Annotated in this window: 51 protein-coding genes (2 of these 51 cut by a window edge); 35 read left to right on the top strand and 16 right to left on the bottom strand. The window is 71.6% G+C overall.

What is annotated here, in order from left to right:
- From AB0I03_RS06350 to AB0I03_RS06330, 5 genes are all read left to right on the top strand, one after another.
- Positions 1–296, top strand: the 3' portion of a protein-coding gene (locus AB0I03_RS06350) for a heavy metal translocating P-type ATPase (protein ID WP_360407333.1). The gene continues 1,555 nt to the left of window position 1, outside the view; only the last 296 of its 1,851 coding nucleotides appear in the window; its start codon lies beyond the left edge, outside the window; the stop codon is at positions 294–296.
- A gap of 43 nt (positions 297–339) precedes the next feature.
- Complete coding sequence (locus tag AB0I03_RS06345; RefSeq protein WP_360407330.1) at positions 340–1,374, top strand: GTP-binding protein; 1,035 nt, start codon at positions 340–342, stop codon at positions 1,372–1,374.
- A gap of 79 nt (positions 1,375–1,453) precedes the next feature.
- The gene (locus AB0I03_RS06340) at positions 1,454–2,689 is read left to right on the top strand and encodes a GTP-binding protein (protein WP_360407327.1); all 1,236 of its coding nucleotides are present in this window, start codon (positions 1,454–1,456) and stop codon (positions 2,687–2,689) included.
- Complete coding sequence (locus AB0I03_RS06335; protein ID WP_360407324.1) at positions 2,686–2,877, top strand: hypothetical protein; 192 nt, start codon at positions 2,686–2,688, stop codon at positions 2,875–2,877. The genes AB0I03_RS06340 and AB0I03_RS06335 overlap by 4 nt, the downstream gene beginning before the upstream one ends.
- Before the next feature lie 37 nt (positions 2,878–2,914).
- Positions 2,915–3,691 carry a class I SAM-dependent methyltransferase gene (locus AB0I03_RS06330; RefSeq protein WP_360407321.1) on the top strand — a complete coding sequence of 259 codons (777 nt, stop codon included), beginning with the start codon at positions 2,915–2,917 and terminating at the stop codon, positions 3,689–3,691.
- A gap of 122 nt (positions 3,692–3,813) precedes the next feature.
- Here AB0I03_RS06330 and AB0I03_RS06325 read toward each other — a convergent pair whose 3' ends face one another.
- From AB0I03_RS06325 to AB0I03_RS06315, 3 genes are read right to left on the bottom strand one after another with little or no spacing between them, the layout of a single operon-like run.
- Positions 3,814–4,599 (bottom strand): ABC transporter ATP-binding protein, encoded by a 786-nt coding sequence (locus AB0I03_RS06325; protein ID WP_360407318.1) that lies wholly within the window; start codon positions 4,597–4,599, stop codon positions 3,814–3,816.
- The gene (locus AB0I03_RS06320; protein ID WP_360407315.1) at positions 4,596–5,564 is read right to left on the bottom strand and encodes an ABC transporter substrate-binding protein; all 969 of its coding nucleotides are present in this window, start codon (positions 5,562–5,564) and stop codon (positions 4,596–4,598) included. Before AB0I03_RS06320 ends, AB0I03_RS06325 begins: the two co-directional genes overlap by 4 nt.
- A gap of 29 nt (positions 5,565–5,593) precedes the next feature.
- Complete coding sequence (locus tag AB0I03_RS06315) at positions 5,594–6,673, bottom strand: iron ABC transporter permease (protein ID WP_360407312.1); 1,080 nt, start codon at positions 6,671–6,673, stop codon at positions 5,594–5,596.
- A 101-nt stretch (positions 6,674–6,774) separates the two neighbouring features.
- On the opposite strand from AB0I03_RS06315, the gene AB0I03_RS06310 reads away from it, so the two are divergent.
- The 6 genes from AB0I03_RS06310 to AB0I03_RS06285 all read left to right on the top strand — a co-directional run bounded on the left by AB0I03_RS06310 (position 6,775) and on the right by AB0I03_RS06285 (position 16,064).
- On the top strand, positions 6,775–8,523 hold the full coding sequence (locus AB0I03_RS06310) for an ATP-binding cassette domain-containing protein (protein ID WP_360407309.1): 1,749 nt from the start codon (positions 6,775–6,777) through the stop codon (positions 8,521–8,523).
- On the top strand, positions 8,523–10,535 hold the full coding sequence (locus tag AB0I03_RS06305) for an ABC transporter ATP-binding protein (RefSeq protein WP_360407306.1): 2,013 nt from the start codon (positions 8,523–8,525) through the stop codon (positions 10,533–10,535). The genes AB0I03_RS06310 and AB0I03_RS06305 overlap by 1 nt, the downstream gene beginning before the upstream one ends.
- Positions 10,536–10,555: 20 nt before the next feature.
- Positions 10,556–12,802: a YcaO-like family protein gene (locus tag AB0I03_RS06300; RefSeq protein ID WP_360407303.1), complete on the top strand. Its 2,247-nt coding sequence runs from the start codon at positions 10,556–10,558 to the stop codon at positions 12,800–12,802.
- Entirely contained in the window at positions 12,795–14,561 is a 1,767-nt protein-coding gene (locus AB0I03_RS06295) for a YcaO-like family protein (RefSeq protein WP_360407300.1), read from the top strand. The genes AB0I03_RS06300 and AB0I03_RS06295 overlap by 8 nt, the downstream gene beginning before the upstream one ends.
- An 88-nt stretch (positions 14,562–14,649) precedes the next feature.
- Positions 14,650–14,838 carry a hypothetical protein gene (locus AB0I03_RS06290; protein ID WP_360407298.1) on the top strand — a complete coding sequence of 63 codons (189 nt, stop codon included), beginning with the start codon at positions 14,650–14,652 and terminating at the stop codon, positions 14,836–14,838.
- Positions 14,835–16,064 (top strand): MFS transporter, encoded by a 1,230-nt coding sequence (locus AB0I03_RS06285; protein WP_360407295.1) that lies wholly within the window; start codon positions 14,835–14,837, stop codon positions 16,062–16,064. Before AB0I03_RS06290 ends, AB0I03_RS06285 begins: the two co-directional genes overlap by 4 nt.
- A gap of 139 nt (positions 16,065–16,203) precedes the next feature.
- Here the strand turns inward: AB0I03_RS06285 and aac(3) are convergent, their stop codons facing one another.
- Complete coding sequence (gene aac(3) / locus AB0I03_RS06280; protein WP_360407292.1) at positions 16,204–17,013, bottom strand: aminoglycoside 3-N-acetyltransferase; 810 nt, start codon at positions 17,011–17,013, stop codon at positions 16,204–16,206.
- Positions 17,010–17,840: a helix-turn-helix domain-containing protein gene (locus AB0I03_RS06275; protein ID WP_360407289.1), complete on the bottom strand. Its 831-nt coding sequence runs from the start codon at positions 17,838–17,840 to the stop codon at positions 17,010–17,012. The genes aac(3) and AB0I03_RS06275 overlap by 4 nt, the downstream gene beginning before the upstream one ends.
- Positions 17,841–17,977: 137 nt before the next feature.
- On the opposite strand from AB0I03_RS06275, the gene AB0I03_RS06270 reads away from it, so the two are divergent.
- On the top strand, positions 17,978–18,721 hold the full coding sequence (locus AB0I03_RS06270; protein ID WP_360407286.1) for an SDR family oxidoreductase: 744 nt from the start codon (positions 17,978–17,980) through the stop codon (positions 18,719–18,721).
- Positions 18,722–18,878: 157 nt separating this feature from the next.
- Here AB0I03_RS06270 and AB0I03_RS06265 read toward each other — a convergent pair whose 3' ends face one another.
- Entirely contained in the window at positions 18,879–19,286 is a 408-nt protein-coding gene (locus AB0I03_RS06265) for a four-helix bundle copper-binding protein (RefSeq protein ID WP_360407283.1), read from the bottom strand.
- A gap of 162 nt (positions 19,287–19,448) precedes the next feature.
- On the opposite strand from AB0I03_RS06265, the gene clpS reads away from it, so the two are divergent.
- A complete protein-coding gene (gene clpS, locus AB0I03_RS06260) occupies positions 19,449–19,745 on the top strand; it encodes an ATP-dependent Clp protease adapter ClpS (RefSeq protein WP_360408116.1) in 297 nt (98 codons plus the stop codon).
- Positions 19,745–20,335 carry a DUF2017 domain-containing protein gene (locus tag AB0I03_RS06255; protein ID WP_360407281.1) on the top strand — a complete coding sequence of 197 codons (591 nt, stop codon included), beginning with the start codon at positions 19,745–19,747 and terminating at the stop codon, positions 20,333–20,335. Before clpS ends, AB0I03_RS06255 begins: the two co-directional genes overlap by 1 nt.
- 255 nt (positions 20,336–20,590) lie before the next feature.
- Here AB0I03_RS06255 and AB0I03_RS06250 read toward each other — a convergent pair whose 3' ends face one another.
- Complete coding sequence (locus AB0I03_RS06250) at positions 20,591–23,368, bottom strand: Tat pathway signal sequence domain protein (RefSeq protein WP_360407278.1); 2,778 nt, start codon at positions 23,366–23,368, stop codon at positions 20,591–20,593.
- Between the two features lie 187 nt (positions 23,369–23,555).
- Here AB0I03_RS06250 and AB0I03_RS06245 point away from each other — a divergent pair, with 187 nt between their 5' ends.
- The 5 genes from AB0I03_RS06245 to AB0I03_RS06225 all read left to right on the top strand — a co-directional run bounded on the left by AB0I03_RS06245 (position 23,556) and on the right by AB0I03_RS06225 (position 31,040).
- A complete protein-coding gene (locus AB0I03_RS06245; protein ID WP_360407275.1) occupies positions 23,556–25,790 on the top strand; it encodes a carbohydrate-binding protein in 2,235 nt (744 codons plus the stop codon).
- A 65-nt stretch (positions 25,791–25,855) separates the two neighbouring features.
- A complete protein-coding gene (locus AB0I03_RS06240) occupies positions 25,856–27,547 on the top strand; it encodes a DUF2264 domain-containing protein (protein ID WP_360407272.1) in 1,692 nt (563 codons plus the stop codon).
- A gap of 137 nt (positions 27,548–27,684) precedes the next feature.
- Complete coding sequence (locus AB0I03_RS06235) at positions 27,685–28,977, top strand: extracellular solute-binding protein (RefSeq protein ID WP_360407269.1); 1,293 nt, start codon at positions 27,685–27,687, stop codon at positions 28,975–28,977.
- 94 nt (positions 28,978–29,071) lie between these two features.
- Positions 29,072–29,866, top strand: coding sequence for an SDR family NAD(P)-dependent oxidoreductase (locus AB0I03_RS06230; RefSeq protein ID WP_360407266.1), 795 nt, complete (start codon positions 29,072–29,074; stop codon positions 29,864–29,866).
- Between the two features lie 103 nt (positions 29,867–29,969).
- Positions 29,970–31,040: a LacI family DNA-binding transcriptional regulator gene (locus AB0I03_RS06225; RefSeq protein WP_360407263.1), complete on the top strand. Its 1,071-nt coding sequence runs from the start codon at positions 29,970–29,972 to the stop codon at positions 31,038–31,040.
- A 161-nt stretch (positions 31,041–31,201) separates the two neighbouring features.
- Here AB0I03_RS06225 and AB0I03_RS06220 read toward each other — a convergent pair whose 3' ends face one another.
- Positions 31,202–32,101 carry an alpha/beta hydrolase gene (locus AB0I03_RS06220; protein ID WP_360407260.1) on the bottom strand — a complete coding sequence of 300 codons (900 nt, stop codon included), beginning with the start codon at positions 32,099–32,101 and terminating at the stop codon, positions 31,202–31,204.
- 81 nt (positions 32,102–32,182) lie between these two features.
- Between AB0I03_RS06220 and AB0I03_RS06215 the strand changes: the two genes are divergently transcribed.
- On the top strand, positions 32,183–32,842 hold the full coding sequence (locus tag AB0I03_RS06215) for a TetR/AcrR family transcriptional regulator (protein WP_360407257.1): 660 nt from the start codon (positions 32,183–32,185) through the stop codon (positions 32,840–32,842).
- Between the two features lie 53 nt (positions 32,843–32,895).
- On the opposite strand, the gene AB0I03_RS06210 is transcribed toward AB0I03_RS06215, so the two are convergent.
- Positions 32,896–34,071 (bottom strand): FAD-dependent oxidoreductase, encoded by a 1,176-nt coding sequence (locus AB0I03_RS06210; protein ID WP_360407254.1) that lies wholly within the window; start codon positions 34,069–34,071, stop codon positions 32,896–32,898.
- A gap of 93 nt (positions 34,072–34,164) precedes the next feature.
- On the opposite strand from AB0I03_RS06210, the gene AB0I03_RS06205 reads away from it, so the two are divergent.
- The 5 genes from AB0I03_RS06205 to AB0I03_RS06185 all read left to right on the top strand — a co-directional run bounded on the left by AB0I03_RS06205 (position 34,165) and on the right by AB0I03_RS06185 (position 39,976).
- Complete coding sequence (locus tag AB0I03_RS06205) at positions 34,165–34,752, top strand: TetR family transcriptional regulator (RefSeq protein WP_360407251.1); 588 nt, start codon at positions 34,165–34,167, stop codon at positions 34,750–34,752.
- On the top strand, positions 34,745–35,908 hold the full coding sequence (locus AB0I03_RS06200; protein WP_360407248.1) for a damage-control phosphatase ARMT1 family protein: 1,164 nt from the start codon (positions 34,745–34,747) through the stop codon (positions 35,906–35,908). Before AB0I03_RS06205 ends, AB0I03_RS06200 begins: the two co-directional genes overlap by 8 nt.
- Before the next feature lie 15 nt (positions 35,909–35,923).
- Positions 35,924–36,853 carry an alpha/beta hydrolase gene (locus AB0I03_RS06195; protein ID WP_360407246.1) on the top strand — a complete coding sequence of 310 codons (930 nt, stop codon included), beginning with the start codon at positions 35,924–35,926 and terminating at the stop codon, positions 36,851–36,853.
- Positions 36,854–37,090: 237 nt separating this feature from the next.
- Positions 37,091–38,914 (top strand): glycoside hydrolase family 15 protein, encoded by a 1,824-nt coding sequence (locus AB0I03_RS06190; protein ID WP_360407243.1) that lies wholly within the window; start codon positions 37,091–37,093, stop codon positions 38,912–38,914.
- Positions 38,915–38,920: 6 nt separating this feature from the next.
- The gene (locus AB0I03_RS06185) at positions 38,921–39,976 is read left to right on the top strand and encodes a glucose 1-dehydrogenase (RefSeq protein ID WP_360407240.1); all 1,056 of its coding nucleotides are present in this window, start codon (positions 38,921–38,923) and stop codon (positions 39,974–39,976) included.
- A gap of 96 nt (positions 39,977–40,072) precedes the next feature.
- Here AB0I03_RS06185 and AB0I03_RS06180 read toward each other — a convergent pair whose 3' ends face one another.
- Positions 40,073–40,552: a MarR family transcriptional regulator gene (locus AB0I03_RS06180; RefSeq protein ID WP_360407237.1), complete on the bottom strand. Its 480-nt coding sequence runs from the start codon at positions 40,550–40,552 to the stop codon at positions 40,073–40,075.
- A 91-nt stretch (positions 40,553–40,643) separates the two neighbouring features.
- Between AB0I03_RS06180 and ribA the strand changes: the two genes are divergently transcribed.
- The 5 genes from ribA (at position 40,644) to AB0I03_RS06155 (ending at position 43,832) form a co-directional block, all read left to right on the top strand.
- Positions 40,644–41,291, top strand: coding sequence for a GTP cyclohydrolase II (ribA, locus tag AB0I03_RS06175; RefSeq protein ID WP_360407234.1), 648 nt, complete (start codon positions 40,644–40,646; stop codon positions 41,289–41,291).
- Positions 41,292–41,414: 123 nt separating this feature from the next.
- Positions 41,415–41,900, top strand: a complete 486-nt coding sequence (locus tag AB0I03_RS06170) for an AAA family ATPase (RefSeq protein ID WP_360407231.1) — start codon at positions 41,415–41,417, stop codon at positions 41,898–41,900.
- A 66-nt stretch (positions 41,901–41,966) separates the two neighbouring features.
- Complete coding sequence (locus AB0I03_RS06165; protein WP_360407228.1) at positions 41,967–42,350, top strand: metalloregulator ArsR/SmtB family transcription factor; 384 nt, start codon at positions 41,967–41,969, stop codon at positions 42,348–42,350.
- A complete protein-coding gene (gene arsB, locus AB0I03_RS06160) occupies positions 42,347–43,426 on the top strand; it encodes an ACR3 family arsenite efflux transporter (protein WP_360407225.1) in 1,080 nt (359 codons plus the stop codon). The genes AB0I03_RS06165 and arsB overlap by 4 nt, the downstream gene beginning before the upstream one ends.
- Positions 43,427–43,430: 4 nt before the next feature.
- Entirely contained in the window at positions 43,431–43,832 is a 402-nt protein-coding gene (locus AB0I03_RS06155) for an arsenate reductase ArsC (RefSeq protein WP_360408113.1), read from the top strand.
- Here the strand turns inward: AB0I03_RS06155 and AB0I03_RS06150 are convergent.
- The gene (locus AB0I03_RS06150; protein WP_360407222.1) at positions 43,829–44,719 is read right to left on the bottom strand and encodes a carbohydrate ABC transporter permease; all 891 of its coding nucleotides are present in this window, start codon (positions 44,717–44,719) and stop codon (positions 43,829–43,831) included. The genes AB0I03_RS06155 and AB0I03_RS06150 overlap by 4 nt on opposite strands.
- A complete protein-coding gene (locus AB0I03_RS06145; RefSeq protein WP_360407219.1) occupies positions 44,716–45,699 on the bottom strand; it encodes an ABC transporter permease subunit in 984 nt (327 codons plus the stop codon). Before AB0I03_RS06145 ends, AB0I03_RS06150 begins: the two co-directional genes overlap by 4 nt.
- A gap of 98 nt (positions 45,700–45,797) precedes the next feature.
- Here AB0I03_RS06145 and AB0I03_RS06140 point away from each other — a divergent pair, with 98 nt between their 5' ends.
- A complete protein-coding gene (locus tag AB0I03_RS06140; RefSeq protein WP_360407216.1) occupies positions 45,798–47,018 on the top strand; it encodes an RNA-guided endonuclease TnpB family protein in 1,221 nt (406 codons plus the stop codon).
- Between the two features lie 14 nt (positions 47,019–47,032).
- On the opposite strand, the gene AB0I03_RS06135 is transcribed toward AB0I03_RS06140, so the two are convergent.
- Together AB0I03_RS06135 and AB0I03_RS06130 are read right to left on the bottom strand one after the other, a co-directional pair.
- Entirely contained in the window at positions 47,033–48,706 is a 1,674-nt protein-coding gene (locus AB0I03_RS06135; protein ID WP_360407213.1) for an extracellular solute-binding protein, read from the bottom strand.
- A 146-nt stretch (positions 48,707–48,852) separates the two neighbouring features.
- On the bottom strand, positions 48,853–49,596 hold the full coding sequence (locus AB0I03_RS06130; RefSeq protein ID WP_360407210.1) for a methyltransferase domain-containing protein: 744 nt from the start codon (positions 49,594–49,596) through the stop codon (positions 48,853–48,855).
- A gap of 26 nt (positions 49,597–49,622) precedes the next feature.
- Here AB0I03_RS06130 and AB0I03_RS06125 point away from each other — a divergent pair, with 26 nt between their 5' ends.
- The 3 genes from AB0I03_RS06125 (at position 49,623) to AB0I03_RS06115 (ending at position 52,801) form a co-directional block, all read left to right on the top strand.
- Positions 49,623–50,444: a UbiA family prenyltransferase gene (locus tag AB0I03_RS06125; RefSeq protein WP_360407207.1), complete on the top strand. Its 822-nt coding sequence runs from the start codon at positions 49,623–49,625 to the stop codon at positions 50,442–50,444.
- 126 nt (positions 50,445–50,570) lie between these two features.
- Positions 50,571–51,776 carry an acyl-CoA dehydrogenase family protein gene (locus tag AB0I03_RS06120; protein ID WP_360407205.1) on the top strand — a complete coding sequence of 402 codons (1,206 nt, stop codon included), beginning with the start codon at positions 50,571–50,573 and terminating at the stop codon, positions 51,774–51,776.
- Positions 51,770–52,801, top strand: a complete 1,032-nt coding sequence (locus AB0I03_RS06115) for a 3-oxoacyl-[acyl-carrier-protein] synthase III C-terminal domain-containing protein (RefSeq protein WP_360407202.1) — start codon at positions 51,770–51,772, stop codon at positions 52,799–52,801. Before AB0I03_RS06120 ends, AB0I03_RS06115 begins: the two co-directional genes overlap by 7 nt.
- A 49-nt stretch (positions 52,802–52,850) precedes the next feature.
- On the opposite strand, the gene AB0I03_RS06110 is transcribed toward AB0I03_RS06115, so the two are convergent.
- Complete coding sequence (locus AB0I03_RS06110; protein ID WP_360407199.1) at positions 52,851–55,496, bottom strand: S8 family serine peptidase; 2,646 nt, start codon at positions 55,494–55,496, stop codon at positions 52,851–52,853.
- Between the two features lie 324 nt (positions 55,497–55,820).
- Here AB0I03_RS06110 and AB0I03_RS06105 point away from each other — a divergent pair, with 324 nt between their 5' ends.
- Positions 55,821–56,711, top strand: coding sequence for a helix-turn-helix transcriptional regulator (locus AB0I03_RS06105; RefSeq protein ID WP_360407196.1), 891 nt, complete (start codon positions 55,821–55,823; stop codon positions 56,709–56,711).
- 55 nt (positions 56,712–56,766) lie between these two features.
- Here AB0I03_RS06105 and AB0I03_RS06100 read toward each other — a convergent pair whose 3' ends face one another.
- Positions 56,767–57,317 carry the 3' portion of an NAD(P)-dependent alcohol dehydrogenase gene (locus AB0I03_RS06100; protein ID WP_360407193.1) on the bottom strand. 493 nt of this gene lie beyond the right edge of the window, so only the last 551 of its 1,044 coding nucleotides appear in the window; its start codon lies beyond the right edge, outside the window — the gene reads right to left on this strand; its stop codon occupies positions 56,767–56,769.

The following is a 57,317-nucleotide window of genomic DNA, read 5'->3' as shown; positions in this document are numbered from 1 at the left end:
ATGTCGGCGCCGCCATGGGCGGCACCGCTTCGGACTTGGCCCTGCAATCGGCCGACGTGGTCCTCGTCGGCCAGCGCCTCACCGCGCTGCCCGCCGCGATCGACCTGGCGCGCAAGGCGAGGCGCATCGCCCGCGCCAACCTGGCCTTCGCCGCCGCCGTGATCGCGGTCCTCGCCGCCTGGGACCTGTTCGGTGACCTGCCGCTGGTGCTCGGCGTCGCGGGCCACGAGCTCTCCACGGTGATCGTGGGCCTCAACGGCCTGCGCCTGCTGAGCCGCCGCCACTGGAAGGAATGAGTGCTCCAGCGGCGCGCCGACCGCGCCCGGTTACCCTCTGCGGGTGAGCAGCCTCGCCTTCAACGACACCGGCCGGGTGCCGGTCATCGTCCTGTCCGGTCATCTCGGCGCGGGGAAGACGACGTTGCTCAACCATCTCTTGAGCCGCCCGGGCGCGCGGGTCGGCGTGGTCGTCAACGACTTCGGCTCGGTGAACGTCGACGCCGCCCTGGTGACCGGGCAGATCGACGAGCCGGTCTCGATCTCCGGCGGCTGCCTCTGCTGCCTGGACGACGCCGGCGGCCTCGACCTCGCCCTGGAGCGGCTGACCGATCCGCGCCGCCGCCTCGACGCCGTCATCGTCGAGGCCAGCGGCATCGCGGAACCGGGCGCGCTGGCCTGGATGATCCGGGCCAGCAAGGTGGCGGGGGTGCGGCCGGGCGGCGTCATCGACGTCGTCGACGCGGTCGAGCATTTCACCACTGTGGACCTCGACGGCCCGCCGCCCGCGCGGTTCGCCGTCGCGACGCTGGCGGTGATCAACAAGATCGACCGGCTCCCCGCCGACCAGGCCGAGTCCGCGCTCGCCGCGATCGAGGCGCGCATCCGCGAAGTCAACCCCGGCATCCACATCGTGCGCACCTCGCGCGGCCGGGTGGACCCGGAGCTCGTGTACGACGTCGCCTCCGCCGACGACCCGCAGGACGAGCTTCCCTTTGCGGCCCTTGCCAGGCAGGCGCACCACCACGAGGGCCACCGGCACGCGGCGGCCGTCACGGTGCGAACCGCTGCCGCCGTGGACCCCGGCGGCCTGATCGAGCTGTGCGAGGACCCGCCGCCGGGCGCCTACCGGATCAAAGGCACGGTCACCGTCGACACGGGCCGCGGCCTGCGGAGTTTCATAGTGAACGTCGTCGGGGACCAGGTCCACATCGCCGACCGCGCCGAGGCCGCCCGCGGCGGTGAGATGGTCGCCATCGGGACCAGCCTCGACGCGGAGGCGGTGCGACCGCGGCTCGAGGCCGCCCTCGCGCCGACCACCGGCCGCAATCCCGAGGGGCTGCGGCGACTTCTGCGGCTGCGCGACCTGAGTCGGTGATGGCGAGGCGCCACCGGAGGAGGGTGCCGGCCGCACATCAACTAAACTGACAACCATTTCCATTAACGGAGGGTTGTCGATGCAGAAACTGCCGGTCACGGTGTTGTCGGGGTTCCTCGGCGCGGGCAAGACCACGCTGCTCAACCATGTGCTGGGCAACCGCGAGGGCCTGCGCGTCGCGGTCATCGTCAACGACATGAGCGAAGTCAACATCGACGCCGACCTCGTGCGCGACGGCGGCAGCCTCTCCCGCACCGAGGAGCGCCTCGTCGAGCTCAGCAACGGGTGCATCTGCTGCACCCTCCGCGACGACCTCCTCGAAGAGGCCGCCCGGCTCGCCCGCGACGGCCGCTTCGACTACCTGCTCATCGAGTCCAGCGGCATCTCCGAACCCATGCCCGTCGCCGCGACCTTCGCCTTCGGCGAGCTCGACCCAAGCCCATCCGACTCGGCCCTTTCCGACTCGAGCCTTTCCGACTCGAGCCTTTCCGACTCGAGCCTTTCCGACTCGAGCCTTTCCAACCATGGCCTCCTCTCGGATCTGACCGAGCTCGACACCATGGCCACTGTCGTCGACGCCGCGAACCTGCTCATCGAGCTCCAACGCGGCGACGACCTCGTCTCGCGCGGACTCGACGCCTACGAGGACGACGACCGCACGGTGTCCGACCTCCTCGTCGACCAGATCGAGTTCGCCGATGTGCTGGTGCTCAACAAGACCGACCTCGTCACCGCCGCCGAGGCCGACCGCGTCGAGGCGGTGCTGCGCCGCCTCAACCCCGACGCGCGCCTGATCCGGTCCAGCCACGGCCGCATCGACGTCGCGAGCGTCCTGGGCACCGGCCGCTTCGACCTCGACCGCGCACAGGAGGCGCCTGGCTGGGTCAAGGAGATCAACGGCGAGCACGTGCCCGAGACCGAGGAGTACGGCATCTCCAGCCTGCTCTTCCGCGACGCGGCGCCGTTCCACCCCGAGCGGCTGTGGCGCTTCGTGCAGGAACTCGACTCCGGGCGCTTCGGCACGGTGCTCCGCTCCAAGGGCTTCTTCTGGCTCGGCACCCGACCGGAGGTGACCGCCCTGTGGTCCCAGGCCGGTGCCGTCGCCCGCTTCGACCCCTTCGCCGCCCGCGACGCCGAGCAGGGCCAGGAGCTCGTGTTCATCGGCGTCGCCCTCGACCACGCGGCACTCGGGCACGCGCTGCGCGAATGCCTCGTCTGCGAAGGCGAAGCCCTCGGCACCGACCCGTTCGAGCCCTGGGACGCCCACGGGTTCGAGGACCACCACGACCACGCACACGCAGGGAGCGCACATTGAGCAAGCAGGTCGCACTCGACTACGCCGAGCACACGAACTGGCTGCTCGACAGCGCCCTCAAGGACGCCGAGCGGTACCGGCGCCTCGCCGCCGGACTGGTGCTCACCGTCGCGGGCCTGCCGCTGGCACTTCGTGGGCAGGCGCGCCTCGCGACGCCCACGGCCGAGCCGGTCCCCGTGGCATCCTGAACCCTCGCCGCCACGGCGGCCCGACCAAGGAGTGAACGTGCAACCAGGAACCTTGTGGAGCATGGGCGACTACGCCTCGAACGGCGACCGCTGGGCCGCCGCAAGCCGGCAGTTGGCCGAAACGACGGTCCGACCCGGCATGGACGTCCTCGACATCGCTTGCGGCCCAGGGCCCTTCGCGATCGCCGCCGCGCAGGCGGGAGCCCGCGCAACCGGTCTCGACGCCGCACCGAAGCTGCTGGAGGTCGCGAAGCGGCGCGCCGGCGACGCGGGCGTCGCGGTCGAGTGGATCGAGGCGGACATGACGGCCGTCCCGCTCGGCGATGCCGCCTTCGACCTCGTGGCCTCGGCCTTCGGCTGCATGTTCGCGCCCGACCCGGAGGCGATGGCGGCCGAACTCGTGCGGCTGTGCCGCAGCGGGGGCCGGATCGCCGTCCTGGCGTGGACCCCCGAGTCGGCGTTCGGCTCGATGGGGCCGATGGTCGGCCCGTACCTGCCCGGTGGCGGCGGTTCGCCGATCGAGCGCTGGACCCGGGCCGAGAGCGTCACCGAGGTGTTCGCGGGCCTGCCCGTGCGCCTCCAGTTCGCCGTCCGCACGGTCGACGTCGTCTGGGACGGCCTCGACCATGCCGTCGGCGACATCACCGAGAACAATCCGGCCTGGCTCGGCATCCGCGCCGCAGTGGAGCCGACCGGCCGGTGGAGCGACCTCGAGTCCGAACTCAGGGAGCTCTTCGCCGCCCGCGGCCGCACCGAATCCGGCCGCTTCGTGCTCCCGGTCGACTACCTGGAGACCCTGGCCGCCAAGGATTGAAGTCGGCGCCGTTCGGCGCGCATACGGGCGGCCCCGGGTACCCGCCCGTTCCCACCTTCACCACTACCGATGAAAAGGACAACGTCCCACAGGGGTGCGACAGTGTCACCCGATCGTGATCATTATTGGAAATTGTTTCCACTAGTGGGAGGGTCGAGCGGGCGGAACAGGAGCTGCGGGACGCCTTCGATGTCGATGCGGCTCACCGCGATCCGGTAGACCGGCTCGATGATCTCCGGGCGCAGGACCGCTTCGGGCGGGCCCGCCGCCGCCACGTGGCCCTCGTCGAGGAGCACCAGCGTGTCGCAGTACCGGGCCGCGAGGTTGAGGTCGTGCAGCACGGTGACCGTGCACAACGGCAGGCCGTTGACGAGCGACAGGATCTCGTGCTGGTAGCGCACGTCGAGGTGGTTCGTGGGCTCATCCAGCAGCAGGTGCGTCGCGGCCTGGGCGAGCGCGCGGGCGATGAGGGCGCGCTGGCGCTCGCCGCCGGAGAGGCCGCTCAGCGGCCGGTCGGCGAGGGCGTCGATGCCGGTCTGGCGCATGGCCTCGTGGGCGGCGTCCCGGTCCGCATCGGTGTAGGAGCTCCAGCCGCCGCGGTGCACCGACCGCCCCAGCAGCACCGATTCCCATACGGTCAGCGGGAACTCGCTGTGCTCCTCCTGTGCGACGGCGGCCAGGCGCTCGGCCCGCTGGCGCGGCTTCAGCGACGCGAGGTCATCGCCGTCCACTGTGGCGGTGCCGCCGGCGCGGCGGACCGCGCCGAGGAGGGCGCGGAGCATGGTGGACTTGCCGCTGCCGTTCGGGCCGACCAGCCCTGTCACCCGGCCGTCGGCGGCCGTGAGGTCGACCCCGCCGAGAGCGGCGGTCCGGCCGTACGTGACGGCCAGACCGCTGGTCTCGATCATGCGGCGCCTTCGATGAGGGTGGCGAGGCCGCGGAGCGCGCCCTGGTCGGGGTTCACGTCGGTGGCGCTGACGCCGATGATCCGGTCATTCTGCACCGCTTGGAGATCGGCGGCGCCGGGCTCGGACAGGAGCTTCGCCTTCGCGTCCTCGAAGCTCTCGCCGTAGCCGCCGTAGCTGAGGACGATGACCTGCGGGTCGGCGTCGAGCAGGGTCTCGAAGTTCGCCTCGAAGTAGGCGGACTGCTCGGCGGCGTAGACGTTCTCGAGGCCGGCGCGTTCGAGCAGGTCGTTGGCCATGCTGAGACCGCCGTGGGCGCTCATGCTCGAGGAGGAGGACCAGTAGTAGACCGAGGCGGCGGTCTGGGTCTCGGCCGGGGCCTGCGCCTCCAGCTCCGTCAGTTCGGCCTGGAAGCCCTCGATGCTCGCGGCGGCGGCGTCCTGGGTGCCGAAGACCTCGCCGTAGCGTTCGATGTCGGCGAAGACCGACTCGAAGCCGATGGCCTCGACCACGGCCTCGTCGTGGTTGCACTCGCCCGCGACGATGAGGTTCGGGATGCCCGCGGCCTCGAGCGCTTCCGGTGCGGCCGTGAAGAGGCCGTACCCGATGACGATGTCCGCGCCCGTGCCGATGATGGCCTCGGCGGCCGGGTCGGCCTGGTCGATGACCTCGATGTCGTCCGGCGGGTTCTGGAGCCCTTCGGGCAGCGGCGCTTCGAACTCGCCGGAGCGGGCGACGATGCGGTCGGTCGCCCCGGCCGCGTCCAGCAGCGCGACCGCGCTGTGCCCGATGGTGAGGACCGCCTCGGGCTCGGCCTCGATGGTGACGTCCTCACCGCAGTTCTGGACGGTGAGCGGGTACTGCGAGTCGGCCTCGGCGGACTGCTCGGTCTCGGGGCCGGAGCCGCACGCGACCAGGGTGAACGTGAGCGCTGCCGCGGTGGCGGCCGGGATCAGCTTGGGGCGCATCAGGATCGGGTCTCCTTAGGGTTCGGTGTTCAGCGGGCGCCTTGGCGGCGCACCAGGATGATGAGCAGGGGCGTGCCCACCAGCGCGGTGAGGATGCCCAGGGGGATCTCGCCGGGGGCGAGCAGCGTGCGGGCCAGCGCGTCCGCCCACACCAGCAGGATCGCTCCGGCCAGTGCGGAGGCGGGGACGACGAGGCGGTGGGAGGCGCCGACCATGAGCCGCACGAGGTGCGGGACGACGAGGCCGACGAACCCGATGGCGCCGGCGACGGCCACGGCGGCGGCGACGGCGAAGCCGACGAGGAGCGCTGCCATGGCGCGGAAGCGGGTCGGGTCGGTGCCGAGGCTGTGGGCGGCGTCGTCGCCGATGGCGAGGGCGTCGAGTCGGCGTCCCCAGCCGGTCATGGCGAGGGTGATGACGACGGCCGCGGCGGCGGCGATCGGCAGGGTGCCCCAGTGCGCCTGGGCGAGTGAGCCGAGGGACCAGAACATGACGGCGCGGGCGCCGTCGCGCGAGTCGGAGGCGAAGATCAGGAAGTTGGTGAGCGCGGAGAGCGCGAAGGCGACGCTGATGCCGGCGAAGACGAGGCGCGCGCCGATGAGGGTGCCGCCGGTGCGGGCGACGGCGAAGACGAGGGCGATCGCGGCGAGGGCGCCGACGAGGGCGGAGCCGGTGAGGCCGAGGACGCCGGCGCCGAATCCGAAGAGGATGCTCGCGGCGGCCCCGGTGGAGGCGCCGGAGGCGACGCCGAGGAGGTAGGGGTCGGCGAGGGGGTTGCGGACGAGGGCCTGGACGGCGGTGCCGGCGACGGCGAGGGCCGCGCCGACGCACGCGCCGAGGAGGGCCCGGGGAGCGCGCAGGCCCCACACGATGTTGTCGTCCGAGACCGCCCAGTCCGCTGCGCCGTAACCGAAGAGGTGGTGCACGAGGATGCGGGTGACAGTGCCCGCGTCGATCGGGACGGGGCCGACGCCGACGGCGATGGGGAGGGAGGCCACCAGTACCGCGGCCATGAGGGTGATCCAGATCGCACCGCGGAGTGCGCGGCGTCGTCCCGGTGCGGCGGTGCGCGTCTCGACCTGCCCTTTCGGCTCCACCACCGTCGCCATGCGACTCCTCTGCGTGAAATTTCAGTATTGACAATCGTTCCCAACAAGCTAGCATGATGCCAGTCGTTCGCAACAACCTGAGTCGACCGAAGGGCGCCCCCTTGATCCATCTGCGGCTGATCCCCCTGGCCCGCAACGCAGCGCCGCTCATGGCGCTGCTCATCCTGATCGGACTCGCAATCAGCGCGGCCGCGATCGGCCAGGCCTTCGTCACCGCCGAGATCTTCTCCGGCGTCACCACCGGGCGGTCCCTCACCGAGATCACGGTCTGGCTCGGCCTGCTCGCCGCCGCCCTCTGCGCCCGCCCCGCCCTCGTCTTCGCCCGTGAACTCACCGTCCACGCCGTCGCCACCCGCTTCAAGTCCGACCTGCGCGCCCGCCTCCTCGACGCCCAGACCGAGGCGGGCCCGATCGCGCTGGGCCGCGAGCGCAGCGGCCACCGGCAGTCACTCATGACCGACGCGGTCGAGAGCCTCGAGCCGTACTTCGGCCGCTACGTCCCGCACCTGGTCGTCACCGTCGTCACCTCGATCGGGGCCGTGGTCCTCCTCGCGTTCATCGACCCGGTCGTGGCCGCCGTGACCGGCGCCGTCGCCCTCGCCGTGCCGTTCACCCCCCGCCTGTGGGACAAGCTCCTGGCCGACCGCGGCGAGTCCCACTGGGAGGCCTACTCGGACCTCAACGCCGACGTGGTCGACTCCCTGCGCGGCATGACGACCCTGAAGGCGCTCAACGCGGCCGGACGCCGCCGCAGTGACCTCGAACGCTCCTCCGGGAACCTCCTCGACGCCACCCTGCGCCAGATGAAGGTCTCGTTCATCGAGTCCGGGCTCACCGCCGTGTTCCTCCTCGCCGGGCCTGCCATCGCGCTGGCCGTGGGCATCGCCCGCGTCGGCTCCGGCGCGCTCGAGGCGACCGCGCTCTTCGCCGTCGCACTCGTCGCCTTCGAGGCGTTCCGCCCGTTCAAGGAGCTCGCCAACCACTGGCACGCCGGGTACTTCGGCGTCGCGGCCGGACGCCGGGTCCTGCCGATCCTCAACGCCCCCAAGCCCCCCGAGCCGGCCCGCGCGGCGGACGGCCCGCGCCTGGCACCGGACGCGACCGCCATCGAAGCGTCGGGGCTCGGCTTCACCTACCCCGGCGCGGAGACCCCGGCGCTCGCCGACGTGGACCTCGCCGTCCGGACCGGGCAGACCCTAGCGGTCGTCGGCCCCTCCGGCTCCGGCAAGTCCACCCTCGCGAACCTGTTCCTGCGCCTGGCCCTGCCCGACGAGGGCGAGCTGCGCATCGGCGGCGCCCCCACCGCCGACCTCACCCGCGAGCAGTGCACCGACGCCGTCGCCGTCGTCTCCCAGTCGCCGTTGCTCTTCGCGGGCACCGTCGCCGAGAACCTGCGCCTGGTCGCGCCCGACGCCGACGACGCCGCCCTGCGCGACGCCCTCGCCACCGCCGGAGTGACCGAAGTGGACGATGAGCGCCGCGGCGGCCTCGACACCCAGGTGGGCGACGGCGGCTCACTCCTGTCCGGCGGCCAGCGCCAGCGCCTCGCCATCGCCCGCGCCCTCCTTAAAGACGCGCCGATCCTCGTCCTCGACGAAGCCTCCAGCGCCCTCGACGCCCGCCGCGAAGCCGAGGTCTACGCGGCGCTCTCCGGTAGGCGCACCGGCAGCGGCATCCCGGTGACCACAGTGGTCATCGCCCACCGGATCGCCTCGGTCCGCGAGGCCGACGTCATCTGCGTCCTCGACGCCGGACGGGTCGCCGAGACCGGCACCTGGGAGGAGCTCATCGCGCGCGACGGCCTCTTCGCCCGGCTCGAGCGCGCCCAGCGAACGGAGGTCGGCGTCTGATGCGCCCCAACGGCAACGCGGCACTCCTGAAGCCGGTCCTGCGACTCGTCGGCGTCGTCGGCGAGCACCGCGGCCTGTTCGTGCGGTCCACGCTCAGCATCGCCGCCTTCCAGGCGTTCGGCGCGCTCGCCTCGGGCCTGAGCGCCTACGCCGCGGCCGTGCTCGTCGCCGATCCCACCGACACCGGCCTCGTCAGGCTCCTCCTCATCGCCCTCGCCGGAGCGGTCATCGCCCACAGCGCCTTCGTGTGGGCCGAGTCCTGGATGAGCCACGTCCTGGCCTACAAGGTCCTCGACGCGCTGCGGCTGCGCCTGCACGACGCGATCGAGCGGATCACCCCCGGCGGCATGAAGCGCCGCCGCGCGGGCGAGGTCTCCGGCGCGGCCATGGCCGACATCGAGAGCCTCGAATGGTTCTACGCCCACACCGTGGGCGCGGCGATCTGCGCGGTCGCCGGACCGCTCATCGTCATCGGCGCCCTCTTCGCGCTCGTCGGCCCCGCCGCGTTGATCGCCCTCGCCGGCGTCGCCGCGCTCCTCGCGGTGCCCTGGCTCATGGGCCCCCTCCAAGCGCGCCAAGGCAAAGCGGTGCGCGACGAACTTGCCGAGCTCAAGGCCATCGCCTTGGAAGGCGCCGAAGGACTGCGCGAGATGCTCTCGCTCGGCCTCGCCGCCCACCAGCGCCGCCGCGTGCTCGACACGACCGCCCGCGTCCAGCGCCGCAAGCGGGCCTTCGCGCTCCGCGCCGGAGCCGAGAGCGCCCTCGCGGACCTCATCGTCGCCGCCACGATGATCGGTTTCGTCGTGGCGCTGGCCTCGGCGGTGCGCGCGGGGAGCCTCGATCCGGCCCTGTTCCCGGCCGCCGTGGTCCTCTTGGCCGCCGCGTTCGCTCCCGCTGCGGGCGTCTTCCCGATGTTCCAGCGGCTGGGGGAGATGTCCGCCGCCGCGGCCCGCTTGCTCGACGTGCTCGACGCCCCCGCCCAGGTCGCCGACACCGACCGGGCCGCGACCGGGCCACGGGCCGGCGAGGTCCGCTTCGAGGCGGTCGACTTCGCGTACGAACCGGGCACGCTGGTCCTCAAGGGACTCGACCTCCGCATCGCCCCTGGTGAGCACGTGGCCCTCGTCGGCGCCTCCGGCGCGGGCAAGACCACGATCGCGCACCTGCTCATCCGCTTCTGGGACCCGGTCGCGGGCCGGATCGTCCTCGACGGCGAGGACCTCGCCTCGATCCGCCTGGCGGACGCCCGGGAGCGGATCGCGCTGATTCCCCAGCACCCCTACGTGTTCCGCGGGACCATCCGCTCCAACCTGCTCCTCGCCGACCCTGACGCGACCGAGCCCGCCATGTGGAAGGCCCTGGAGAGCGCGCAGCTCGCCGACACCGTGCGGGACTGGCCGAACGGCCTCGACGAGCCGGTCGGCGAGAACGGCTCCACCGTGTCCGGCGGGCAGCGCCAGCGGCTCGCCATCGCGCAGGCGTTCCTGCGGGAACCGGACGTCCTGGTCATGGACGAGGCCGCCGCGCACCTCGACGCCGTGGGGGAGCAGGCACTCGCCCGCGCCGTCGCCGAGGTCCAGGCCGGGCGCACCACGATCGTGATCGCCCACCGCGTCTCGACCATCCGCCACGCCGACCGCGTGATCCTCCTCGTGGACGGCGCGGTCGCCGCCGAGGGCACGCACCCTGAACTGCTCGAGCGCAGCGCGGAGTACCGCTCGCTGCTCGCCCGGGCCGAAGACCCCGGGCGACCGCCCCGGCCGTTCGCTGAACTATCGCTGAAGGAGGTGAATCATGAAGCAGCAGAAGAAGATCGCCGTCAAGCCGGTCGCGACCGAGCGCGCCGCGGAGAAGCTCCTCGCGCCGAACTCGAACAACCACGCGACGGTGTCCACCGCGTTCGCGTGGGCCCAGTAAGACACGGAGGCCGCCCGCTGCTCAAGCGGGCGGCCCCACTCCCTGGCGCTCCGCGGCCCCGCGAGGGGTCGCGGAGCGACCAAGATCAACTTTAGCGCCATCCTCTGGAGCGACCATGCCGACCGACCCGACCGCCGTCGCCGTCCCGCGCGTCGAGATTCGCGCCCTCAGCGGCGAGCGCGCGCTCATCACGACCCCTGACGGCGCCTCGTTCACCGTTGACGTCGCGCCCGACGCGATGCTGCGCCTCGTCGACGCCCTGGCCGGGCACCCCTCGCCGCTGCTGCCCGCCGACTGGGCCGAGGCCGCCGCCGACCTGCGGGCCGTCCTGGAATCCGGCGGCGCGTTCGCCGCGCCGGAACCGGCCGGACTGCTCGCACCGCCTGCGGCCGAACCGGTCTGGGAGCCGGGCGACGAGTCCGAGGCCGAGCCGGGCGATCCGCTGCTCCTGGGCGACCCCGCCGCGGTCGACGCCCTGCTCCAGGCCCTGCGCGCCCGCGGCCGCACCGCCCGCAGCATCGACGCCGCCGACTGGCAGCGGGTCATCCACCGCGCGTTCCGCACCGGCGAACTCCTCGTCCACTGCGTACGCGGCGGCGACGAGGCCACGCTGGCGCTCTTCGACCGCCACTGCGCCGACGCCCGCACCCCCTGGGTCGCCGTCGAGGTCGCCCGCTCCGAGATCTGGGCGGGGCCGGCCGTGACGCCCGGCGTCGGCGCGAACTACGAGGACTTCGCCGCCCGGCGGCTCGCCGCCGCCGTCGACCCCGCGGCGCACCGCGCCCTGCGGACCCCCTCGCTCACCGGCGACTGCGGCCTCGCGCCGCACGAGATGGGCCGAGCGTTCGAAGCCCTCGCTGCACTCCTCATTGGTTCCACACAGGACGATGACGCGACCGGCCTGGACGGCGACACCGCCGTCCACATCACCACCGCCGGCGAGACTCGCGCCCACCCGGTGCTGCCGCTTCCGGGCAGCGTGATCGGCTCGACCCTCCCGCACGACCCGGCCGACCTCGTCGACCCCGTCTCCGGCCTCGTGCAGCGCACGCGCTTCATCGCCCACCACCCGAGCGTCCCGCCCGCGCTCGCCACCGCCCAGACGGACGTGGCGAACATGCGCCTGATCAGCCGGTGGGCCAACAACACCTCCTGCCAGGGCTCGGCCTTCGACGACCCCGGGCAGGCCGCCGCGAGCGCCGTCGGCGAGGCCGTCGAACGCTACTGCGGCAACCTGCTCGACACGCTGCCGGTCACCTACGGGTCCTATGCGGACCTGCGCAAGGGCGCGGTGCGCGTGCTCGATCCCGAGGACCTGGTGCTGTACTCCGATGAGCAGTACCGGACCGAGGGCTTCCCCTTCGCGCCGCTGACCCGCGACCTCGACGTCCACTGGGTCCCCGGCCGCTCCCTCACTCGCAATGAAGCGGTGCTGGTCCCGGCCAGCATGGTGTACGTCAACTGGTTCACCGCCGGGTACTCGGCCGCGCCCGTCACCAACTTCTGCCCCTTCGCGGGCATCGCCGCGGGCCCGAACCTCGAGTACGCGATCGTCTCCGGCCTCGAAGAGGTCATCGAGCGGCACGCGACCATGGTGTGGTGGATCAACGGGCACCCGCTGCCCGCCAGCGAGTCCACTGCGGACTTGTCGCGGCTGTGGGACGGCGTCGATCCTGCGCACGGCCAGCGTCCCTCGATCATCATGCTCGACAACGAGTTCGGCGTACCGGTCGCCGCCGGGGTCCTCCACAACGACGTCGACGCGTTCGTGAACGTCGGCTTCGCCTCCCGCCACACCCCCGAAGCGGCGGTGGCCAAGGCCTGGACCGAGGCGCTCACCCTCCAGGAGGGCACCCGCGACCTGGCCGACCCGCGCGGCGCGCACTGGGCCGCGATGCGCAGCGGCGAGCTCAACAGCCGCTCGTTCAAGCCCTGGCGGGCCGACCGCCGCTACCTCGACGACTACCGCGAGGACATGCGCGACTGCGACGACCTCATGGTCCAGCAGCAGGTCTTCCTCGACCCGCGCTCGATCGAGCGCATGGCGCACCTGCTCGAGCCCGGCGCGACGCGGCCGCTAGCCGCGACGCCCTCACTGCCCGAGCGCACGGTGGACGCTTATCGCGCGGCCGTCGAGGCCCGCGGGCTCGAAGTGATCGTCGTCGACCTCACCACGCCCGACATCGCCTCGACCGGGATGGCCGCCGTCCGCGTCATCGTGCCCGGGACCGTGGGGAACGCGCCCGCCGCGTTCCCGTTCCTCGGCAAGGGCGCGCTCCAGGACCTGGCCGTCCAGAACGGTTGGAGCACTTCGCCACTGGCGGAGTCGGAGCTCAACTACTTCCCGATTCCCCATGCCTGAGACGCCGCTCTGGGTCTACGGCCTCGGCGACGAGTCGCTCGTCGTCGCGGGGGACGGTTCGCGGTGGATCGTCGGCGCCGCCCCCGAGGTCCTGCTGGGCCCGGACGGCGCCGACGTCACCGCCGAACTCGCGGCCGCCGCCGCACCGGTCGTCCCGCCGGAACTCGACCGGGACGACCTGGTGCTCGACTCCTGCGAGGCGCTGCTCGCCGTCGCGACTCCGCGGACCGTGGTCTGGCCCTTCGCCGGACACTGGCACCGGATGCGCCTCGCGCCCGGCGACGCACCGGCCGCCGTCGCCTGCCTGCGCGCCACCGTCGCCGACCCGGATCACGCCCAAACCCTTTGCGGCCCAGCGGCATCGGGTCCATCGCTCAAAGCCGGGACCGGCCGCCTCGACCCGCCATCGCCAGGCGTACTCACCCGCTGGGAACCCCGCACCGGCACCTGGGAACCCCATCGGCTCCGGCCCGCGCCGGCCGTCGATCCGCTCACGGGCGTCGTGCGGCGCATCGCCGCCCGGCCGCCCGACCCCGCGCTTCCGCCCGGCTTCAGGCACCTCCACGCCGAACTGCCGCATCTCGCGAGCATCGACGCCCGCTTCCAGGTCGACGCCCTCGCCCCGGCCGGGACGTTCGACGAGGACGACGAGGCCGCAGTCCTCTCCGGGGTCGAGCACTACTGCGGCGCGTACTTCGGCCAAGGCGAGCCCCGCCTGGCCTCCCTCACCGAACTCGAAGGCGAGCAAGCGGTCGCGATCACCGACTGGGAACCGCACGACCCGGAGCTCCACCTTCAGCCCGGCTTCCCCTTCGCAAGATGCGACGCCGACAGTCCCCTGTGGTGGCTCGCGGGGGAGGAGCGCGGCAGGCGCAGCTGGGTCCCGTTGAGCCTGGTCCACGTCGGCTGGTTCGAAGCGGGCCTCAGCCCGGCCCAGGTCTTCCACGGCCACAACTTCACCGGCATGAAGGCCGGCCGCACCCTCGCCGAGGCCGCCGAGCGGGCCTGCGCCCACGTGGCCGCGCACGACGCGGTCGCCGTCTGGTGGCACGCGGGCCGCGACGCGAGACTCCCGGCGGCCCCCGTGCCTGAGAAGCTCCGCAGTGCTTGGGGCGCAAGCCGACTCGAACTCCGGCTCCTGCAGGTGCCCTCGACCGCCGGCGTCCCGGTCCGCCTCGCGGTCGTCGACGACCCCGCATGCGACCTCGTCTCCCTCGGCTTCGCGGCCCACCGCTCCAGCGAACGCGCCGCCGAACTCGCCGTCGTCGAAGCCCTCATCCAGCACGCCTCCGCGCGCGACCTCGACTCGCCCGACAGCCTGATCCGCCACGCCGAAGCCCTCGGCAACGGCGCCGTGGCCGGCCTCGCGCCGCACGACCCCGAACGCCGCTACTTCGACGCCTTCGGGCCCGGGTTCCGCGGCCTGATCGACCCGATGGGCCACGTCCAGCTCGGCCTCGATCCCCGCGTGGCCGCGCTCGTGCGGGACCGCACGACCCCCGGCGATCCGAAACCGCAAGCGCCCGAACCGGACTCGATCCGATCCGCCCTCGAACGCGACCACCGCGTCGTCATCGTGGACGCCACCGCCGACCGCGTCGCCGAAGCGGGCTACCGCGTCGTCCGCGCCATCGTGCCGGGCCTCGCCCGCGTCCAACCGGCCGCGTTCCCCCTCGACCCGCGAACCCGCCTCGCCTCCGCCGCCGCACGCCTCGGCTGGAACGCCCCGGCCGAAACGACCCCTTACCCCGGCTGGTGAGGCACCGGGTCCGACCGGAAACACCGCTCAGGTCACAACTGGCCGCTCGGCTAGCCGATTTTCGGCAATCACTGTCATCATCTTTCACATGTCGACGCTCGCGGCCCCGCCCAAGCCGAAACGGGTGCCGCGGATCGCGCCGCATCCGCCCACCGGCCGCCCCGGGATCCTCGACGGCGCCGCCGCCCCCGAGGACGAACCGCTCAAGGCCATCAGCGGACCCCGCATCATCGTCGGCACGGCGTCGTTCTCCGAGCACCTGAACGCGATCCGGTGACCACCCTGCACCAGGCTCCGCGTCAGGAGGCGGCCCCGAGCGAGGCGCGGCTGTGGGCCGAACTGTGGCCGCTGCTGCTGGCCTCGGCCGTCAGCCTCCTCCCGTTCACCGTCTACTCGACGTTCCTGGTGCCCATCAGTGAGGGCGCAGGCGGCGACGTGGCCGCCGTCGGCGCCCTGCGCGGGCTCGGCGGCATCACCTCGCTCGCCGTCGGCGTCGCCGCCGCACCGCTCCTGGAGCGGTTCGCGAAGCAGCGCGTCAGCGCCTTCGCGCTCGCCATCCTGGCCGCCGGTTCGCTCGCCGCGCTGCACGGCAGTTTCACGGCGCTCACCGTCTTCTGCGCCGCGATCGGCACCGCCACCGCGATCCTCGTCCCCGCGCTCCTGGCCTCGGCCGCCGACCGGTACGACGACGACGCGACCTCCGGACGCGCCGCCACCCTCGTCTCCGCGACCCAGGCCCTCGCGGCCGTCGCCGCCGGGCCCGTGATCGGCGTCGTCGCCGCGCAGACCGGCTGGCGCGGCGCCCTCGTCATGACCGCAGCCCTCGCCACGGTCCTCGCGATCGGGTTCGCCCTCCACCCCGACCGCCACCGGCCCCCGGAACGCCCGGAGCGACCCCCGGGCTACTTCGACGCGTTCCGGCGGATCGCGGGCCGCCGCATCCTGCTGGCGCTCATAGCGGCCGCCTCCCTGCGCACCGCCGCGCTCATGGGCTGCCTGGCCTACATGGCCGCCTGGTACGACCACGCCTTCGACCTCGACGCCGCCGTGTTCACCCTGGTGTGGACCGTGAGCGGACTGTCGTTCTTCCTCGGCAACTACTTCGGCGGCCGCTGGATCGCCGGCACCTCCGACCAGCACCGGGTCGGCCTTGTGCTTCTCGGCGGCGTCGTGACGGCGATGGCCGGCCTCGTCCTGCTCTTCGCCGCACCCTCGCTCGCGCCCGCCGTGGTCGGCACCGGTCTCCAGTCGGCGGGCCACGCCGTCACGGCCGCGGCGATCACCGCGCTCATCATCCGCCGCGGCGGCCCGGTGCGCTCGGCCGCGCTCAGCGTCAACGCCGCCGCGATGGCCTTCGGCACCTTCGCCGGAGCGAGTCTCGGCGGCGCGGGCCTGGCGCTCTTCGGTTACACAGGCATCGCAGCGGCGCTGGCAATGCCGCTCGTCGCGGCGCTCGCGATCGCCGCAGTCCTGGCCTGGCGCACCAGGCCGCAGCGCTCGTGACGCGATGGCCTTCGACGCCTTCGACGCCTTCGACGCCTTCGCAGGCACCGCAGCGGCGCGGCCTCGCGTTCTTCGGCCCCGGCCATCGCACCGGCTCGGGCGATCCGCTCCTCACCCGGCGCGACAGGCCGCAGGAGGCTCAGCGACCGTAGCGCGATTCGAGCCAGGCTACGGCGAACGCCACCACGTCCGGCGCCTCGACGAGCACGCTCTCCGCGCGGCCGATCAGTCCGCGCCGCCCTGCACCAGTCGCGAGATGGTCCTCCACGACCAGCCGGAAGTAGTCCTCCGGCAGGCCCTCCACGACCGGCTCGCTCGTGTCGAACTCGGTGCACACCCGCCAGCGCACGCCGTCCGGCGTCGCAAGCGGGTACTCGACCGTGATGCGGCGCTTGCCCGGGAGCACCGCCAAGTGCTCGGCGTGGTGCAGGAGGGTCATCGTGTCGAGCGGCGCGCCGACCATGAGCACCCGCCCGCCGGCCGCCACCAGGCGCGCGAACGGCGAGCCCTCCCCGTAGCCGTAATCGAGCGGATGGCCCGCCGTGAAATCCTCGGCGCGGGCGCCGACGGCCGCCACCGAGGCACCCGGATTCGCGCTGCGTCGCACGCCTTGACGAGTGCCGATCACGGACGCCAGCACCCCGTGGTCGCGCGCCGGCCGGGCCGTCGCCGGATCGAAAGGCGGCACGTGCTCGCGCAGCTCCCGCGCCACCCGGCCGTCCTCGTCCCACACGTCGACGCCCAGCTCCCAGTCCTGATAGCTCAATACCGTCCCTTTCGGACCGATCACGTCGAACAGGGCCTCCACCAGCGCATCCGGACCGCCCAGCACCGGCCCCACACGCCCGAAAGCCGCGTGCACCATCACCGCATCGCCCTCGACCAGGCCGATCCGGCGCAGATCACCGGCCAGGCTCGACCGTGTCAGCACCTCGGGAATGTCACTCATCCACTGAGCTTAGCGAGCTTCTCGGCGGCGTCCGTGCCCTCGATCGGGGCGAGCCACAGCAGGCGCTGGCCGCCGTCCTCGGTGAAGAGGTGGTGGCATTCGAGCTCGATCCGGCCTATCGCCGGATGGACGAGGCGCTTGCGGTCGAACCGGCGCACCGCCACGTTCCAGGCCCCCCATACCCGCGCGAACTCCTCGCTGCGGTCGAGCAGGTCGGCGATCATCTTCTCCGCCTCGGCGGCACCGCCCGCGAGGGCGCGCCGAGCGACGGTGGCCCGCGTGTCGGCGACGAACGACTGCGCGTGGCGCTCATGGTCCTCGGCCGGGTAGATCGCCCGCGCGGACGGGTCGGTGAACCAGCGGTAGACAGTGCTCTGGGCGTAGCCCGGCTCGCCCACCGGGTCCAGTTCGCCGAGCAGCTCGGCCGCGAGGCGGTTCTGCGCGAGCGGCTGGAGCAGGTCGGTCATGATCCGCGCCGGCGTCCCGTCGAGGCGTTCGAGCAGCGCCAGCAGCGACGGGTCGGTCTCGCGCGACGGCTCGCCCGGCGGCGGGGCCGGATGCCCGGCCAGGTGGAACAGGTGCGCGCGCTCGTCGCCGGTGAGGCGCAGCGCCCGGGCGAGCGCCAGCAGCATCTGCACCGAGGGCTGCACGCCGCGCCCGCGCTCGAGCTCGATGTAGTAGTCGATCGAGGCGTTCGCGAGGAACGCGACCTCCTCGCGGCGCAGGCCGGGCACGCGGCGACGCGGACCGGCGGTCAGCCCGACGTCGCCGGGCCGCAGCCGGTCGCGGCGCGAGTGCAGGAAGGCGGCGAGTGCAGAAGCGTCCACCCTGCAATCATCCACGCCCCGGCGGCCCCGGGCGAGCGGCCAAGAGGGGGGTCGGCGACCCCGGGGTCAACGCAACCGCGGCTGACCTCGGCATTCGGGGTCACGATGGGTGCCACACCTCGAATGAAGGAGCACCAATGAGCATCGACAACGGCACTCGCGTCGCCATCGTGACCGGCGGATCGCGCGGCATCGGCCGCGCGGTCGTGCGGCGTCTCGCCGAGCAGGGCTACGCGGTCGTGGTGGGCTACGCCGGGAACGCCGACGAGGCCGCCGCGGCGGTGAAAGAGGCGGTCGCCGCCGGAGGCCGGGCGCTGGCGTACCGGGCGGACGTGGCCGACGAGACCGCCGTCGCCGGCATGTTCGCCGAGGCGGAGAGCCGGTTCGGCGGGGTCGATGCGGTCGTGAACGCCGCCGGGCGCATGGCGCTCGCGCCGGTCGCCGACATCGACCTGGACGAGATGGACGCCTTGCACCGCACCAACATCCGCGGTGCGTTCGTCGTCGCCCGCGAGGCGGCCCGCCGCGTCCGCCCGGGCGGGTCGATCACACTGTTCTCGACCTCCGTGATCGGCACCGCGCTGCCGACGTACGGCGCGTACGCCGCCAGCAAGGGCGCGGTGGAGGCCCTGACCATGGTGCTCGCCAAGGAGATGCGCGGTCGGGACGTCAACGTCAACACCGTCGCGCCCGGACCGACCGCCACCGAGCTGTTCCTCGAAGGCAAGAGCGACGAGCTCGTGGACCGGCTCGCGAAACTGAACCCGCTCGAGCGCCTCGCCGAGCCCCGCGAGATCGCCGAGGTCACCGCGTTCCTCGCCACGCCCGCCGGTCACTGGGTCAACGGCCAGGTCGTGCGCGCCAACGGCGGCATGGTCTAGACACGGCGAAAGGCGGAGGCGGCGAGGCCTGCCCCCGCGGGTCGCGCCTGGGAGCGAACCGTCGCGAGTGGCGCCCGACGCGGCCGCGCCTTCGACGCCGCCTCGCGACGTGCGCAACGGGACCCGGCGCAGCGCCGGGCCCGCTTCGCGGGCCGGATCAGCCGAGCGCGCCCAGCAGCTCGCGGCACGCCTGCTCACAGGCGCGGCACTGCTGCGCGCAGTACTCGCAGTGCGGCATGTGCGCGTGCTCCGCGCAGAGGTCCCCGCAGGCCTTGCAGGCCGCCGCGCAGGCCTCGAGCATCGTGCGGGTCAGGTTCGCGTCGTACCCGGTGTGCCGCGAGAGCACCTGCCCGGTCGCGAAGCAGATGTCGGCGCAGTCCAGGTCCGAGCGGATGCACTTCACGAGCATGGCGACGTCGTCCTCGCTGAGGCACGCGTCGGCGCAGGCAGTGCACGCCTGCGCGCACGAATAGCAGTCCTGGATGCACTCGGCGAGCTTCTGCCGGTCGATCCCGCCCAGGTCCGCAGGATAGGCCTGGAGCATTTCAGTGGCGATGATGGTCATGGCGGCATCCCTTCGATCAGGCGAACTGGGCCCTCCGGGTACCCGGCCGCCTCGGGAGTAAGCGGCACCCGCCGCGTCACCGACCCGACCGGCGGTCGCCGCCGGCCCGCACCCGGATGGCAGCATGGGCACGTGCCAGCCAGTACACCCGTCCTCCCGCCGGTGCGATGCGCCGCGGCGGTCGAGACCGAGCGAGCCGCGACGCCCTCCGAGACCGTCGCGCCCGACGTCCCGTGGATCACCCTCGTGCACAACGACCCGGTCAACCTGATGAGCTACGTCGCGTACGTCTTCCAGTCGTACTTCGGCTACTCCGAGGCGAAGGCGAACCAGCTGATGCTCGACGTCCACAACAAGGGCCGCGCGGTCGTCTCCAGCGGCACCCGCGAAGAGATGGAACGCGACGTGCAGGCCATGCACGGCTACGGCCTCTGGGCCACCCTGCGGCAGGACCGCTGATGAGCCGCTACTTCACAGCCGAGGACGGCGGCGCGGCCGCGTCCTTCGACGAGCTCGAGGCCGGGCTGCTGCGCGCCTACGCCGAGCAGATGCTCGAACTCATCGACGCCCGCGAGGGCACCGGCGCCACCGCCGAGGACCTCATCGCCTCGGCCTTCCGCGAAGGCCCGACCGAGCGCCCGGACGACCCGGCGCTGGCCCGGCTCTTCCCCGACGCCTACACCGACCTCGGTCCCGACGGCGACGCGCAGGCCGCCTCCGCGGAGTTCCGCCGCTACACCGAGGACGATCTGCGCGCCCGCAAGCGGGACGACGCGCAGGCCGTGATCCGTTCGCTCGAGGCGCTCGCCCCGGAAGGGCGCCGGCGCAAGACGCTGCGCCTGAAGCCGGACGAGTGCCGCCAGTGGCTCGGCGCCCTGAACGACCTGCGGCTCGTGCTCGCGTCGCGGCTCGAGATCGTCGACGAGGAGGATTTCGAGGCGCTGATGGACCTCGATGACGACGACCCGCGCGTCCCGCTCGTGTACTCGTACGGGTGGCTGACCACGTTGCAGGACACGCTGGTCGAGGCGATGATGCGGTCCCTCTAGCCTGGGCGTTTGCGGGCCGATGCGGGGGCGGAGGCGGCGCGGACGGGCATAGGGGATGCCCCTTACCCACCCGCTGTCCGCCTCCGACCAACCGAAAAGGACACCCTCCCACAAGGGTCCGACACTTTCGCGAATCCCCAGCTCAGGGGGATCGGCGGAGGCTCCGAGCCGCATCGGCCGAGGCTCGGAGTGCTCGGAGCCGCATCGGCGGAGGCTCGGCGCCGCCTCCGCCGCGGCCTACTCCTTCACTGCGAACTACTCGTCGGGGACGAAGTCGCCCGCCAGGGCGAGGATCTGGACCGCCGCCTGGCCCCACTGGGCGATCTCGTTGGTCGCGATCGAGTACCAAGTGGTCGGGTTGAGCGTCTCGGTCACGTTCGTGGCCTCCCGATCCGGGTTCGGGCGGATCTCCCAGGACTTGAGCGGGTTCCGGAAGCGGTGCCAGGCGTGCTTCGCCTGCGACTCGTCGCCGGTGCGCAGGTACACGAACGCGTTGGCGCGCGCGTAGCAGTAGATGAACAGGTCGGCGAACCTGCCGCCGTACTCGGCCTCCTGCTCCGCGCTGGTGGCGGTGTAGAAGCGGGAGTACCGCAGCCACTCCTCCTCGAATTCGGGCATGTCCACTTGCAGGGTCAGCTCGTTGCAGATCTCGATGCGGCCGAACGCGTTGCTGAGGTTGCTGCGCTCGACCACCGGCGCGGTCGCGATCTGGAATCGGCCCGTGTCCATGTCGTAGAGTCCCGACCCCTGTGCGAACCCGCTGGGCTGGGCCGCGATCGTCTCCATCGTGCCCAGGACCTTCTGGCGGCACGCCTCCCAGTCGGGGCCGCGCCGCTCCCACTCGGCCAGCCATCCCGACACGAGCGCGCCCCAGTCGGTGCCGAAGCCGATGCTCAGGGCGTTCCGATCGGGCACGTACTCCTCGTCGGGGTTCCGGATCTTGCGGATCGGGTCGAGCGTCAGGAAGGTCTCCTCGCTGTTCGCGAGCAGGTGCAGCAGGTCACCGGTGTGCTCGTCGGCGGTGAGGTAGTAGTGGTACCGCCGGTAGTTGGCGTTCGAGATGCGGACCTGCTTGGCCGAGTCTCCCCAGTGCTGGACGTTGTGCCTGCTGCCGAGCCCGGCCCACGGACCGAGATGGTACGTGTTGACGTCGCTGGTCTTGCGGGTCATGGCCTCGGCGAAGCGGAAGACGTCGGCGCGGTTGGTGTGGAGGTACTGCTGCCACAGCCACATGTCGGGCGAGATCTCGGAGTTGTCCCACGCGTAGCCGCCGATGTCGTACCGCCAGGTCTTGCGGTCGTCGTCCTGGGTGTGCATGACGTCGCCGTAGTCCCAGAATCCGTACCAGTGCCGCTCGTCCTGCTGCGCCCGGTAGTAGTCGAAGAAGAAGTCGAGCGAGTCCTCGACCTCGGCCTTCACCGGATGCGTGCGGTCGACCGGTCCGAACAGGCCGCCGAAGGCGCCGGCCGCGGCCATGTGCTCGGTCGGGGCGATCACCTGCGGCTGGGCGCGGACGACGTCGGCCATGCTCCCGAGCCGCTCGCGGCTCGGCGTGGTCTCGGTGACCCAGAACTGGAGTTCGGTGGTGCGGGCGACGCCGTAGGCGCTCCCGAAGCCGGGCTCGTAGTCCTCGTAGGTGACCTCGAGGGCGTCGAGCTGCTTCGCGTAGGTGTCCTGGCCCATGCCGTCGTGGTAGAACCGCGTGTCCATCGGCTGGGCCTCGGGCGACCACATCCACACAGTCACCGTCGCCTCGTCGGTGTGGGCGCCGCGGATGTCCAGGCCGGTGGGGTGGCGCTGCCAGAAGTCCTTCATGCCGAACCCGAATCCGCCGGAGACGCCGCCGACGTAACCGAACCCGGACGCGCGGCGGCCCTGGTCCACCGGGACCCAGCCGTAGCCGCTCTTGGTGCGCTTCTTGATCGCGTAGCCCTCGCTGTTGAGCTGGGAGAGCGAGTAGTCGCCCCAGTTCGGGATCCAGTGGAGGCGCGTCGTGACCCGCTGGTCCCAAGTGGAGGGGTCAGGGAGCGCCTTGCCTGCGATCTGGGCGGCGCGCACGGCCCCGCCGGGGTCGCGGCGCAGGCCGGTGATGCCCTTGACGGCCTCGGTGAGCTGGCCGTGGCCCTCGCCCACGAACCGCACGTGCCGGTTGTAGTGCTCGTCGGTGAGTGCGACCTTGAAGCGCACGCCGAGCCCGGCGATGAAGGCGTCGTCGCCGTCGGAGTCGTGGATGAAGGTGTGCACCATGCGGAAGGACTCGCCGCCGGCGTAGAAGTACAGGCGCACGGTGAACGGCAGCCAGGTCTTGCCGCGGCTCTTGCGGTGGTTGCCGGTGATCTTGACGACGGCGCGCACGGGGCCGTCCTGCTCGACGACGACCTCGTCGATGTCGCTGGTGTACCGGTCGCGGCTGACGGAGCCGGTCTCGGGGTCGGGGGCCTCGTCCTGGGTGATGTTGACGAGGTGCCCGCCCTTGACGAGGGTGCGGTCGCCGCGCTTGATGTGCTTGACGAGGTCGGTGCCCTTCTTGCCGATCCGGGCGGTGATGACGCCGGTGTTGACGTCGATGTGGTTCTTGGACTCGGAGACCGAGACGGCGAACGCGGGGGCCGCCGGCGCGCCGGCGGTGAGGGTGAAGGTCTCGGCGGTCGCGGCCGGGCCGATCGCGTGGCCGGTCCACTTGAGCGAGCCGTCCGGCCAGTAGGCGAGCGGCCAGGTCTGGACGGGCACCGCGGCGCCGCCCTCGGCGGTGAGTTTGAACTGCTGGTCGGCGGGGAACCGGCCCGGTCCCCACGGGACGCCCCAGGTGGAGCCGGGGGACTCGGTGGGCTCGCCTTCGAGCCAGCGCAATTCGACCGAGTCGGGTCCGGCGTCGTCGGCCGCCTCGTCTTGGGCGTGAGCGGGGGTGGATTCGAGGAAGGCCGCGGCGGCGGCGATCCCGGCGGTGGTGGCGAGAACGCCCCGGCGGCTCACGCCGCCGGGCGGTTCCTCGGTGAGCGCGCGCGGCGCTGCTGCCGGTGAGGAGTCGGTCATCGTGCCTCCAAGGGCAAAAATCGACGTCGAGGAGTAAACCGTTTTAACATCGGAATGGTTTAATATAGCCATGCGTCGATGCCTAGTCAACCGGCTGCGGATCAGCCGACCGACGTGGGCACGCTCATGGTTTTGATGGCGACCCCCTGCACCGGCGCGCAAATCAACAGGCATGATTGAGGCAATCATGGAAACGTTTACACGCAAGGTGCCCCTGCGCCGCTGGGCAGCCGGAGCCGCCGTGGCCCTGCTGGCCGCGGTCGGGAGCTTCACCGCGAGCGCCGCACCCTCGCACGCGCAGAACGGCAGGTACGAGGCGGAGCAGCCGCCGGCCGCCTGCGACGGCACGATCGACACGAACCACTCCGGGTTCTCCGGGACCGGATTCTGCAACACCCCCAACGCCGTCGGCTCGGCCGTCGCCTTCACCTTCAACGCACCGCAGGCGGGCACCGCGACCATCGAGGTCGGCTACGCCAACGGCGGCAGCGACACCCGCCCCGCCGACATCCAAGTCAACGGCTCGACGGCGCGCAGCGCGGTCGGATTCGCGAACACCGGCGCGTGGAACGCCTGGTCCGCCAACACCGTCACCGTGCCGGTGAACGCCGGCGCCAACACCGTGCGGCTCGTCGCCACCACCGCTTCGGGCCTGGCCAACATCGACTACCTCGACGTCGCCATGGGCGGCGGCCCGACGCAGGGCTCCCGCCCGATGGAGGACCTCGACCGCGGCGTCGTGGCGGTGCGCAACGGCAGCAGCGTCCTGGTCAGCTGGCGACTGCTCGGCCTCGACCCCACGGGCATCGGCTTCAACGTGTACCGGTCGGCCGGCGGCGGCAGCGAGGTGAAGCTCAACTCCAGTCCGCTGACGGGCGGCACCAACTACCTCGACCGCGCCGCGAACCTGTCCCAGGCCAACACGTACCGGGTCGCCCCGGTCGTCGGCGGCGTCGAGCAGGCGCGGAGCCCCGGGTTCACGCTGACGGCCAACCACGCCGACGAACCGGCCGTGCGCATCCCGCTGCGCAACGGCGGCCCGATCAACTTCACCTGGGTCGGCGACCTCGACGGCGACGGCGACTACGACTACGTGGTCGACCGCCAGACCTCCCCGCAGAAGATCGAGGCCTACTCCAACGAGGGCGTCTTCCTCTGGGAAGTCAACATGGGGCCCAACAGCACCGACCAGAACAACATCGAGGGCGGCTCGGCCACCATCAACGTCGGCCACAACGACGGCGTCACGGTTTACGACTTCGACAGCGACGGTCGAGCCGAAGTCGCGGTCAGGATCGCCAACGGCGTGACCTTCGGCAACGGCGTCAGGTTCAACCACGCCAACAACACCGAGCAGTTCATCGCCATCCTCGACGGACGGACCGGCGCACTGCGCGACTCGGCGAAGGTGCCGACCGACTACCTCTCCGACGGCCCGATGTACGCCCGGTTCGCCGCCTGCCACCTCGACGGCGAGCAGGCGAGCCTGGTCGCCTTCATGAAGAACCGGGTCGGCAGCGGCGGGTTCAACCTCATGGTCTCCGCCTGGGAGTTCGACGGCACCAGTGTCGACATGCAGTGGAAGTGGCTGCGCGGCAACGGGAACCACCCTGACGGGCACAACAGCCGCTGCATCGACGTCGACGGTAACGGCACCGACGAGTTCGCCGAGATCGGGTTCGTCCTCAACGGCGACGGCACCCTGCGCTACTCGCTGGGCAGCCAGGGCATCGTCCACGGCGACAGGTTCCACATCGCCGACATGGATCCGAGCCGCCCGGGCCTGGAGGGCTACGGCGTGCAGCAGGACAACCCGAGCGGGCTGCGCGAGTACTACTACGACGCCGCGACGGGCCAGATGATCTGGAAGCACACCCGCAGCGGCACTGCCGACGTCGGCCGCGGCATGGCCGGTGACGTCGACCCGCGGCACCCCGGCATGGAGGTCTGGTCGTTCGACGGCCTCTACAACGCCCCGACCAACCGGCTGACCGAGCCCGACACCAGTCTGCGGCCCTACCCGCAGATGGGCCTGTGGTGGGACGGCGACATCACGATGGAGCTGTTCAACAGCGGCAAGATCGAGAAGTGGGATCCGAGCAACCCGACCCCGACCAACAGCGCGCCGCGGCTGGAACTGACCACGGGTTACGGCGGGGTCCTCGGGCCGCGCAGCCAGCCCACGCTCCTCGCCGACGTCTTCGGCGACTGGCGCGAGGAGGTCGTGCTCCCCAACAGCTCGTACAACCAGCTGATCATCTTCACCACCGACCGGCCGAGCGACATCCGGCTGTACACCCTGGCGCACAACCCCGCCTACCGGAACGACATGACCGTGAAGGGCTACATGCAGTCCCACCACGTCGACTACTTCCTGGGCGCGGGCATGAGCACGCCGCCCCGGCCCGACATCACCTACTGACCGAACCGCCGCCGCCCGCCACGAGCGGGCGGCGGCGGCCCACTGCAACGGAAAGCGCTAGCCCTGTGACCTCCCCATTGCGGGCCTTCGGGCCGCTCGAACCGACCTTCACCGGCTGGCGCGAAGCGGCGGTGGCCCTCAGCCGGCCCGCCGTCGCACTCGCCGCCCGCGGGCCGGACGAGATGCCGGTGACCATGTCGAACCACTCCCACGAGGAGAACTGGTTCGAACTGCTCACCCGCCCGCTCTGGGGCCTCGCCCCCGCCAAGGACGCCGTCCCCCGCGACCTCTGGGACACCCTCGCCGCCACCCTGGCGCGCGCCCTCGACCCCGGCGACGACTGGTACATCGGCGACCCCGGCCCCCGCAGCCAGCGCTGCGTCGAGTCCGCCGCGGTCGGCTGGGCCCTCGCCACGGCCCCCGAACACCTCTGGGACCCGCTGCCGCCCAAAGCGAAAGACCGGATCGCCGCCTGGCTCTCCCGCGCCTACGCCACCGAGGTCATCGACAGCAACTGGCGCTTCTTCCCCGTCCTCGCCGGACACGGCCTCGACCGCATCGGCGTCGAACGCGACCCCGCGATCGCCGCAGCCCACCTGAAGCGCCTGGGGGAGTTCCACCTCGGCGACGGCGCCTACGAGGACGGCCCCGGCAACCGCGTCGACTACTACAACCCCTTCGCCTTCCACACCTACGGCCTCCTCCACTACCGCATCAGCGGCGACGACCGCTTCGTCGCGCACGCGGCCGCCTTCGCCAAGCGCTTCCGCTCCTGGTTCGCCGCCGACGGCTCGGCCGTCCCCTATGGACGCAGTCTCGGGTACCGCTTCGCGCAGGGTTCCCTGTGGGGCGCGCTGGCCGCCGCCGACGTGGAGGCGGTGCCGTGGGCCGAGGCCGCGGGCTTCAGCCGCCGCCACCTCGCGTGGTGGTGGGACCAGCCGATCCTCGAACCCGACGGGCGCCTCAGCATCGGCTACGGCTACCCGAACGACGCGCTGGTCGAGCAGTACCTCACGGCCGGGTCGCCCTGGTGGGCCACGAAGGTGTTCACCGGGCTGCTCGCCGGCCCGGACCATCCGTTCTGGACCGCCGCGGCTGCAGTGCCGGGGCCGTTGAGCGAGCCGCACCCGCCCGCGCGCGCCGTCCACGTGCGCGACACCGGCGGCCACGTGACGCGCCTGAACGGCCAGGCGTGGCGGGCGATGATGCGCGGCGGCAAGGACACGTACGGCCGCCTCGCGTACTCCTCGCTCGCCGGCTTCTCGCACTCGGTCGACGGGCCGGGCCTGGAGTCGGCCGCTCCCGATGGGGCCCTGGTGTTCTCGGAGGACGGCCGGCACTGGCGCGGCCGCGAGGACTCCGACGACGGCGTCGTGGGCACCGACGGCACGGTCGCGATCACCTGGCGGCCTTGGAACGACGTCACCGTCACGACCACCCTGGAGGCCGCGCTCGACGGCTGGCACGCCCGCACACACGAGATCGTGACCGCGCGCAGGCTCCACACCGGCGAAGGCGGCTGGTGCGTCCCGCGCGACGGCCACGAGGTCGCGGTGGCGAACGACCGCATCGCCGTGGTCTGCCGGGGGATCCGCAGCGAGCTCGTGGACGACGGCGGCAACCGCTGCGCCGGGCTGATCGCGCCGATGCCCGGTACCCACCTGTACTGGCCCGCAACGGTACTGCCCGTGCTCACGGGCGTGATCGAACCCGGTCGGCACGTGCTCCGCGCCCGGATCTACGCAGGGGAGGACTGAATCGCCGCCGAAGCGCCTTGACAGCCTTGGAAAACGCAATCTAAGGTGACACATCAAAAGTTAAAACGATTTAACAATCTGGAGGCGACCCCCGCTCGCTTCCGACCCCTCCCCTCACCACCAGAAGGAGTGCATCAATGTCGATCCACAATCCCCTCCGCCGCCGGAGCCTCCTCGCCGGCGCGACCGCCGCCGCAGCGCTCGGCGCGACGGCCGCGTGCGGCGACGACAATCCGACCGGGACCGCCGAGGACCCGGTCGAGATCGGCTTCGAATGGTGGGGCGACGACGCCCGCGCCGAGGTCACCAAGCAGGCCGTCGAACTCTTCATGCAGAAGAACGAGGGCATCAAGGTCCAGATCAACTTCGCCGACTACCCGGCCTACTGGGAGAGCCTGACCGGCCGGATGGCCTCGCGCGACCTCCCCGACGTCTTCCAGATGGACTACCCGCGCCTGCGCCAGTTCGGCGCCACCGGGATGCTCCTGCCCCTCGACGGCGTGGTCGCGACCGACGACTTCCGCGACGGCGTGCTCGACACGGCCGAGCTGGACGACCAGCTCGTCGCCGTCCCCGTCGGCAGCAACATGTTCGGCCTCATCTACCGCCCGGACTGGTTCGCGGAGCACGGCATCACGCCCCCCGAGGCCGGCTACACCTGGGAGGACTACGGCACCCTCATCACGCAGGTGAGCGAGGCCCTCGGCGAAGGCAAGTGGGGCGGCGCCGACTGGGCGAGCTCCTACCTGCTCATGGAGCTGTGGCTGCGCCAGCAGGGCGCCGCCTTCTACACCGACGACGCCGCGGCCCTGGCCTTCACGAAGGAGCAGCTCGTCGAATGGTGGTCCTCGACCACCGAGCTCGTCGCCTCGGGCGCGATGCCCCCGCCGGACGTCGTCGCCGAAGCCACCGCGCCCGGCATCGCCGCCGGCGTGATGGCGACCGAGCTGCGCTGGGACACGGCGATGAGCGGCTACTGGAAGTCCGTCGCCGACAGCGGCGGCACCCTCGCCCTCGCCCCGCCGCCCTCCGCGGACCCCCAGAACCTCGGCCTCCACCTGCGGCCCTCCGTGCAGTTCGTGATCGCCGCGAACTCCGAGTTCCCCGAGCAGAGCGCCAAACTCATCGAGTTCATGCTCTCCGACCCCGAGGCCGCCGCGATCCTCGGCACCAACCGCGGCATCCCCTCGACGAAGACCGGCCTCGACAGCGTCGAGATCGACGAGGCCTCGCAGGTCGTGCTCGACTACGAGGCCACCGTCGAGCAGTACCTCATCGAGGCCCCCGTAGTGCCCCCGGCCGCCGCGGGCGCGATCGAGGCCAAGTTCACCGAGATCTACGGCCAGGTCCAGTACGGCGAGATGACCCCGGCCGAGGCCGCCGACCTCTTCTTCACCGAGGCCGAGACCCTGTTCCAGAGCGAGCAGTAGCCACCGGACTGGTGGGGAGCGGCCTGAGGAGGACCGCTCCCCACCTCGCTCCCGTTGCGCGAGCGGCGCATCGACGCCTCGCTAGACTCGGCCGATGCATGGCGAGCGAACATCCCGGCCGACCGCGCTCATCACCGGTGCGGCGGCCGGTATCGGCGCGGCCTTCGCCAGGGCGCTCGCGGACGAGGGGTACCGGCTCGTCCTCGTGGACCGCAACCATGAAGGGCTGCAATCATTCGCGGCATCGCTCGATGCCGACACAGAGACGATGACTGCGGACCTCGCCGACGAAGCCGACCTCGCCCGGGTGGAGGAGCGCTGCCGTTCCGGCCTGGACCTGCTCGTGAACAACGCCGGATTCGGCCACCCCACGGAGTTTCTGGAGACCTCGGCGGCGGCCGAGATCGCGATGTCGCGGGTGCACATGGAAGCCGTCCTGCGCCTCACGATCGCCGCCCTGCCCGCCATGATCGAGCGCGGCGGCGGCGGTGTCGTCAACACCGGCTCGGTCCTCGGGTTCTTTCCCAGCTCGACGTACTCGGCCTCGAAAGCATGGGTCATCAACTTCAGCCAGTCCGCGCACACCAAGGCGCGGCCGCACGGCGTCCACGTCACGGTGCTGTGCCCGGGGTTCACGCACACCGAGTTCCACGACAACGCCGGGATGAACATGGCGAGGGTCCCGGCCTTCCTGTGGCTGGACGCGGACGCCCTGGTCAAGGAGGGGCTGCGGGACTGGCGCAGGGGCCGGGCCGTCAGCATCCCCGGCTGGCACAACAAGGTCATCGCGGCCCTCGCCCGCCTGCTCCCGATGCGCCTGATCCTCCGGATCCATGCGGGCGGCCGGAAAGGCTCGATGGCGGTGCGCGAAACGGCCTCGGACCGGTAGCCCTGGCAGGGCCCCGCCGGGCCCCGAACTTGACATGCCCGCATCGACCGGGAATCATGGTTTCTGTAACCGTTCTTGAAACTGTTTAACCGAGGTGAATACTTTGGCGCGCAAAGCGAGTGCTTCCGGCGGCGGGACGCGCCACACCACCATCCGCGAGGTGGCCGAACGGGCCGGCGTCTCCGTGGCCACCGTCTCGCGCATCCTCTCGGGCACGTACCCCGCCGCGCCCGCCACCCGCAGCAAGGTCATGCGCGCGGTCGAAGAGCTCGACTACGTCGCCAACCACCACGCCCGCGCGCTCCAGGGGACCACCCGCAAGAGCATCGCGATCATCGTGAACTCGGTGATCTCCCCGCACTACGCCCATGTGGCCCAAGGGGTCCAGACCCAGGCCGCCGAGGACAGCCGCCTGTGCCAGATCGGCACCACGGGCGGCGACGCCGAACGTGAGCTCGCCATGGTCCAGTTCATGCGCGAGCAGCATCCCGAGGCCGTGATCCTCGTCGGCAACGTGAACGCCGACGCCGAGTACCGCGCCCGGATGAGCCGGTACGCGCACGCGCTCGCGGCCATCGGCTCCCGCCTGGTGCTCTGCGGCCGGCCCCCGCTCGGCCCGGACGTGCCGGCCGTGGTCGTCGAGTACGACAACACCGGCGGCGCGTTCGCGGCCACGAGCCACCTGCTCTCCAACGGCCACAAGCGCATCCTGTACCTGGGCCGCCGCGCGGGCTACACCACGGCGGATGCGCGGATCGAGGGCTACCGCAAGGCCCTCGCGGCCTACGGCGCCGAGCACGACCCGGGCCTGGAGGTCGACGGCACGTTCGAGCGGTTCGAGGGCTATCGGATGATGAAGGAGCGCCTGGCCGCCGGGCCGCGCGACTACACGGCGGTCTTCTCCGGCAACGACCAGATCGCGGCGGGCGCGCGACAGGCCCTCATCGAGCACGGCCTGCGCGTGCCCGAAGACCTCTCCATGGTCGGCTTCGACGACCTGCCCCCGGCCGCCGACATCGACCTCACCACCGTCTACCAGCCGCACGAGGAACTCGGCCGGACCGCGGTGCGCCTCGCACTCGAACACGCCCGCCAGGGCGGCCCGCCCCCGCACACGGTCCTCGGCACCCACCTCGTGCTCCGCGGCTCGGTCCGCCCGCTCGTCGAGAACTAGCGGAGAGCGCAAGCACCTCCTGCCGGTCGGCTGCGCGCGGCAGCTCGGGTGGGGTACCGCCGGTCCGCTCGCTCGTTGCGACCGAGCGGCCGGCCGTTCGCGGACCGGCGCTGGGCCGCGATCTCGCGGCGAATGAGCCCCCGACTCCGGCTCGGCGGCATTCATCGCGACGCCTGGTGCGCTCGCGAGGCGGTCGCCCGGATCTCGTCCGCATAGGACTCCCACATCGCGGGCGGGATGTCGTGGCCGACCCCGGGGACGATGACGAGCCGGGCTCCGGCGATGGCCTTTGCGAGGTCGCGGGCCGCCGCAGTGCGCAGCAGCTGGTCGGCCTCGCCGTGCATCACGGTGACCGGGAGCCGCAGCTGCGCGAGGCTGCCGCCCTTCCAGTGGGCCCCGAGCTGGCGGCCCATGCTCTTCGGGTCCCGCACGCCGCTCACCTCGTCCTTCTCGATGCGGGCCAAGGCCTCCGCCTCATCGAACGGATGGCCCGGCGACGCGAGCGCCCGCGAGACCGCCATCGAGAGGGCGATGTCGCCTTCGCGCGTCTCGGGGAACTTCAGGCGCGCCATCTTCGCGACGAATCCGAAGCGGATGTACCGCAGCAGCTTGAGACTCCCGGCGTCGCTGGAGACCGCGGCCGAGGAGACGAAGCTGCGCACCCGCTCGGGGTGGCGCAGGGCGATGCGCTGCACCCGCAGGCCGCCGTTGGAGTGGCCGAAGAGGTGCGTCGAGTCCCAGCCGAGGGCGTCCATGACGGCCGCGGCGTCGTCCGCGATGTCCTCGCCGGTGTAGGCGGGGACGCGCTTGCGGAAGAGCGCCGTGACGGGAGCGGCCGTGGTCTCGGGGAAGTGCGTGGACTGCCCGGCGTCCCGGTTGTCGAAGGACGCCACATGGAACCCGCGTTCGACGAGGGCCGCGATGAGGCCCGGCGGCCACCAGAAGCGGCTCACCGCCGAGCCCATGACCAGCAGCAGTGGTTCGCCGCCCGCACCGCCGTGGTCCTCGTAGGCGAGATCGACGGCGCCGTTGCGGGCGTAGCCGGTGGGGGACTGGCTCATGGCTCCTCCTCGGAGTTCGCGAACGCTGTTCTCGAACTATAGCCTTCGAGTACACTGTTCGCAAACACCCGGAGGAGTGACATGACCGACGTGATCTGGCTGCGACCCGAGCGCGCCGCCACCGGCCGCCCCGCCGCGCACGACCGCGCCGAGATCACGGCCGCCGCGATCAGCGTGGCCGACCGCGGCGGCCTGGACGCGGTGTCCATGCGCAGCATCGCGGTCGAGCTCGGCACCGGCGCGGCCTCGCTCTACCGCTACGTCTCCAGCCGGGACGACCTGCTCGACCTGATGATCGACGCCACCGCCGCCGAATGCCGCCTCGAGCCGCCCACCGGCGACCCCGTCGCCGACCTCGTGGCCGTCGCCGAGGGCCTGCACGAGGTCATGATGCGCCACCCCTGGCTCCCGGAACTGGCGGTCACGCGCCCGGCCCTCGGCCCCGGCGGCATCGCGGTGCTCGACCACGTGCTCGCCGTCCTCGCCGACCACCCCGGCGACGCCACCGCGAAGCTCGAGGTCTTCGCCCTCCTCAACGCCCTCGTGGCCACCTTCGCGCGCAACGAGCTCGCCGCCGCCGACCAGTCCCGGCGGGCCGTCGCGTACCTGAGCCACGTGGCCGCCGGCGGCGAGCGCCCGCGCATCTCCGCACTCTTCGACGAGCTGTCCACAGCGGACCCCGATCCGCGGGAGCGCCGCGCCACCGCGCTGGCGGCCCTCCTCTCCGGCCTCCTCGGCTGAAGGCTGCGCGCGCAGCGCCTGGGCGGCACGCACGCCTGCAGGCCGTCGCGGGTTCAGCGTGACTTCCGGATCGACCGCTGCACGAGCTGCCGCACGCCCGGCAGGGTGATGGAGCGCATCATCATGTCGCTCATCCAGACGTGGAACGCCGTAGGCGGCGCGAACCGGGCGATCCCCCTGCGCGCCAAGGCCTGCCGTTTCGCGACCTCGGGGCGCAGCCCTGACTCCCAGTCCGCGAGCGCCGCGGGGATGTCGGCATCACGCCGCTCCAGAACCTCGCCGAGCGCATCCGCGCCCGAGAGCGCCAGTCCCGCACCGTATCCGGCGAACAGCGTCACGCACCAGGCGGCGTCGCCGAGGAGCACGACCCGGCCGTCGCTCCACGAGTCCATGCGGATCTGGCTCACCGAGTCGAAGTACACGCCGCCGGGATCCTCCCGGAGCTGGTCCAAGGCATCGGGCACGCCGCCGCCGAGGTCCCCGAAGGCCTCGCCGAGCGCCGCGACCGGCCCGCGCGCGAGGTCCGCTTCGCCGTCGGCGCTGCGGTACGTGAAGAACGCCGAGGACCGGCCGGGGCCGAGGTTGATCACGGCCGCGGTGCGGTGCGGGCCGATGAACGTGGTGCCGCTGCCCTCGGCCAGGTCCTGAGGCACTGTGCGCAGCGGCAAGGCGCCGACCATGTGGTCCAGGTCGACCCGGAACCGGGACTCCTCGCCGAAGACGAGCCGCCGCACGCTCGAATGCAGGCCGTCCGCGCCGATGAGCAGGTCCGCACGTTCGCGGGAGCCGTCGCTGAGGGTCGCGACGACGCCGTCCGCCTCCTGCTCGACGACGGTCACCGTCGTGCCGAAGCGGAACTCGGCCGTGTCCTCGACCGCCTCGAACAGCACCGTCTCCAGGTCGCCCCGGAACACCGACATCGCCCGCGCGCCCTGCGCGGCCTCCACGATCGCCTGCGGCACAGTGAATTTGGCGCTGCCGTCGGCCCGCACGAGGATCGACGTGAACGCGCCGAGGTCGCGTTTCGCCAGCGCGGGCACCAGGCCCAGCCGCTCGACCGCGTCGTAGCCGCCGCCGATCAGGTTGAGCATGTACCCGCTGCTGCGCCGAGCGGGCGCGCGCTCGACCACGACCGCGCGCCACCCGGCCCGGTGCAGCCGCAGCGCCGCCGCCAGCCCGGCGACCCCCGCCCCGACTACGACCGCCGTGCGCATCCCGTGCTCCGCCATTGACGCCTCCTTGGTTTGAACAACTGTTCATCAGTATGAACGATTGTTCAAACTGGCGACGGGGCGCCCCGCGCCGCCCGCTACACTGGGCCCGTGCCAAGAGGAGTCGCCATCCCCGAGCCGCGGCAGCAGCTGTTCGCCGCCGCCGAGCGCGTGATCCTCCGCGACGGTCCCGGCAGACTCAGCGGCCGCGCCGTCACCACCGAAGCCCGCGTCGCCGCCGGACTCCTCTACGCCCACTTCACCGACCTCGACGACTTCCTCGCCGCCTACGCCGTCGACCGCTCCTTCGTCGTCATCGCCGCCGCCGGCCACCTCACTGCACGCGCCGGCACCGGCGACCCCGCCGCCAACCTGTGCGACGCCCTTCTCGCCATCCCGCGCGACACCCTTGCCGCCCTCGCCCGCCTCCAGATCCTCCGGCCCGACCTCGCCCAGCGCGTCCACGACGTCCTCGGCGACGCCACCGCCCTCGACGCGATCGAGCAGGCCGCCGCCGCGTACCTCGCCGCCGAACGCGACCTCGGCCGCCTCGCCGCGGGCACCGACCCCGGAGCGGTCGCGCTGGCCCTCACCGGCACCCTCCACCACCTGGTGCTCACCGGTGACCTCGACCGACTCCGACCGGCGATCACCGCGCTGGTCGACGCAACCGCGAACGAACGGAGCGGCAATGACTGACCTGCACCCGGAACGACCCCCGCGCATCGGCATCGACCGGCCCGGCTCGTTCAGCCGCTCGGTCTTCCACGAGCGCCACCCGGTGCTCATCGCGAACCTCATCGCCGACTTCCCGTACCCGCCGCGCATCCGCGCCCGGCTCGAGGCCCTGCTCGAGGAGACCCTCCACGGCACCGTCCCGCCCGAGGTCCCGCCCGGCCCGAACCAGGCGTTCTGGGCCGCCGAGATCGCCGCGTGCGCCGGCCGGCCCTGGAGCGGCCTGCCGTTCCTGTGGGCCGAGTCGTACTTCTACCGCCGCCTCCTCGACGCGACCGAGTACTTCGACGCCGAGAGCCCCTGGTGCGGCGTCGACCTCTTCGCCCCGCAGAAGCACGCGCAGCTCGCCGGCCCCGAGATCCGGGCCGACCTCGACGCCTACGCCGCGCTCAGCGAACGCGACCGCGCCGAGCGCCGCCAGGCCCTGGTCTACGCGAGCCTCTGGGGCAACCAGGCCGACCTCGGCTTCCGCACCACCACTGACATCGCGGGCCGCAGCGGCATCGTCGCCGACGACAGCGCCGCGATCGGGGACCTCGTCGACGGCCCCGGGAGCGGCCCCGTGATCGTCGTGGCCGACAACGCGGGCCGCGAACTCACCGCCGACCTCGCCCTCATCGACGCACTCCTCGAGTCGGGTCGCGTCGAACTCCATCTCAAACCGCACCCGTACTTCGTCTCGGACGCCACCGGCAGCGACCTCCTCGCCACCCTCGACACGCTCGCCGCCGACCCGAACAAGCCCGTGCAGGCCCTCGCCCAGCGGCTGCGCGACGCGCTCCGCGACGAGACGCTCCGCGTGCGCACCCACGGCTTCTACGCGCTGCCCTCCACCTACCGGCACCTGCCGCCCGGCCTCGCCCGCGACTACCGGGCCGCCCGACTCGTGATCCTCAAGGGCGACTTGAACTACCGCCGCCTCGTCGGCGACCGCGAATGGGACGCCACCACGCCCTTCGGCGAGGCCGCCGCGTACTTCCCCGGTGACGTGGCCGCCCTGCGCACCGCCAAATCGGACCTCGCGGTCGGCATCCCGCCGGCCCGTCTCACCGAGTTGGACAACGCTTCCCCGGACTGGCGGATCAGCGGCACGCACGCCATGATTCAGGTGCTGCACTGAACCGAGGAGGCGACGTTGCCGATCGACGAGTACTTCACCACGATGTTCCGGGGCCTTGAGAAGGCCACGGCACCAGGTGAGACCGAAGCGGCGAAAGACGCGCTCGCACAGGCCTACATGCGCGAGTACATCGGCGACGCCCTCGCCTGGGACGCCACCGGCATCGCCATCGAGGACACCGAGATCGAAGGCTCCCACGGCCCGATCCCGCTGCGCCTCTACCGCCCCGAAGGCACGATCACGGGCTCGGTGCTCTGGTGCCACGGCGGCGGCTTCCGCCACGGCGACCTCGACATGTTTGAAGCCCACGGCGTGAGCATCGAACTCGCCCGCCGCGCCGGCGTTGCAGTGGCCTCAGTGGACTACCGACTCGCCGACGGCACCGTCAAGTACCCCGTGCCCAGCGACGACGTGCTCGCCGCCTGGGACTGGTGGTGCGAGCAGCCGCTCCCCGAAGGCGCCCCGATCGGCCTCGGCGGCGCCAGCGCCGGGGCCGCGCTGGCGCTCACGACCGCCTTGCGCACCAGGGACCTCGGCGGCCGCCCGGCCGACGTGCTGCTGCTCGCCTACCCGTTCGCGCACTACCCGAACCCGGCGCTGAGCCCGGCGCTGACCGCCGAGATGGCGGCCGTCCCGTTCCGCTTCGAACCCGAAGGCGTCGAGGACATGGTCCGCAACTACGTGGGGCGCATCAGCGACGTGCCGCCGAACGCCCTCCCCGGTGCGGCCCGGCTCGACGGCCTGCCGCCCGTCCGCCTCGTCGTCTCGGAGTACGACGACCTGCGCGCCTCGGCCGACCTGCTGGAGCGGCAGCTGCGGGAGGTCGGCGTCCCGGTCGAGTCCTACCAGGCCCAGGGCATGACGCACGGGCACCTGAACCACTCGGTGAACCTCCCTGAGGTCGCGCGGTCCCTCGACTTCTTCGTGAAGGGCCTCCACGCCTGATTCGAGCGGCGCGCTCCGGCCGCCTCCTCGCGTCCTCCGCCGACCGCTTCGACCCGATCCACCTGCGGCGTCACCTGATCCGTGGCAGGGTGGGTACCGGCGGCACCGGTCGCCGCGCGCCCGCGCTCGGCAGTTCCGCATCGCGGTGCCGGTGATGTCGGTCTACCGCAGGCATACACCCGGCCCGGCCGGGTAGCCGAGCCAGACGGACGACCGGCCGCCACGGGGGGAGACGCTTTGGCTTCGCGCATCGAGGACTACGGCATGATCGGGGACCTGCACACCGCCGCGCTGGTGGGTGCGGACGGCTCGATCGACTGGCTGTGCCTGCCCCGGTTCGACTCGCCGGCGTGCTTCGCCGCGCTCCTCGGTGAAGCGGACAACGGCTACTGGCGGCTCGGGCCCGCTTCCGGCGGGCGCTCGACCCGCCGCCGCTACCGTGGCGACACCCTCATCCTCGAGACCGAGTGGGACACTCCTGAAGGGAGCGTCCGCGTCACCGACGCGATGCCGCCGCGCGACGGCGCCGCCGACCTCGTGCGCGTCGTCGAGGGCCTCAGCGGCCGCGTCCCGATGCGGACGGCGATGCGCCTGCGCTTCGGCTACGGCCGCCTCGAGCCCTGGATGCGCTGCCGCGGCACGGAACTGGCCGCCATCGCCGGGCCGGACGCCGCCTGGCTCGACGCGGACGTGCCGCTCGCGATCGACGCGGGCACGGCCCGAGCGGACTTCGAGGTCGCCGCGGGGGAGCGGGTCGCGTTCACCCTCGTGCACGAACTCTCGCATCTGGACCGCCCGAAGCCGCCCGATCCGGAGCAGGCCCTCGCCGACACCGAGGCGTTCTGGACCGAGTGGATCGGCGACCTGCGCTACGAAGGCGAGTGGGACGAGGCCGTGCGCCGCTCCCTCATCATCCTCAAGGCCCTCACCTACGACCCGACCGGCGGCATCGCCGCCGCCGCGACCACGTCGCTGCCGGAGGACCTCGGCGGCGTCCGCAACTGGGACTACCGGTTCTGCTGGCTGCGCGACGCCGCGTTCGTCCTCCAGGCCCTGCTCGGCACCGGCTTCATCGGCGAGGCCACCGCCTGGCGGCAGTGGCTGCTGCGGGCCGCGGCCGGCGACCCCGCCGAGCTCCAGATCATGTACGGACTCGACGGCCGGCACTGGCTGCCCGAGCACGAACTCGACTGGCTCGCCGGCTACGAGGGCTCGGCCCCCGTGCGCATCGGCAACGCCGCCACCGGGCAGTTCCAGCTCGACGTCTGGGGCGAGACCCTCGACGCCCTGCACCTGGCCCGTGCGGCCGACCTCGAACCGGACGACTCCGCGTGGGACCTCCAGAAGGCCCTCCTGCACTTCCTCGAGCAGCACTGGGACGATCCGGACGACGGCCTCTGGGAGATCCGCGGCGAGCGCCGCCACTTCGTGCACTCCAAGGTCATGGCCTGGGCCGCCTTCGACCGCGCCGTGCAGGCGGTCGAGCGCTTCGGGCTGAGCGGTCCGGTCGACCGCTGGCGGGACCTGCGCGACCGCGTCCACGCGGACGTGTGCGAGCGGGGCTTCGACTCCGAACGCGGCACGTTCACGCAGTTCTACGGCTCGGAAGGCCTCGATGCCGCGCTGCTGCTCATTCCGCAGGTGGGCTTCCTGCCCTGGGACGACCCGCGCGTGGTCGGCACGGTGGAGGCCGTGCAGGGCGCGCTGTCGCGGGAAGGATTCCTGCTGCGCTACGACGTGACCGCGGACGGCGGCGTCGACGGCCTGCCCGGCGACGAGGGCGTCTTCCTGGCCTGCACCTTCTGGCTCGTCGACGCCCTGCAGGGCATCGGGCGCGAACGCGAGGCCCGCGACCTGTTCGAGCGGCTCCTGAACGTGCGCAACGACCTCGGCATCCTCAGCGAGGAACTCGACCCGGCCTCGGGCCGGCACCTCGGCAACACCCCGCAGGCGTACAGCCATGTCGGACTGGTGAACTCGGCGCGGCATCTCAGCGGCGCCCACTCGGCCGAGGAGCCGCACGCCGTGCGGACCGCGCACGAGACCGAAGAGAGGGAGTGAATCGCCATGCGCGCGTTGACCTTCGCCCCTGGCAAGCAGGGCACTCTGGAACTCGCCGAGATCGACGACCCGGATCCGGGGGAGGGCGAACTGCTCGTCGAGGGCCTCGCACTCGGGGTGTGCGGCACCGACAAGGAGCTCGCGAACGGCGAGTACGGCTGGGCGCCCGAAGGCGCCGACCGGATGGTCATCGGGCACGAATCGCTCGGCCGCGTCAGGACCGCCCCTGAAGGCAGCGGCTTCGCGCCGGGGGACCTGGTCGTCGGCGTGGTGCGCCGCCCGGATCCGGTGCCGTGCGGTGCGTGCGCTCGGGGCCAGTTCGACTCGTGCCGCAACGGCGACTACTCGGAGCGCGGCATCAAGCAGCTCGACGGCTTCGGCAGCGAGCTGTGGACCGTCGAGGCCGAGTACGCCGTCAAACTCGACCCGGCGCTGTCCGATGTGGGCGTGCTGCTGGAGCCGATGAGCGTCCTCGCCAAGGCCTGGGACCAGATCGACCGGATCGGCTCGCGCGCCTGGTTCGAGCCGAAGTCGGTGCTCGTCACCGGTGCGGGCCCGATCGGGCTGCTCGCGGCCCTGATCGGCGCGCAGCGCGGGCTCGACGTGCACGTCTACGACCACAACGAGCACGGGCCCAAGCCGAAACTCGCCGCGGACCTCGGCGCGACCTACCACTACGAGAGCATGGCCGCCGCGGTCGAAGCGGCGACGCCCGACATCGTCATCGAGGCCACCGGCGTCGCCGACCTCGTGTTCGACGCGATCAGCGCCACGGGCGCGTTCGGCATCACCTGCCTCACGGGCGTGTCGTCTGCGGGCCGCAAGGTCGGCGTCGACGCGGGCGGCGTGAACCGGCAGATCGTGCTGGAGAACGATGTGGTCTTCGGCACGGTCAACGCCAATCTGGACCACTACGCGGAGGCGGCGCGGCAGCTCGCCGGGGCCGACCGCGACTGGCTCAGGCGCATCATCACCCGACGCGTGCCGTTGAGCCGGTTTAAAGACGCCTTCAACGGTGAACCCGACGACGTGAAAGTCGTCATTGACCTCACTGGGGGGTAAGGGGAAAAGCGGCGGCCGGGCTGGGGGGCCCGGCCGCCGCTGTATGCTCCGGGGCACCCCCGCCTTCAAATGGTCCTTTGTGAAACGCCCTTGCGGCTACCAGCAGGTGCCGCCCTGCTTGCGCTCGGCGATGCGGTCGCGGACCCGGCCGAGACCGTCGGCCACGGCCTTGCGCTCCTCGGGGGTGAGCACGTCGATGAGGATCTCGCGCACGGCCTCCACATGCCCGGGCGCGGCGCGCTCGAGGGTCGCGCGGCCCTCCGGAGTGATCTCGGCGAGCACGCCGCTCTTGCTCCACTCGCACTGGCGGCGCGTCACCAGCCCCGCCTTCTCCATCTGGCCGATCTGGTAGGTCAGGCCGCTCTTGGAGTTGATGATCCGCTCGGCCAGCTCGGTCATGCGCATCGCGCCCGCTTCGGCCCGGTTGAGGGTCATGAGGATCTGGTACTGGAGATGGGAGAGGCCCATGTCCTCTTTGAGCTGCTGGTCGAGCTCGCGGTCGACCAGGGTCGCCGCCGAGATGAACGCGATCCAGGCGTTCATCTCCTCCTCGTTCAGCCAATTCGTGTGACCCATGCCTCCAGCCTAACTGCTTGTTCAAATTTGAACTCAACTGTACCTTAGTGCCAGCAGTTCAAATTTGAAACGGTCGAGCATCGGAGACGACATGGCAACCGTTCACGCGACCGCCGCGGTCCGCACCCGCGTCACGATCCCCCTCAACTTCCCTTCTGAGCACAGCCCCGACGGCTACGCGACCACCGCCGAAGCCGTCACCTTCAAAGGCCTCGCCGACGGCCGAGAGCACCTGGCGCTGGTCTTCGGCCACCCCGCCCCCGGCGCGGCGCCGCTCGTGCGCCTCCACTCCGAATGCCTGACTGGCGACGTCTTCGGCTCGGCCCGCTGCGACTGCGGCCCCCAGCTGCGCGAAGCCGTCGAGCGCATCAGCGAGCGCGGCGGCGTCCTCCTCTACCTGCGGCAGGAGGGCCGCGGTATCGGCCTGTACAACAAGCTCGACGCCTACGCCCTGCAGGACGGCGGCCTCGACACCTACGAGGCCAACGCCGCCCTGGGCCTGCCCGAGGACGGCCGCGACTACACCGCAGCCGCCCAGATGCTCGAGGCCCTCGGCACCGGCCCGTTCGAGCTGCTCACCAACAACCCCGACAAGGCCCGCCAGCTCCGCGACCTCGGCGCGGACGTGACCGCGACCGTCCCCACGGGCGTCTTCGCGACCGACGCCAACGTCCGGTACCTCAACGCCAAGGTCGAGCGCACCGGCCACACGATCGCCCTGGCCGGCCTCGCCGCCTGACGAACGCCGAAAGGGCCCCGCATCGTCGCGATGCGGGGCCCTTTCGCGTGTCGCAGCAGCCTCGGGACCTGGTGGCGGTGGCGGTCGGGCTGCCGCGGCTGGCCCGCCTGCTAGCTTGGCCAAATGAGGCGGGTGCTCATCACGGGCGTATCAGGAGTCGGCAAGTCCACCGTCGTCGCGGCGCTCACGGCGCTCGGCCATGCGGCGGTGGACACCGATGTCGGCGGGTACTGCTCGCCGGGTCCCGACGTGGAGCCGCCGAAGCCGACCGCCGAGCCCGACTGGTTCTGGAACGAGACGCGCCTCCGGCGGCTGCTGGACACCGGAGGCGACCCGCTCTTCGTGAGCGGCTGCGTCCCGAACCAGTGGCGCTTCTACCCCGACTTCGACCGGATCGTCCTGCTCAGCGCCGCACCGGCAGTGGTGCGCCGCCGCCTCCTCGACCGAACCGGCAACGACTACGGCAAGGCCCCCGGCGAGCTGGAGCGGGCACTGCGCGACCAGGCGGAAGTCGAACCGCTCCTCCGCAGAGGCGCGACGGCCGAGATCGACACCGACGCACCGCTCGATGCCGTGATGGACCGGCTGCTGCGGCACGCGCTCGAATGAGGTCCCGCCATCCGGGAGATCGAGGCCCCGGTCGCACCTTGATTAGATGTCTGCCAAAATAGGCGCATGTCGAAGCAACCTGTTCACCTCGCCATGCGCGACCTGGACGACTGCCGTGTGCCACTCGTGAGCGAGCCGCTCAACGCCGACCAGGCCGAGCGGCTCGCCCCGTCCTTCAAGGCCCTCGGCGATCCGGTGCGGTTGCGGCTGCTCTCGCTCATCGCCTCCCACGCGGGCGGCGAGGTCTGCGTCTGCGACCTGACCGACGCGTTCGACCTCACCGCGCCCACCATCTCCCACCACCTCAAGGTGCTCAAGGAGACCGGGCTCGTCACGGCCGAACGCCGCGGCACCTGGGTCTACTACCGGGCCCGCGCCGAAGCGCTCGGCCTGCTCTCGACAGTGCTGGCCGTCCCGCGGTTCGCCGCTGCGCAGGGGACCGCCGCGTGAGCGCCGATCTCGCCACCGCGGCCCCCGCCAGGCTCTCCACGCTCGACCGGCTCCTGCCGGCCTGGATCGGCGCGGCCATGCTCGCCGGCATCGCCATCGGCCAGTTCGCCCCCGCGGTCGGCAAGGCGCTCAACGCGATCCAGATCGGCGGCATCAGCCTCCCGATCGCCGCAGGCCTGCTGCTCATGATGTACCCGGTGCTCGCCAAGGTCCGCTACGACAAGCTCGACTCGGTCACCGCCGACAAGCGACTCCTGGTCTCCTCGATCGTGCTGAACTGGCTCGTCGGGCCCGCGCTCATGTTCGCGCTGGCCTGGATCTTCCTGCCCGACCTTCCCGCGTTCCGCACGGGGCTCATCATCGTCGGGCTCGCCCGCTGCATCGCCATGGTCATCATCTGGAACGACCTCGCCTGCGGCGACCGCGAAGCCGCCGCCGTCCTCGTCGCATTGAACTCGGTCTTCCAGGTGATCGCCTTCGGCGGCCTCGGCTGGCTCTACCTCGACGCGCTGCCCCGGTGGCTGGGGCTGGACTCGACCGGCCTCGAAGTCTCCGGCTGGGAGATCGCCCTCAACGTCGCCGTGTTCCTCGGCGTGCCGCTCGCCGCCGGGTACCTGACCCGCCGCATCGGCGAGCGCCGCAGAGGCAGGGACTGGTACGAGTCGAAATTCCTGCCGCGCGTGGGCCCGTTCGCGCTCTACGGCCTGCTCTTCACCATCGTGGTGCTCTTCGCCCTGCAAGGCGAGGCGATCCTCGACCGGCCCGTGGACGTCGTCCGCATCGCGCTGCCGCTGCTCGTCTACTTCGCGCTCATGTGGGTCGGGTCCTTCGCCCTGGGCAAGGGCATCGGACTCGACTACGAGCGGAGCACGACGCTCGCGTTCACCGCCGCGGGCAACAACTTCGAACTCGCCATCGCCGTCGCCATCGCGACCTTCGGCGCCGCCTCCGGCCAGGCCCTGGCCGGCGTCGTCGGCCCGCTCATCGAGGTTCCGGTGCTCGTGGGCCTCGTCTACGTGAGCCTCTGGGCCCGCCGCTTCTTCAACGCCCGACCGCAAAGGAACACCGATGTCTGAACCGCTGACCGCGAAGCCCTCAGTCCTCTTCGTCTGCGTCCACAACGCCGGCCGCTCCCAGATGGCCGCCGGATGGCTCGCCCACCTCTCGGAAGGCCGCGTCGAAGTGCGCTCGGCCGGCTCGGCGCCCGCCGACAGCGTCAACCCGATCGCCGTCGAGGCCATGAAGGAGGTCGGCATCGACATCGCGGCACAGCGCCCGAAGATCCTCACGGTGGACGCGGTCGAGGCCTCCGACGTGTGCATCACCATGGGCTGCGGCGACGTGTGCCCGGTGTTCCCCGGGAAGCGCTACCTCGACTGGAAGCTGGACGACCCGGCCGGGCAGGGCATCGCGCCCGTCCGGGTCATCCGCGACGAGATCAAGGCCCGCGTGGAGGCCCTGCTCAAAGAACTGCTTCCCTAACCCTTCACCGCGCCGATGATCACGCCCTTCTTGAAGTGCTTCTGCACGAACGGGTAGATGATCAGCGCGGGGATGATCGCGATCATCACGATCGCCATCTTCACCGCGAGGGTCGGCGGCGCGTCCTGCAGGCCCGAGGCCTGCGGGAGCGGCGCCGACTCCACCACGTACGTGCGCAGCACCAGCGCGAGCGGCCACTTCCCGGTGTCGTCCAGGTACAGGAACGCGTTGAACCAGTTGTTCCAGTACGCGACCGCGTAGAACAGTGTGACCACGGCGATCACCGCCTTCGACAGCGGCGTCACGATCTGCCACAGCACCCGGAACTCCCCGGCGCCGTCGATCCGGGCCGCGTCGAACAGCTCCTGCGGGATGCTCATGAAGAACGCCCTGAGCACCACCACGTTGAACGCGGACACGGCCATCGGCAGGATGATCGCCAGGTAGTTGTCGCGCAGCCCGATCGCGCTCACCCACAGGTACACGGGGATGAGGCCCGGGAAGATCACGAACATCAGCAGTACCGAGAACAGGATCGTCTTGTGCCCGAACGAACCCGGGCGCGACAGCGAGTACGCGCCCAGGATCGAGACCACGACGCTGACGGCCGTGCCGACCGCCGTGATCCCCAGCGAGACCACCAGCGACCGCAGCACCACCGGGTTGCGGAACATCTGCTCGTACGCCTCGAACGTGACCCCGTCGCCCGGCCAGATGACCAGGCCGCCGACGCGGTTCACCGTGTCGCCACTCGACAGGCTCGTCAGCGCGATCGTGTAGAGCGGGAACAGGATCAGCAGCGCGATCACCACGATGCTCGCGCCCTTGGCCGCCAGACCGGCGGCGGTGGGCTTCTCTTCCCAAGCGGGACGGTTCCGAGAACTCATGACTTCGAATACACCCCCCGTTCGCCCAGCATGTGGGCGAACTTGTTGGCGGCCAGGATCAGCACGAGCCCGACCACGCCCTTGAACAGCCCGGCCGCGGCGCCGTAGTCGAAGTCGCCGGTGCGGATGCCGCTGTAGTACACGAACGTGTCGAACACTTCCGAGGCCTGCGACCCGACCGCACTGCGCTGCAGGAAGAACTGCTCGAACCCGACGTTCAGCGCGTCACCGAGCCGCAGGATCAGCAGGAGCACGATCACCGGCCGGATGCCCGGCAGCGTGATGTGCCACAGGCGCCTCCAGCGCCCGGCCCCGTCCACCGCCGCCGCCTCGTACTGGTTCGGGTCGATCGCGGCCAGCGCCGCGAGGAAGATGATCGCCCCGAACCCGGCCTCCTTCCAGATCGCCTGCGACGTGACCAGCAGGATGAACGTGTCCGGATCGGTCATCCAGTCCACGCCCTCGAACCCGTTGGAGCGCAGGATCTGCGAGAGCAGGCCCGCCCCGCCGAGCATCTGCTGGAAGATCGCGATCACGAGCACCCAGGAGAAGAAGTACGGCAGGTACACCACGCTCTGCAGCATCGACCGCAGCCGCTCGGACGCGATCGAGTGCATGAGCAGCGCCAGCGCGATCGGCACCGGGAAGTAGAACACCAGCTGGAACGCGGTGATCGACAGCGTGTTCACCATGGCCCGCAGGAACTCCGAGTCGGTGAACAGCACCTGGAAGTGCGTGAACCCGACCAGGCGCGAGCCGAAGATGCCGCCGGTGAACGGCTTGTAGTCCTGGAAGGCGACCACGTTGCCCAGGGTCGGGATCCACCAGAACCCCCACACCAGGATCATCATCGGCGCGGCCATGAGGAGCAGCGGCCAGTCGCGGCGCAGCCGCTCCCGCCAGTGCGCCTTGGCCTTCACTTTCCGTTTGGGGGCGTCCCCGACCTTGCGGGCCGGGGACTGGATCGTCGGAGCGCTCATTCGGCCTCCTGGTGGTAACCCAGTGCTTCGGGAGGAACCCGGCTCGCTGCGCGTGTCAGGCACTTCTGCACGAATACCCTTTCTGTAAAATTCTTGCTGTGCGTACGGCGTATAAGTGCCGGGCTTACCCGGACCCCGACCAAGCGGCCATGCTGGCTCGCACGTTCGGGTGTGTGCGCGTGGTGTGGAACAAGATCCTGGCCGAACGACATCGCGCCTGGCACACCGATGGCAAACGCACCTCGTACCGTGAAACGGACGCGGCGCTGACGGCTTGGAAGAAGACCGAGGACCTGGCCTTCTTGAACGAGGTCTCGAGTGTGCCGCTGCAGCAGACCTTGCGCCACCAGCACTCCGCCTTCTCGAACTTCTTTGCCGGGCAAGCCAACTACCCGCGGTTCAAAAGCCGGTCCTCCCGGCAGAGCGCGCACTACACGCGCTCGGCGTTCCGCATGAGTGGAGGCGAGCTGCGCCTGGCGAAGACGGCGACGCCGCTGAGATTCGTCTGGTCTTTCGGTGAAGTCGACCTCGCCGGCCTCGACCCCACTACGATCATCGTCTCCCGCGAACCGGACGGCCGCTGGTTCGTGACCTTCGCAGTGGACATTCCCGATCCCCAGCCGGAGCCGAGGAGCGGCCGCAGTGTCGGCATCGACTTGGGAGTCAAGGACTTCGCAGTCACCAGCGATGGAGAGCGCATCGCGAACCCGCGCTATCTGGAGCGCAAGGCCCGCAATCTCGCCCGCTACCAGCGGCGCATGGCACGCTGCCAGAAAGACTCGGCCAACCGCCGCAAAGCCAAGCAGAAAGTCGCCCGCGCGCACCGCAAGATCCGCAACGCCCGCACCGACTTCCTGCACAAGACCACCACCAGAATTGTCCGCACCAAGGACCTGATCGCCATCGAAGACCTCAATGTCAAAGGCATGGTGAAGAACCGCAGACTTGCAAAGCGGATCAGCGATGCGGCGTGGGGCGAGTTCCGGCGCATGCTCGAGTACAAAGCTGCCCGAGCTGGCCGCACCCTCGCGGTGATCGACCGCTGGTATCCCTCCTCGAAGACCTGCTCGCACTGCGGGCACCTGCTTGACAGGCTCGACCTGTCGACCCGGGCATGGCGATGCCCGGCCTGCCGCACCCGGCACGACCGGGACTTCAACGCGGCCAAGAACATTCTTGCGGCTGGTCGAGTCGCAGCCGGGCTGCCGCCCGGCGATGCCTGCGGAGCTGATGTCAGACGGCAAGGGTCCTCCCTTCCGCAATCGGCGATGAAACAGGAACCACCCCGAGCGCGAGCCCGAGGAATCCCCTCCCGCTAGGGAGGAGAGGAAAGTCAAAGGCGGTCGTTGTCCTCAGCGACCTTGGTGTAGTACTCGCGGGCCGAGTCGCCGACCTTCGCCCGCCAGTCTTCAACGATGGTCGCCCAGGCGGCGACGTCGCGCTGGCCGCGGTAGATCTCGTGGTGGGCGTCCTTCATCGGCTCGTTCTCGGCCGAGAGGTCCGAGGGCATCTCGACGCGCAGGCCCTGGAAGGGGCTGGGGTCGAGGAACGGCGCCGCGTTGGTCTCCCAGTCGTGCAGGCGCTCGACCATGCCCGGGTACTGGAACTTGTTGTTCGCGTTGGAGCGCCCGGAGAGGAACATGTAGGTCGGCGCGACCTCGGTCTGGCCGAGCTCGGTGCGCTGGGGCACGCCCTCGGCGTCGATGGTGAAGTGGACGCCTTCGACGCCGTCGGAGACCAGGTCGTACTCGACGGTGCCGAACGGGGCCGAGCACCAGTTGGCGACCCGCAGGCACTCCTGGATGCGCTCCTCGGGGAGGTCCTTCTTGATGAAGGTGAACATACCGGCGGGGTCGTCGCGCCAGATCGTGGGCGTGCCGCCGGCCTCGCGGGCCAGCGGGTCGACGATCTGCAGGTTGAAGCCCTCGACGCCGCGGTAGGTCTGGTACATCTCGTGCCAGGCGCCGAGGCCGTCCTCGTAGAACACGGCCTGGCCGGAGCCGATGATCTCCTTGGAGTTCGTGTTGCGGTCGGCCACGTAGTCGGGGTGGACGAGGCCCTTGTCGAACACCTGCCTGGTGAACTCGATCGCGGCGGCGAAGGCCTCGGTCTCGAACTTGTGGACCAGCTTGCCGTCTTCGACCTTCCAGAGCGTGGGCACGCCCATGGCCTCCTGGACGGTCTGGTCGAGGCTCGCGAACGCCCAGCGGTTGCTCCCGGGGTCGTTCACCTCCTCGGCGATCGCAAGGAGCTCTTCGAGGTTCGTCGGCTGCTCGAGGCCGAGCTGGTCGAGGATGTCCTGGCGGGCGAAGAGCGCGTTCGTGTAGGGCGCTCGTTCCCAGGGGATGCCGAGTAGCTTGCCGCCGAAGACGCCCATGGCCCATGCGGCCGTGGGATAGGAGGCGAGGAGCGGGTAGTCCGCCGCGGCCTTGCCGCCCGCGAGGTAGGGCGAGAGGTCGGCGAAGAGCTCGTTGGCGGCCTCGCTGAAGTCGGAGAGGTTCACGATCTCCCAGCCGGGGATCTGGAACATGTCCGGCACGTCGCCGCTGGCGAGGGTCGTCGTGATCTTGTCGAGGTAGTTGTTGCCGTCGGCGATGTTGAAGACGACGGTGCCGCCGAGGATCTCGTTGACGGTGGCGAAGTACGAGTTGCCGGGCAGCCCGGGAGGCGTCGGGTTCCACAGGGGAGTGATCGCCGAAATCTCTTCGCCGGTGGTCATCACCGGTTGGGTGACGGCCGTGACCGGTTCGGCCGGGCGCGAGAGGTACCCGGGGGTGACGGTGCCGTCGGGCTGGCCGGGCAGGTCGGGTTCGATGCCGCCTTCGTACGGGGTGTACTCGGGGAGCAGCTCCGCGAGTTCGTCGGACCCGGCGGCGGTGCCTTCGGGGCCTTCTTCGAGGGCCGCGCACCCGGCGAGGGAGGCTGCGACTGCGCCCGCGGCGCCGGCCTGGAAGAGGCCGCGGCGCTGGATTCGGAACGCGGGGCCGTTGCTTGAGGAGTCGCCCATGGCGATGCCTTTCGTTGGGGGATACAGGATTCGCCGGTATTTGTGCAGGCTGAGGGGGCCGTTGTTTAATGGTATGACCAAACAAATATAACTGGCTCGATGAGACCGGCGCAACACCCCTCCCAGAAGTAACTTGAGCGCGCCAGTCACCAGGCCCTGCGTCCCCGGGCTTGAAAGAGCACCGCCGTCGTCGACACCGGGAGCATCCGCACGGAGGAGCGGCGGCCCCGGAGCCACAGCGCGAAATCGGTCAGCGACGGCCGGATCCCTTGCAGCGTCAGCGGAACACCGTGCCTCGCGCACTCCGCGACGAGCACCTCGCGGTCAACGAGGAGCGCCGGATCGTGGACGCCGCGGGTCGCGATGCGCGGGATCCGCTCGGCCACACCGACGGCCAGGAATCGGCACAGCGCGGTCGCCGCGAGCGTGTCGATCACGAGCAGTCCGCCCGGGCGCAGCAGCCGGCACGCCTCCGCGACCGCCCGGGGGAGGTCCGGCACGTGCTCCAGGATCTCGCCCGCCACCACGACCTCCGCGCACGCGTCCGGCAGCGGCACCGCGAGCACGTCGCCCCGGATACCGAGCACGCCGTGAGCCGCAGCCTGCCGCAGCGCCTCCAGCGAGAGGTCCACCCCGATGTGCCGGTAGCCCTTGCCCTCCAGATGCGGCGCGAGCAGCCCCGCCCCGCAGCCGAGGTCCACCAGGACCGCGCCCTCACCCGCCGCGGGCGGCACCAGTGCCGCCCGCGACGCCGCCAGCCAGTGCAGCATCGCGAACACGCCCCGCGGCCGCCACCACTCCCCGGCCAGCCGGTCGTACATCGCCGGGTCGTTGGGGGCGAGGCCGTTCCGTGCACGGGCACCGCCGGGCGCTGTGGGGCTTCCGCTCATCCCGCCAGAGTGGCACACTGGCGGCCGTGAGTCACTTCTCGGCGAGTCGCGCGATGGTGCAGGCGTCCCATCCCCTTCCGGCGCTGGCCGTCTCGGCGGTCGCCGCGGGCCTGGCGCTGAGCGCCGACCGGACGCCCGCATCGGTCGTCATCGCGACCGCCGCGGTCTTCGCCGGGCAGCTCTCCGTCGGCTGGCTCAACGACCTGGTCGACGCGCCCCGCGACGCCCTCGTAGGCCGCCGGGACAAACCGGTCGCGACCGGCGCGATCGGCCCCGGCGCGGTCCGCGCGGCGTTCATCGTCTCCGCCGGGGCGGCCGTGGTCCTCTCGCTGTTCTCCGCCCCGCTCGGCGCCGCGGCGCACCTCGCGGCGCTCCTCTCGGCCTGGGCCTACGACCTCGGTGTCAAGGCCTCCGCGTTCTCGGTGGCGCCCTTCGCGTTCTCCTTCGGACTGCTGCCGGTGTTCCTCTTCCTGGGCGCGCCGCAGGCGCCGCTCCCTCCACTTTGGCTCATCGGTGCCGCCGCGGCGCTCGGGAGTGCCGCGCACTTCGTCAACGTCCTCCCCGACCTCGCCGACGACGACGCCACCGGGGTGCGCGGCCTGCCGCACCGCATGGGCCCCCGGGGCGGCCGCATCGCCGCGGCGGCACTGGTGCTCACCGCCTCCGGGCTGCTCGTCTTCGGCCCCGGCGGGCCGCCGACGACGCTCACCCTCACCGCCGTGCCGCTCTCAGTCGCCATCCTCGTCGCCGGCTTCCTCCTCGACCGCCGCCCCCGCTCCCGGGCCGCGTTCCGCGCCGTGATGCTGGTGGCCCTCATCGACGTCGCCCTCCTGCTGCACACCGGCTGAGGGCACGACCCGCGGATCCGGCCCCGGTCGCACTTCCGTGTCAGGGTTGATCGCGACGCGGGTTCCGTGGACACTGGTTCGCAGAGGTCCACCCGGCGCAGCCGGGCCCTATCGGAGGAGCGTGCGTTGACGACCAGTGAGCACCCCGCAGACGGCCCGAACGACGGCGCCCGCGCCCTCGCCCTGGCCCGCGAACTCGCCCCGAAATTCGCCGAACGCGCTGCGGTGCACGACGAGCGCGGCCGGTTCCCGGAAGCGGACTTCGCCGACCTGCGGGCGGCCGGCCTGTTCGGGCTCATGGTGCCCGAACGCCTCGGCGGCTTCGGCGCCTCCTTCGCCGAGTACGCCCGCGTGGCTTCCGCGCTCGCGCGCGGCGCGGGCTCCACGGCGCTCGTCTTCAACATGCACGCCTCGGTCACCGGCGCCCTCGCCCAGACCCCGGACGACCTCGTGCGCCTCCTCGGCGCCCCGAAGAGCTCCTTCGAAGCCCGCGACAAAGCACTCGAGGCCGCCGCGGGCGGCGCCCTCTACGGGGTCGCGATGAGCGAACGCGGCAGCGGCTCCCGCCTCTCCCAGACTTCGACCGCCTACCGCCGCACCGACTCCGGGTTCCGGATCACCGGCAGCAAGGCCTTCGTCTCCGGTGCCGGGCACGTGGACGCCTACCTCGTCACCGCCCGGGAGGCCGACGCCGAGGAACCGCAGGTCTCCTACTTCCTCGTCCCCGCAGGCGAAGGCATTCGCGTCGAGGAGACATGGGATTCGCTCGGCATGCGCGCCACCGGCAGCCAGGACGTCCACTTCGACGTCGAAGTCGGCCCCGAAGCCCTCCTCGGCGGCGTCGAGGGACTCACCCTCATGATCGCCGAGGCCATGCCGCAGTGGCTCGTCGCCTCCTACTCCGCCGTCTACGCGGGCGTCGCCCGCGCCGCCGTCGACGCCGCCGCCGAGCACCTCCGCCGGCGCGGCCTCGGCCGCCTCCCCGCCGCGCGCGCCCGGCTCGGCCGCGCCGACACCGCCGTGGCCGCCGCCGAACTCGTCGTCGCCGAGACCGCCGCGCGGATCGACACCGCCCCAGGCGATCCGGAGACGAACCGGTGGGTCTGGCGCGCGAAGCTCACCGCCGGGGACACCGCCGTCCAGGTGGCCTCCTCGCTGCTCGAAGCCGCCGGCGCCTCCGCGTCCCGCCGCGGCCACACCCTTGAACGGCTCTACCGCGACGCCCGCTGCGGCGCACTGCAGCCGGCCACCTCGGACGTGTGCGCCGACTGGCTCGGTGTCGCCGCTCTCGGCGAGGACCCGGACCACGACGCCGAAGTCCCGCGATGGTGAGCGCCCGCATCGCCGGGATCGGCGCCGCCCTGCCGCCGCTCTACGCCCAGGAGCAGCTGTGGGAGGACGTGTTCCGCTGGCATTTCTCCCGCAGCCGCGTCGCCCAGCGCATCTTCACCGCGTCCGACGTGCGCCACCGCCATTCCGCGACCGATCCCGCCGAGTTCAAGGCCGTCGCCGACTGGTCCACCGCCGAGCGCATGACCCGGTTCGGCGAGGTCGCCCCGCCGCTCGGTCTCGAAGCGGTCCGGAACGCCCTGCACGCCGCGGACACCGATGCCGAGGAGATCGGCCTGCTCGCCGTCGCCACCTGCACCGGCTACGGCACTCCGGGTCTCGACATCGAGCTCGCGCGGATGCTCCCGCTGCCCGCCGACGCTCGCAGGCTCCTCATCGGACACACCGGCTGCCATGCCGCGCTGCCCGCGCTCGCCACGGCCGCCGACTATGTTGCGGCCCATGACCGTCCGGCCGTGCTGCTCTGCCTGGAACTCACCTCGCTGCATCTGCAGCCGGCCACGATCGATCCGGGGCAGATGGTCTCGCACGCCCTCTTCGCGGACGCCGCCGCCGCGGTGGTGGTGCGCCCCGGGGCCGCCCGGGGCCTGCGCGTGGTCGACGTCGACGCCCGCACGGACACCGACCGCCGCCGCCAGATGACCTGGGACATCACCGATCTCGGCTTCCGCATGGGGCTCTCCCCGGAGGTCCCCGACGCCCTCGCCGAACAGGTCGGGCCGCTCGTGAAGGACCTCCTGGGCCGCCACGGCCTCGACGTGCAGGACGTCGCGGCCTGGGCCGTCCACCCGGGCGGTCCGCGGATCCTCGACGCCATCGAAGAGGGCCTCGCCCTCGATCCGTCCGCACTCGCGACCTCCCGCAAGGTGCTCGCCGAGCACGGCAACTGCTCCTCGGCGACCGTGCTGCTGGTCCTGCAGGAGCTGGGGCCGCAGGACGGGCCCGTGGTCGCGCTCGCGTTCGGCCCCGGCCTCACGCTCTACGCCGCGCTCCTCGAACCCGAGTAAGCGAACGGGCCCGGTGGCATCGCCACCGGGCCCGATCACTGCTCGGAGGTCACGGCGAGAGCGTGAAGTCCGCTTCCGTCACGCCGTCGGCGACGACGTTCACCGATCCCGTCGCCGACCCGGACTCGGCGTCCACCACCGAGAACTGCGTCGAGCCGGAACCGGTCGCGAAGGTCCAGTACGCGCCGTCGGCGTCAGAGACGCCGTGGTGGCCAGAAGCGGTGTGGGTGACCACCGCGCCCGCGACGGGTGCGCCGCTCTGGTCGGTGACCGTGCCCCGAACGAGGCCGCCCGGGATCGGGGCGCAGTCGGGCGTGCCGCCGACGAGCACGTCGTCGATCTGCCACCAGTAGCCGGACATGTAGGCGTGGTAGTAGTGGAACTTGAGCCGGGCCTCCTGTGCCCCGGCCCAGGCGCTCAGGTCCACGGTGACCGTGCTGTCGCGGATCGAACCCGTTGCTTCCCAGGCGTTCTGCCAGGTCTGGCCGCCGTCGGTGCTGATCGCGACCTCCGCCGCGGAGTGCGGGAGGTACCCGGTGAAGTCGGTGGCGAAGGTCAGGACCGGCGTCGGGGCGCTCGAGAGGTCGAACACCGGCGAGATGAGGTCGGTGTCCATGGTGCCGCCGCCCGGCGGGCGGGCGAAGGCGAAGCCGCCCGAGCCGGGAGTGCGGTTGCCCTGGTTGTAGGGATCGTGGAAGATCCACGGCGCGGGGCCGCGGTTCTCCACGGTCCAGCCCACCGGCGCGGTGTCGGACTCGAAGCCGGTGCCCAGCGGGTCGAACGTGTAGCCGGGGGCGGTGCAGCTCTCGGCGACCGGCACCTCGATGCGCAGGTCAGCGGCGTCCGCCTGGACTCGCACGGTCTGGTACCCGCCGTATTCGGCCTCGACGACCAGCTCCACGCCGCCGGTCGGCAGCGTCAGCTCGAACCGCCCGGTGAGCGGATCGGTCTCGGTGGACACCTCGCCGCCCGCCGAGGCCACGGTCGCGGCCAGGGGCCAGCCGTGGCCGGAGCCGTCGACCACCGTGCCGGTGACCACTGTGGTGGGAAGCTCGGTCAGGACCGCGTCGAACACGGCCGTCTGGTCGGGCGCGACGGTCACGGTGCCGGTGACGGTCGCATAGCCGAACTTGGCGACCGTGACCGTGTGCTGCCCGGCCAGGGCGAAGGTCACGGTGTACGTGCCGTCGGTCGAGCTGGTGGCGCGGCGGTCGAACGTCCCGTCGAAGACCAGCGCCGCGCCCGCCAGCGGTGCGCCTTCGGCGTCGGTGACGGTGCCGGCGATGGAGCCGGAGTCGCCGTCGGGGAGTTCCTGGGCGGCCGCGAGCGCGTCGACGCGCCCGTACCCGTGGACGTTGTTCGCCTCGGCGGTGCCGCCGCACTGATCGTCCTCGGTGTAGCGGGCGGAACCGGTGAGCATCTCGTAGACGAGGCCGTAGTCGCCGCGGAGGGCCGGTTCGGCCTCCATCATGAGGGCGATGGTCCCGGCCACGTGCGGTGCGGCCATCGAGGTGCCGCTCTGCGAGCCGTAGCGGTTGCCGGGCATCGAGGAGTGGATGGTGGACCCGGGGGCGGACACGTCCGGTTTGACGCGGCCGTCGCTGACGGGCCCGCGGGAGGAGTAGTCCGCGATCGCGCCGCTGACGTTGTAGGCGCCCACCGCGATCACGTTCGCGTACGCCCCGGGGGCGTTGGCGGTGTTGCAGACCGGACCGCTGTTGCCCGCGGCGAACACCGGGATGATCCCGGCGGCGTGCCAGAGGTCCACGATGTCCTCGAAGTACGGGTCGTCGTCGCCGTCCCGGCCCCAGGAGTTGTTGATGATGTCGGGCGCCTTGGACGGGTCGGGGTTGCTCCCCTGCGAGTCGGTCGGCGCGACCATCCACTGCCCGGCCTTGAGCACCGATTCCATGCTGCTGCCGTAGTAGTTGGCGGCGATCCACTCGGCGCCGGGGGCGACGCCGATCTGGTTGCCCGCGCCGTCGTCGCCGACCATGGTGCCCACGGTGTGGGTGCCGTGGGTGTCGAGGTCGCACGGGGTTGCGCCGCAGCGGCCTTCGACGTCGTAGAAGTTGTAGTCGTGGGTGAAGGTGCCGTCCCCGTTGTTGCCCCGGTACTGGTTCACCAGCGCGGGGTGGTCGTACTGGACGCCGGAGTCGATGCTGGCGACCACGACGCCTTCGCCGGTGACGCCGAGCTGGTCCCAGACTGCGGGGGCGTTGATGTCGGCGACGCCCCAGCCGGCCGCGGCCGCGTCGAGTTCGGTTTCGGGCGCGACCGGTTCGACGGTCACGACCTCCGGGGTGTCGGCGACTTCGGCGACCTCGTCGAAGGCGGTGACGGTCGCGAGCAGTTCGGCGTCGCCGGTCACCTTGAGCGACGACGAGGCCCAGAAGGATTCGTAGTCCACGCCGGCCTCGTCGAGGGCGGCGGCCACGTCCGCCTGGGAGGACTCGGCGAACGCCTTCGCCGCCGCGATGGCGGCGGCTCCTTTCTCGGTCTTGGTCTCGGCGGCGTAGGCGGCCGAGTAGTCCGGGCTCCCCTCGAACTGCACCCAGAGTTCGGCTTCGCCTTCGGCGTCGATCTCGGCGAGCAGTTCGGGGTCGGTCTTCTGCTCCATGAGCGCTGTGGCGTCGGTCTCGGTCTGCGCGAGAGCGGGGGCGGCACCGGCAAATGCCGCTGAGAGCGCTCCCACTAGCGAGACTGCGAGTCCCTGACGCCATCGTTGCGTACCTGACAAGACGGCTCCTCGTTGTGACGGTTCCAGGCGCCGGGGGTATTCGGCGCCGATCGCGATCGAGATGCAAGGGCAATCGATGCCCTTGCGCCCCACCATGACAGGCCATCGACAAAGACCGAAATGGACATAAGAGGAAAATCCGAGGAACTATGTGGAAACTGCCGCGGGAGTGCCGCAACTCACACGCCTCCCGCCGGGCGGCGCACCGTCCGATGCCGGGGTGCAACGCGGCCCCTCAACACGCGGCGGCCCAGGTCGCGGCGGTGGAACACTGGAGGCATGACGACTACGCAGCAGCCCGGCGCCGGCTCCGCGCTCGGACGGTTCCTGCGCGCCCGACGCGAGGAGATCACCCCGGCCGACGTGGGCCTCACCGCCGGCCCCGGCATCCGCCGCACCCCGGGGCTGCGCCGCGAAGAGCTCGCCACCCTCGCCGGCGTGAGCATCGACTACTACACCCGCCTCGAGCGCGGCAAGGAGACCCGGCCGAGCCCGCAGGTCGTCGACGCCCTCGCCCGCGCGCTCAAACTCGACGAGGCCGAGCACGAGCACCTGCGCGACCTCGCCGCCAGCGCCGCCCGCCGCTCCACCGACGCCCCGAAGGCGCCCAGCCGCACCCTGCCGCCCGGGATCGCGCAGATCCTCGAGCGCCTGCGCCCGAACCCGGCGTACGTGATGAGCCGCAACATGGACGTCCTCGCCGCCAACCCGGGCGGGCTGCGCCTGCTGCCCGGGATCGACGAGTGGCCCGCGGCCAAGCGCAACGTCGCCCGCTACATGTTCCTGCACCCTGACGCGACGACCTTCTTCGCCGACTGGGAGAACCAGGTGCGCGGCTGCGTCGCCAACCTGCGGGCGCTGGCCGGGACGGAGCCGGACGCGCCGGACCTGCAGGCCCTGGTGGGGGAGCTCTCGGTGAAGAGCCCGGCGTTCGCGAAGCTCTGGGACCGTTATGAAGTGCGCCCCCACACCACGGGCCGCAAGTCCTACCACCACCCGCTCATCGGCGACATCACCCTCGGCTACCAGGGCTTCGACCTCGCCGGGGGCAACGGCGTGCGGATGATCGTGTACTACGCCGAGCCCGGCACCGGCCAGGAGGACGCGCTCGCGCTGCTCGACATGGCCTCACCGGTGGAGGACGCGTCCGCCGTCGACGTGCAGCAGTAGCAATGCCGAACGCCGGGGCGCTGATGCGCCCCGGCGTTCGGTCTGCTTGCGGCCCTTACTGCATGGTCGCGGTATCGATGACGAAGCGGTAGCGCACGTCGGAGGCGAGCACGCGCTGGTAGGCCTCGTTGATCTGGTCGGCGGCGATGATCTCGACCTCGGACGCGATGCCGTGCTCGGCGCAGAAGTCGAGCATCTCCTGGGTCTCGGCGATGCCGCCGATCGTGGAGCCGGCGAAGGCGCGGCGGGCCATGATCAGGTTGAAGATGCCCACGGGCAGCGGCTCGCCGGGCGCGCCGACGTTGACGAGCACGCCGTCGACCTTGAGGAGCTGCAGGTACGCGTTGACGTCGACTGCGGCCGAGACGGTGTTGAGGATGAGGTCGAAGGTGCCGGCGAGGGCCTCGAACGTGGCCGGGTCGCTGGTCGCGTAGTAGTGGTCGGCGCCCAGGCGGAGGCCGTCCTCCTGCTTCTTCAGCGACTGCGACAGGACGGTGACCTCGGCGCCGAGCGCGTGCGCGAACTTGACCCCCATGTGGCCGAGCCCGCCGAGGCCGACGATGGCGACCTTCATGCCGGGGCCGGCGTTCCAGTGGCGCAGCGGCG

The organism is Glycomyces sp. NPDC021274, assembly GCF_040641195.1.
Lineage (GTDB): Bacteria > Actinomycetota > Actinomycetes > Mycobacteriales > Micromonosporaceae > Glycomyces.
Note: the sequence above shows the minus strand (reverse complement) of the source record. Positions and strands in the feature narration are given on the sequence as shown.

Coding starts and splice junctions, on each gene's coding strand:
- AB0I03_RS06340 (WP_360407327.1), top strand. CDS start 1,454: ATGCAGAAACTGCCGGTCACGGTGTTGTCGGGGTTCCTCGGCGCGGGC.
- AB0I03_RS06325 (WP_360407318.1), bottom strand. CDS start 4,599: ATGATCGAGACCAGCGGTCTGGCCGTCACGTACGGCCGGACCGCCGCT.
- AB0I03_RS06320 (WP_360407315.1), bottom strand. CDS start 5,564: ATGCGCCCCAAGCTGATCCCGGCCGCCACCGCGGCAGCGCTCACGTTC.
- AB0I03_RS06315 (WP_360407312.1), bottom strand. CDS start 6,673: ATGGCGACGGTGGTGGAGCCGAAAGGGCAGGTCGAGACGCGCACCGCC.
- AB0I03_RS06305 (WP_360407306.1), top strand. CDS start 8,523: ATGCGCCCCAACGGCAACGCGGCACTCCTGAAGCCGGTCCTGCGACTC.
- AB0I03_RS06300 (WP_360407303.1), top strand. CDS start 10,556: ATGCCGACCGACCCGACCGCCGTCGCCGTCCCGCGCGTCGAGATTCGC.
- AB0I03_RS06295 (WP_360407300.1), top strand. CDS start 12,795: ATGCCTGAGACGCCGCTCTGGGTCTACGGCCTCGGCGACGAGTCGCTC.
- AB0I03_RS06290 (WP_360407298.1), top strand. CDS start 14,650: ATGTCGACGCTCGCGGCCCCGCCCAAGCCGAAACGGGTGCCGCGGATC.
- AB0I03_RS06270 (WP_360407286.1), top strand. CDS start 17,978: ATGAGCATCGACAACGGCACTCGCGTCGCCATCGTGACCGGCGGATCG.
- AB0I03_RS06265 (WP_360407283.1), bottom strand. CDS start 19,286: ATGACCATCATCGCCACTGAAATGCTCCAGGCCTATCCTGCGGACCTG.
- AB0I03_RS06255 (WP_360407281.1), top strand. CDS start 19,745: ATGAGCCGCTACTTCACAGCCGAGGACGGCGGCGCGGCCGCGTCCTTC.
- AB0I03_RS06250 (WP_360407278.1), bottom strand. CDS start 23,368: ATGACCGACTCCTCACCGGCAGCAGCGCCGCGCGCGCTCACCGAGGAA.
- AB0I03_RS06245 (WP_360407275.1), top strand. CDS start 23,556: ATGGAAACGTTTACACGCAAGGTGCCCCTGCGCCGCTGGGCAGCCGGA.
- AB0I03_RS06235 (WP_360407269.1), top strand. CDS start 27,685: ATGTCGATCCACAATCCCCTCCGCCGCCGGAGCCTCCTCGCCGGCGCG.
- AB0I03_RS06230 (WP_360407266.1), top strand. CDS start 29,072: ATGCATGGCGAGCGAACATCCCGGCCGACCGCGCTCATCACCGGTGCG.
- AB0I03_RS06220 (WP_360407260.1), bottom strand. CDS start 32,101: ATGAGCCAGTCCCCCACCGGCTACGCCCGCAACGGCGCCGTCGATCTC.
- AB0I03_RS06215 (WP_360407257.1), top strand. CDS start 32,183: ATGACCGACGTGATCTGGCTGCGACCCGAGCGCGCCGCCACCGGCCGC.
- AB0I03_RS06210 (WP_360407254.1), bottom strand. CDS start 34,071: ATGGCGGAGCACGGGATGCGCACGGCGGTCGTAGTCGGGGCGGGGGTC.
- AB0I03_RS06200 (WP_360407248.1), top strand. CDS start 34,745: ATGACTGACCTGCACCCGGAACGACCCCCGCGCATCGGCATCGACCGG.
- AB0I03_RS06185 (WP_360407240.1), top strand. CDS start 38,921: ATGCGCGCGTTGACCTTCGCCCCTGGCAAGCAGGGCACTCTGGAACTC.
- AB0I03_RS06180 (WP_360407237.1), bottom strand. CDS start 40,552: ATGGGTCACACGAATTGGCTGAACGAGGAGGAGATGAACGCCTGGATC.
- ribA (WP_360407234.1), top strand. CDS start 40,644: ATGGCAACCGTTCACGCGACCGCCGCGGTCCGCACCCGCGTCACGATC.
- AB0I03_RS06170 (WP_360407231.1), top strand. CDS start 41,415: ATGAGGCGGGTGCTCATCACGGGCGTATCAGGAGTCGGCAAGTCCACC.
- AB0I03_RS06165 (WP_360407228.1), top strand. CDS start 41,967: ATGTCGAAGCAACCTGTTCACCTCGCCATGCGCGACCTGGACGACTGC.
- AB0I03_RS06150 (WP_360407222.1), bottom strand. CDS start 44,719: ATGAGTTCTCGGAACCGTCCCGCTTGGGAAGAGAAGCCCACCGCCGCC.
- AB0I03_RS06145 (WP_360407219.1), bottom strand. CDS start 45,699: ATGAGCGCTCCGACGATCCAGTCCCCGGCCCGCAAGGTCGGGGACGCC.
- AB0I03_RS06135 (WP_360407213.1), bottom strand. CDS start 48,706: ATGGGCGACTCCTCAAGCAACGGCCCCGCGTTCCGAATCCAGCGCCGC.
- AB0I03_RS06130 (WP_360407210.1), bottom strand. CDS start 49,596: ATGAGCGGAAGCCCCACAGCGCCCGGCGGTGCCCGTGCACGGAACGGC.
- AB0I03_RS06115 (WP_360407202.1), top strand. CDS start 51,770: ATGGTGAGCGCCCGCATCGCCGGGATCGGCGCCGCCCTGCCGCCGCTC.
- AB0I03_RS06105 (WP_360407196.1), top strand. CDS start 55,821: ATGACGACTACGCAGCAGCCCGGCGCCGGCTCCGCGCTCGGACGGTTC.